This window comes from Microcoleus asticus IPMA8 (genome assembly GCF_013179805.1).
Classification (GTDB): Bacteria; Cyanobacteriota; Cyanobacteriia; order Cyanobacteriales; family Microcoleaceae; genus Microcoleus; species Microcoleus asticus.
This window is the reverse complement of the sequence record NZ_SRRZ01000042.1, coordinates 1-52165: the sequence shown is the minus strand read 5'-3', so window position 1 is coordinate 52165 and position 52165 is coordinate 1. Positions and strand designations below refer to the sequence as shown.

General features: G+C 44.6%; 52 protein-coding genes and 1 pseudogene. 29 read left to right on the top strand and 24 right to left on the bottom strand.

The features are described 5' to 3' along the window. Positions 1-91: 91 nt before the first annotated feature. Together E5S67_RS13380 and E5S67_RS13375 are read left to right on the top strand one after the other, a co-directional pair. Positions 92-1126, top strand: a complete 1035-nt coding sequence (locus E5S67_RS13380) for a M28 family peptidase (RefSeq protein ID WP_172187932.1) — start codon at positions 92-94, stop codon at positions 1124-1126. 188 nt (positions 1127-1314) lie between these two features. Next, positions 1315-2460: a leucine-rich repeat domain-containing protein gene (locus E5S67_RS13375; RefSeq protein WP_172187930.1), complete on the top strand. Its 1146-nt coding sequence runs from the start codon at positions 1315-1317 to the stop codon at positions 2458-2460. A gap of 119 nt (positions 2461-2579) precedes the next feature. On the opposite strand, the gene E5S67_RS13370 is transcribed toward E5S67_RS13375, so the two are convergent. Then, positions 2580-2951 (bottom strand): DUF2237 family protein, encoded by a 372-nt coding sequence (locus tag E5S67_RS13370; RefSeq protein WP_339382862.1) that lies wholly within the window; start codon positions 2949-2951, stop codon positions 2580-2582. A gap of 49 nt (positions 2952-3000) precedes the next feature. Further along, a complete protein-coding gene (locus E5S67_RS13365; RefSeq protein ID WP_172187926.1) occupies positions 3001-3462 on the bottom strand; it encodes a GNAT family N-acetyltransferase in 462 nt (153 codons plus the stop codon). A gap of 320 nt (positions 3463-3782) precedes the next feature. Between E5S67_RS13365 and E5S67_RS13360 the strand changes: the two genes are divergently transcribed. The 6 genes from E5S67_RS13360 (at position 3783) to E5S67_RS13335 (ending at position 8921) form a co-directional block, all read left to right on the top strand. Beyond that, the gene (locus tag E5S67_RS13360) at positions 3783-4355 is read left to right on the top strand and encodes a TetR/AcrR family transcriptional regulator (protein ID WP_172187924.1); all 573 of its coding nucleotides are present in this window, start codon (positions 3783-3785) and stop codon (positions 4353-4355) included. A gap of 19 nt (positions 4356-4374) precedes the next feature. Then, complete coding sequence (locus tag E5S67_RS13355) at positions 4375-5880, top strand: efflux RND transporter periplasmic adaptor subunit (RefSeq protein ID WP_172187922.1); 1506 nt, start codon at positions 4375-4377, stop codon at positions 5878-5880. A 34-nt stretch (positions 5881-5914) separates the two neighbouring features. Then, complete coding sequence (locus E5S67_RS13350; RefSeq protein WP_172187920.1) at positions 5915-6547, top strand: Vat family streptogramin A O-acetyltransferase; 633 nt, start codon at positions 5915-5917, stop codon at positions 6545-6547. A gap of 46 nt (positions 6548-6593) precedes the next feature. After that, entirely contained in the window at positions 6594-6905 is a 312-nt protein-coding gene (locus E5S67_RS13345; protein ID WP_172187918.1) for a DUF2834 domain-containing protein, read from the top strand. Between the two features lie 65 nt (positions 6906-6970). Further along, complete coding sequence (gene devC / locus E5S67_RS13340) at positions 6971-8125, top strand: ABC transporter permease DevC (RefSeq protein ID WP_172187915.1); 1155 nt, start codon at positions 6971-6973, stop codon at positions 8123-8125. 61 nt (positions 8126-8186) lie between these two features. Continuing rightward, positions 8187-8921, top strand: a complete 735-nt coding sequence (locus tag E5S67_RS13335; RefSeq protein WP_172187913.1) for a DevA family ABC transporter ATP-binding protein — start codon at positions 8187-8189, stop codon at positions 8919-8921. 34 nt (positions 8922-8955) lie between these two features. On the opposite strand, the gene E5S67_RS13330 is transcribed toward E5S67_RS13335, so the two are convergent. After that, a complete protein-coding gene (locus tag E5S67_RS13330; RefSeq protein ID WP_172187911.1) occupies positions 8956-10188 on the bottom strand; it encodes a methionine gamma-lyase family protein in 1233 nt (410 codons plus the stop codon). A gap of 80 nt (positions 10189-10268) precedes the next feature. Here E5S67_RS13330 and E5S67_RS13325 point away from each other — a divergent pair, with 80 nt between their 5' ends. Next, a complete protein-coding gene (locus E5S67_RS13325; protein WP_172187909.1) occupies positions 10269-11081 on the top strand; it encodes an acyl-CoA desaturase in 813 nt (270 codons plus the stop codon). 358 nt (positions 11082-11439) lie between these two features. Beyond that, positions 11440-12255, top strand: a complete 816-nt coding sequence (locus E5S67_RS13320) for an acyl-CoA desaturase (protein WP_172187906.1) — start codon at positions 11440-11442, stop codon at positions 12253-12255. Positions 12256-12376: 121 nt separating this feature from the next. Here E5S67_RS13320 and E5S67_RS13315 read toward each other — a convergent pair whose 3' ends face one another. From E5S67_RS13315 to E5S67_RS13255, 13 genes and pseudogenes are all read right to left on the bottom strand, one after another. Continuing rightward, positions 12377-13222 carry an ABC transporter permease gene (locus tag E5S67_RS13315; protein WP_172187904.1) on the bottom strand — a complete coding sequence of 282 codons (846 nt, stop codon included), beginning with the start codon at positions 13220-13222 and terminating at the stop codon, positions 12377-12379. A gap of 97 nt (positions 13223-13319) precedes the next feature. After that, on the bottom strand, positions 13320-14231 hold the full coding sequence (locus E5S67_RS13310; protein WP_172187902.1) for an ABC transporter permease: 912 nt from the start codon (positions 14229-14231) through the stop codon (positions 13320-13322). A gap of 154 nt (positions 14232-14385) precedes the next feature. Next, positions 14386-15516, bottom strand: a complete 1131-nt coding sequence (locus E5S67_RS13305; RefSeq protein ID WP_172187900.1) for an extracellular solute-binding protein — start codon at positions 15514-15516, stop codon at positions 14386-14388. Between the two features lie 99 nt (positions 15517-15615). Next, complete coding sequence (locus E5S67_RS13300; RefSeq protein ID WP_172187897.1) at positions 15616-15825, bottom strand: hypothetical protein; 210 nt, start codon at positions 15823-15825, stop codon at positions 15616-15618. Beyond that, positions 15798-16928, bottom strand: coding sequence for an ABC transporter ATP-binding protein (locus E5S67_RS13295; RefSeq protein WP_172187895.1), 1131 nt, complete (start codon positions 16926-16928; stop codon positions 15798-15800). The genes E5S67_RS13300 and E5S67_RS13295 overlap by 28 nt, the downstream gene beginning before the upstream one ends. Before the next feature lie 258 nt (positions 16929-17186). Beyond that, positions 17187-17852 carry a DUF4340 domain-containing protein gene (locus E5S67_RS13290; RefSeq protein ID WP_246276771.1) on the bottom strand — a complete coding sequence of 222 codons (666 nt, stop codon included), beginning with the start codon at positions 17850-17852 and terminating at the stop codon, positions 17187-17189. Positions 17853-17923: 71 nt separating this feature from the next. After that, positions 17924-19822 (bottom strand): GldG family protein, encoded by a 1899-nt coding sequence (locus E5S67_RS13285; RefSeq protein WP_172187892.1) that lies wholly within the window; start codon positions 19820-19822, stop codon positions 17924-17926. Positions 19823-19866: 44 nt separating this feature from the next. Beyond that, on the bottom strand, positions 19867-20769 hold the full coding sequence (locus E5S67_RS13280) for an Rpn family recombination-promoting nuclease/putative transposase (protein ID WP_172187890.1): 903 nt from the start codon (positions 20767-20769) through the stop codon (positions 19867-19869). A gap of 165 nt (positions 20770-20934) precedes the next feature. Next, entirely contained in the window at positions 20935-21726 is a 792-nt protein-coding gene (locus E5S67_RS13275) for an ABC transporter permease (RefSeq protein WP_172187888.1), read from the bottom strand. A gap of 976 nt (positions 21727-22702) precedes the next feature. Further along, positions 22703-23779: pseudogene (locus E5S67_RS33360) on the bottom strand (ABC transporter ATP-binding protein); the annotation flags it as partial. Positions 23780-24171: 392 nt separating this feature from the next. Then, positions 24172-25815 (bottom strand): trypsin-like peptidase domain-containing protein, encoded by a 1644-nt coding sequence (locus E5S67_RS13265; protein ID WP_172187883.1) that lies wholly within the window; start codon positions 25813-25815, stop codon positions 24172-24174. Between the two features lie 305 nt (positions 25816-26120). After that, on the bottom strand, positions 26121-26327 hold the full coding sequence (locus tag E5S67_RS13260) for a hypothetical protein (RefSeq protein ID WP_172187881.1): 207 nt from the start codon (positions 26325-26327) through the stop codon (positions 26121-26123). A gap of 225 nt (positions 26328-26552) precedes the next feature. After that, entirely contained in the window at positions 26553-27251 is a 699-nt protein-coding gene (locus E5S67_RS13255) for a pirin family protein (protein ID WP_172187879.1), read from the bottom strand. Positions 27252-27367: 116 nt separating this feature from the next. On the opposite strand from E5S67_RS13255, the gene E5S67_RS13250 reads away from it, so the two are divergent. Together E5S67_RS13250 and E5S67_RS13245 are read left to right on the top strand one after the other, a co-directional pair. After that, positions 27368-27706 (top strand): winged helix-turn-helix transcriptional regulator, encoded by a 339-nt coding sequence (locus E5S67_RS13250; RefSeq protein ID WP_172187877.1) that lies wholly within the window; start codon positions 27368-27370, stop codon positions 27704-27706. 71 nt (positions 27707-27777) lie between these two features. Then, positions 27778-28176 carry a DUF4112 domain-containing protein gene (locus tag E5S67_RS13245; RefSeq protein WP_172187875.1) on the top strand — a complete coding sequence of 133 codons (399 nt, stop codon included), beginning with the start codon at positions 27778-27780 and terminating at the stop codon, positions 28174-28176. Positions 28177-28375: 199 nt separating this feature from the next. Here the strand turns inward: E5S67_RS13245 and E5S67_RS13240 are convergent, their stop codons facing one another. Further along, entirely contained in the window at positions 28376-29398 is a 1023-nt protein-coding gene (locus E5S67_RS13240; protein ID WP_172187873.1) for a threonine aldolase family protein, read from the bottom strand. An 82-nt stretch (positions 29399-29480) separates the two neighbouring features. On the opposite strand from E5S67_RS13240, the gene E5S67_RS13235 reads away from it, so the two are divergent. The 5 genes from E5S67_RS13235 (at position 29481) to E5S67_RS13215 (ending at position 33896) form a co-directional block, all read left to right on the top strand. Further along, complete coding sequence (locus tag E5S67_RS13235; RefSeq protein ID WP_172187871.1) at positions 29481-29693, top strand: DUF2997 domain-containing protein; 213 nt, start codon at positions 29481-29483, stop codon at positions 29691-29693. A gap of 11 nt (positions 29694-29704) precedes the next feature. After that, positions 29705-30487, top strand: a complete 783-nt coding sequence (locus E5S67_RS13230) for a helix-turn-helix domain-containing protein (RefSeq protein WP_172187869.1) — start codon at positions 29705-29707, stop codon at positions 30485-30487. A 20-nt stretch (positions 30488-30507) separates the two neighbouring features. After that, on the top strand, positions 30508-32172 hold the full coding sequence (locus E5S67_RS13225) for an Hsp70 family protein (protein WP_172187867.1): 1665 nt from the start codon (positions 30508-30510) through the stop codon (positions 32170-32172). A 109-nt stretch (positions 32173-32281) separates the two neighbouring features. Then, on the top strand, positions 32282-33139 hold the full coding sequence (locus E5S67_RS13220) for an HIT family protein (RefSeq protein WP_172187865.1): 858 nt from the start codon (positions 32282-32284) through the stop codon (positions 33137-33139). A gap of 187 nt (positions 33140-33326) precedes the next feature. Beyond that, positions 33327-33896 (top strand): hypothetical protein, encoded by a 570-nt coding sequence (locus E5S67_RS13215; protein ID WP_172187863.1) that lies wholly within the window; start codon positions 33327-33329, stop codon positions 33894-33896. A 91-nt stretch (positions 33897-33987) separates the two neighbouring features. Here E5S67_RS13215 and E5S67_RS13210 read toward each other — a convergent pair whose 3' ends face one another. Next, positions 33988-34542, bottom strand: coding sequence for a GNAT family N-acetyltransferase (locus tag E5S67_RS13210; protein ID WP_172187861.1), 555 nt, complete (start codon positions 34540-34542; stop codon positions 33988-33990). Between the two features lie 306 nt (positions 34543-34848). On the opposite strand from E5S67_RS13210, the gene E5S67_RS13205 reads away from it, so the two are divergent. Together E5S67_RS13205 and E5S67_RS13200 are read left to right on the top strand one after the other, a co-directional pair. Next, positions 34849-36030 carry a DUF262 domain-containing protein gene (locus E5S67_RS13205; RefSeq protein ID WP_172187858.1) on the top strand — a complete coding sequence of 394 codons (1182 nt, stop codon included), beginning with the start codon at positions 34849-34851 and terminating at the stop codon, positions 36028-36030. Positions 36031-36036: 6 nt separating this feature from the next. Beyond that, on the top strand, positions 36037-37098 hold the full coding sequence (locus tag E5S67_RS13200) for an MAE_28990/MAE_18760 family HEPN-like nuclease (RefSeq protein WP_172187856.1): 1062 nt from the start codon (positions 36037-36039) through the stop codon (positions 37096-37098). A gap of 6 nt (positions 37099-37104) precedes the next feature. Here the strand turns inward: E5S67_RS13200 and E5S67_RS13195 are convergent, their stop codons facing one another. Together E5S67_RS13195 and E5S67_RS13190 are read right to left on the bottom strand one after the other, a co-directional pair. Continuing rightward, entirely contained in the window at positions 37105-37449 is a 345-nt protein-coding gene (locus E5S67_RS13195) for a DUF5615 family PIN-like protein (RefSeq protein WP_172187854.1), read from the bottom strand. After that, the gene (locus tag E5S67_RS13190) at positions 37446-37679 is read right to left on the bottom strand and encodes a DUF433 domain-containing protein (RefSeq protein WP_172187852.1); all 234 of its coding nucleotides are present in this window, start codon (positions 37677-37679) and stop codon (positions 37446-37448) included. The genes E5S67_RS13195 and E5S67_RS13190 overlap by 4 nt, the downstream gene beginning before the upstream one ends. Before the next feature lie 251 nt (positions 37680-37930). Here E5S67_RS13190 and ilvA point away from each other — a divergent pair, with 251 nt between their 5' ends. Next, positions 37931-39442 carry a threonine ammonia-lyase, biosynthetic gene (ilvA, locus tag E5S67_RS13185; RefSeq protein ID WP_172187850.1) on the top strand — a complete coding sequence of 504 codons (1512 nt, stop codon included), beginning with the start codon at positions 37931-37933 and terminating at the stop codon, positions 39440-39442. Between the two features lie 33 nt (positions 39443-39475). Next, positions 39476-40684: a hypothetical protein gene (locus tag E5S67_RS13180; RefSeq protein ID WP_172187848.1), complete on the top strand. Its 1209-nt coding sequence runs from the start codon at positions 39476-39478 to the stop codon at positions 40682-40684. 20 nt (positions 40685-40704) lie between these two features. Here E5S67_RS13180 and E5S67_RS33355 read toward each other — a convergent pair whose 3' ends face one another. Both E5S67_RS33355 and E5S67_RS13170 read right to left on the bottom strand, forming a co-directional pair. Then, positions 40705-40938 carry a hypothetical protein gene (locus tag E5S67_RS33355; protein ID WP_246276769.1) on the bottom strand — a complete coding sequence of 78 codons (234 nt, stop codon included), beginning with the start codon at positions 40936-40938 and terminating at the stop codon, positions 40705-40707. A 593-nt stretch (positions 40939-41531) separates the two neighbouring features. Continuing rightward, complete coding sequence (locus E5S67_RS13170) at positions 41532-42641, bottom strand: 2-oxoglutarate and iron-dependent oxygenase domain-containing protein (RefSeq protein WP_216670419.1); 1110 nt, start codon at positions 42639-42641, stop codon at positions 41532-41534. Positions 42642-42858: 217 nt separating this feature from the next. Between E5S67_RS13170 and E5S67_RS33350 the strand changes: the two genes are divergently transcribed. The 4 genes from E5S67_RS33350 to E5S67_RS13155 all read left to right on the top strand — a co-directional run bounded on the left by E5S67_RS33350 (position 42859) and on the right by E5S67_RS13155 (position 44268). Beyond that, positions 42859-42996, top strand: a complete 138-nt coding sequence (locus tag E5S67_RS33350; RefSeq protein WP_246276768.1) for a helix-turn-helix domain-containing protein — start codon at positions 42859-42861, stop codon at positions 42994-42996. Positions 42997-43044: 48 nt separating this feature from the next. Beyond that, complete coding sequence (locus E5S67_RS33345) at positions 43045-43374, top strand: hypothetical protein (protein WP_246276767.1); 330 nt, start codon at positions 43045-43047, stop codon at positions 43372-43374. A 139-nt stretch (positions 43375-43513) separates the two neighbouring features. Continuing rightward, entirely contained in the window at positions 43514-43729 is a 216-nt protein-coding gene (locus E5S67_RS13160; RefSeq protein ID WP_172187846.1) for a hypothetical protein, read from the top strand. A gap of 341 nt (positions 43730-44070) precedes the next feature. Further along, entirely contained in the window at positions 44071-44268 is a 198-nt protein-coding gene (locus tag E5S67_RS13155) for a hypothetical protein (protein ID WP_172187843.1), read from the top strand. A 174-nt stretch (positions 44269-44442) separates the two neighbouring features. Here the strand turns inward: E5S67_RS13155 and E5S67_RS13150 are convergent, their stop codons facing one another. Next, on the bottom strand, positions 44443-45129 hold the full coding sequence (locus tag E5S67_RS13150) for a class I SAM-dependent DNA methyltransferase (protein WP_172187841.1): 687 nt from the start codon (positions 45127-45129) through the stop codon (positions 44443-44445). Positions 45130-45330: 201 nt separating this feature from the next. Continuing rightward, complete coding sequence (locus tag E5S67_RS13145; RefSeq protein WP_172187839.1) at positions 45331-45705, bottom strand: DUF1257 domain-containing protein; 375 nt, start codon at positions 45703-45705, stop codon at positions 45331-45333. 262 nt (positions 45706-45967) lie between these two features. On the opposite strand from E5S67_RS13145, the gene E5S67_RS13140 reads away from it, so the two are divergent. From E5S67_RS13140 to E5S67_RS13125, 4 genes are all read left to right on the top strand, one after another. Continuing rightward, the gene (locus E5S67_RS13140; protein ID WP_172187836.1) at positions 45968-47158 is read left to right on the top strand and encodes a WD40 repeat domain-containing protein; all 1191 of its coding nucleotides are present in this window, start codon (positions 45968-45970) and stop codon (positions 47156-47158) included. Positions 47159-47612: 454 nt separating this feature from the next. Then, positions 47613-49973, top strand: a complete 2361-nt coding sequence (locus E5S67_RS13135; RefSeq protein WP_172187834.1) for a PAS domain-containing sensor histidine kinase — start codon at positions 47613-47615, stop codon at positions 49971-49973. A gap of 11 nt (positions 49974-49984) precedes the next feature. Further along, positions 49985-51646, top strand: a complete 1662-nt coding sequence (locus tag E5S67_RS13130; protein ID WP_172187832.1) for an EAL domain-containing protein — start codon at positions 49985-49987, stop codon at positions 51644-51646. 237 nt (positions 51647-51883) lie between these two features. Continuing rightward, complete coding sequence (locus E5S67_RS13125) at positions 51884-52012, top strand: SUMF1/EgtB/PvdO family nonheme iron enzyme (RefSeq protein WP_422614745.1); 129 nt, start codon at positions 51884-51886, stop codon at positions 52010-52012. The last annotated feature ends 153 nt before the right edge of the window (positions 52013-52165 follow it).

The following is a 52165-nucleotide window of genomic DNA, read 5'->3' as shown; positions in this document are numbered from 1 at the left end:
AGTGTAACTTTCATCTGACCTATCTTTTTTTAACACAAGTCGGTCAAATACCAGCCCTGTCTGAGTTCCGGCGGGGTTGTCACCCCGCCAGATGCAATTGGGGAAAATCGAATTATGGAATCGCGGAACGTTAACTAGACTGGCTATCCTTAGTACAATCTTAATTAGCCTGATTAGTGGGATATGGTTGAGTATGATTGCAATGCCAGGGAAAAGCTACAGCGGGACAATTCCCCCTTTAACAGCACAGGAAATCTCGCTCCGAGACGCTTTAGAGCGCGATGTGGAAAAGCTCTCTGGTGAAATCGGAGAGCGCAACTTTATACAATATCAAAAACTTGGAGAAGCCGCTGACTTTCTCGAAGGATCATTTCAAACTGCTGGCTATAAAGTAGAACGACAAGGATATAAAATTGATGATAAATTTTATTATAACATAGAAGTTGAGATTCCCGGCGGGAAAAAGGCAGATGAAATAGTTGTAATTGGGGCACATTATGATTCTGTGGTGGGGAGTCCAGGGGCAAATGATAACGCAACTGGGGCGGCGGGAGTGCTGGCTTTAGCTAGAATGTTTGCGGATAAAAAGCCTGAAAAAACTGTGCGTTTTGTTGAGTTTGTGAATGAGGAACCGCCTTTTTTCTGGACTGCTGATATGGGGAGTTTGGTTTATGCCAAAAGATGCAGAGAGCGTAATGAAAAAATTGTTTCGATGCTCAGTTTAGAAACAATTGGTTATTACTCAGATGCGAAAAACAGTCAGAAATATCCAGCACCATTAAACCTTTTTTATCCTACGTCGGGAAACTTTATCGGATTTATTGGCAATACATCCTCAAGTAAACTGGTTAGAGAGGCGATCGCATCTTTCCGCCGCCATGCTGAATTTCCCTCGGAAGGTGCAGCAATTCCGGGTGGCATTCCTGGTGTTGGTTGGTCAGATCAATGGTCTTTTTGGCAACATGGTTATCCAGGGCTGATGGTGACAGATACTGCTCCCTATCGCTATCCTTACTATCACACGGCGCAAGATACACCCGATAAGGTTGACTGGGAACGGACGGCGAAGGTGATAGCTGGATTGGAGAAAGTTGTGGCAGATTTGGTGGGAGTTGATATTAATTAGTTGCGTAGGGTGCGGAACGTGGAAATATCCTCGCTGGGCACAGAATATCATGCAAACTGACGCACCTACTAATTAGTATAAGTTGCCTGAGTGAAGTGATTAAGAGAGTTTGTAATAGCTGTTTTGCAGGGACACGGTAAGGCAGTGTCTTTGTTGTATACAGTGGGGAAAATTAGAGGTACAAGATTATGACACTCATAGTTGTACAGAAACACAGGAAGTTACAAAAGTCGATCGCACTTACTGGTTGTGCGATTCTAGCATTATCTGGAAATGGAGTGTCGGGGAAAGCAGCAGCAGAAGTGCGATCGGGAAACAAAACATTTGCTCAATGGTGTCGCGAAAAAGATTCTTTGAGTCCAGAAGCTAAACATACTGTTGATATGCTGTTAAAAATAGCAGGAACTACTGAGTGCGATGAGGGTGATCGCCAACTTTCTAGTATCACAGGAATTAGCTTTACGAAGCAAGGAATCAGCGACCTCAGACCGCTAGCATCCTTAACTAACCTGAACGTTCTCCGGCTCATCAACTGTTCTATCACCGACATCAAACCGCTAGCATCTTTGACTAACCTGACTTTGCTCAACCTCAGCAGCAATCAGATCGTTGACATCAAACCGCTAGCATCCTTGGTTAACCTGAAAGTGCTCAACATCGGGAACAATCAGATCGGCGACATCAAACCGCTAGCATCCTTAACTAACCTGACTGAAATCGTCCTCATCGAAAATCAGCTCGATGACATCAAACCGCTAGCATCTTTGACTAACCTGAAAGGGCTTTTCCTCCGCAGCAATCAGATTGACGACATCAAGCCACTAGCATCTTTGACTAACCTGGAAGGGATCGATCTCGCTGGCAACCAAATTAGTGACATCAAACCGCTAGCATCTTTGATGAAACTGACTTTTATCGACCTCAGCAGCAATCAGATTAGTGAAATCAAATCACTAGCATCCTTGACTAACCTGGAAGGGATTAACCTCAGCTCGAATCAAATCGGTGATATCAAACCGCTAGCATCCTTGACTAACCTGGAAGGGCTATCACTTAACAAGAATGAGATCGCTAATCTGAAACCCCTAGAATTCTTGACTAAACTGGAGATTCTTTGGCTCAACAACAATCAAATCGTTGATATCAAACCGCTAGCATCCTTGACTAAGCTGACTTTGCTCTCACTTGAAAACAATCAAATCGGCGACATCGAACCGCTAGCATCTTTCCCTAAACTGACTGAACTCTACCTCAGCGGAAATCCGATCGCTCCCAAAACCTGCCCTCTCAAACCAGAGTCTATCTGTAAGTGGGAACCACAAACTCAACCATAAAACTTTACAGTGACGCCCGATCGCAATTAAATATTTGAGTTACGAAGGATAAATTTGCTATTCATCAGAAAAACCCGATCGCCCTTATTGACTAAAAGCGATCGCACACCAACAGCTTCCTACAAATCAGCAGCGTGCTGCTTCAATTCATCCAGAGAAACGTATTCCACAGTCAAGGCGTGAGTCGCAGCCAAAACCACAGGCGGCGCAACTCCCGCATCCATTGCTTCCTTCCACCTAGACGCGCACAAGCACCAGCAATCCCCAGGTTTCAAACCGGGAAAGTTAAATTCGGGAACCGGAGTGCTCAAATCATTTCCATTCGACTTGGTGAATTGCAAAAACTCTTCCGTCAGTTGAGCACAAACAGTGTGAGCCCCAAAGTCGCCACCACCTGTATTGCATTTGCCGTCCCGATAATATCCTGTCATTGGCGAAGTGCAGCAAGTCTCTAACTTTCCGCCCAGCACATTTGTAGCTTCCGTCACGATCGCAACTCCTCAGTAAAACTCTTCGATCTAATTTTACACAAATCGTTGTTTATATATTTTTTTCCATTGAAAAGTTGATGAATTTTTGTCCTCTCCGTTCTACTTCTTGTTTTCTAATCACAATAAATCCCTGGGTTTCAAAAAAAGGTCGAGCTGTAATACTGGCTTCGGTAAATAACTTTTTAATTCCTAAGTCTTGGGCTTTTGACTCAATTTGTTTTAAAATTAGCCTGCCAACTCCTTGCCTTTGAAAATCTTGATGGCAGTAAAAGCGATCGATATGGCCGCTTGCTTCTAATTCCCCAAAACCTGCAATCTTCTCACCCTCTTCTGCTACAAAAGTAAATTTACTGCTTAAACTTTTAGTCCAACTTTCGATATCGATATCTGCTGGTGCCCAAGCATCTACTTGTGCTTTTGTGTAATCGCGGATGTTTACTTCGTGTACCGTGTCGTAAAACAGTTTTACAATTTGTTGGGTATCGCCGATTTCGTAGGTTCGTACTCTCATAAATTCTCTCACTTGGATCGCTTCTTTAATCTTAATTTGGCATTTTATAGCGCTTCCGAAAGCCGACGGATGTTGGCTTTTACCATTTTGTCTCATTTCTGGCAGGGCGATCGACCAAAAAATTCTCCCTCACCCCTTGACAAACTCTACAACTCTGTGTTTTATTAAATATAACGATTGTTCGATATATATCAATTCCGCCTGCTAACCCAAAAAATCAATTTTGTAGCGATGGATACTATATCGCACGTTCGATATAGAATTATCAGACCAATAAATTTTAGACTTTAGATAATATAAAATCTAAAATCTATTCACCCATGCCAAAAATAGTTGACCGCGATCAATACCGCAAAGAACTACTCAACAAATGCTTTGAGATCTTTGCCGAAAAAGGTTACTCCTCAGTAACTATGCGCGAAATTGGATCGGGAATCGGAGTTTCTACAGGAACCCTTTACCACTACTTCCCGAGTAAAGAAAGTTTGTTCGAGCAGTTAATCGAATACTTGAGCTATGAAGATACAAAAGAAGAAGCACTTGCTGAATTGGGAAATCCGCCAAGCCTAGCAAAAAAAATTGAAAAACTGATGGATTACATCAGCAAAAATGAGGATTACGTTCTGAAAAGTTTGTTAATAACATTTGATTTTTGCCAACAAAAAAATCGCCAAGAAATTAATAATAATCAAGCGCTTCAGCAATCGGGAAAGCGTTACGAAGAGGCAGTAAATTGCTACTTAGGGATCTCCGATCCAGCGATCGCTAAATTTATCATTTGTTATGCTGACGGTTTGCTGGTAAGAAGGTTTTATCAAGGTGAAAGAATATCTATTGCAGAACAATCGATTGTACTAAAAGAGATGTTACTCGCTTATTTAGAAAAAACCTAGCTGCAAATAGAGGACAAGTATGAACTTTCAATCTTTTATCAAACCTAAAAATCGATTAGTAATCGGAATGGCAATTGCTGGCAGCATCATTACCACCGGCACAGCTTTTTACGGGATTTCTCAGTTTGCACCGTTGGCACAAAATACGGAACCTTTGCCAGCAGAAACACCGCCAGTGAGGAAAATAACAGCATTGGGAAGATTGGAACCGCAAGGAGAAGTGGTTCGCTTGGGAGTATCGCAAACTTTAGATGGCGATCGCATTTCCCAGCTTTTAGTGAAAGAGGGCGATCGAGTCAAAGCAGGACAACTAATCGCGATTTTGGATGCGCGCGATCGGCTGCAATCTGTTTTAGATGAAACTCAAGAGAAAGTCAAAGTTGCTCGATCCCGTTTAGCACAAGTAAAAGCTGGTGCAAAGTCGGGAGAACTTGCCGCACAATCTGCCACAATTGGCAAGCTAGAAGCGGAACTGCAAGGCAACAAAACTGCACAACAAGCAACAGTCGATCGTCTGCAAGCACAATGGCAAGGCGACAGAACCGCACAGCAGGCAGCTATCAGCCGTATCACCGCCCAGTGGCAAGGGGAGAGGAAAGCACAACAGGCAACAATTAGCCGAATAGCGGCACAATGGCAAGGAGAAAAAACTGCACAAATAGCAGCGATCGACAAATTGCAAGCCGAGTTTAATAATGCTAAAACTGAAGATTTCCGGCATCAGCAACTCGCGGGTGAAGGTGCAATTTCTAAATCCGTAAGAGATACTAAGCGGCTGGCATTAGAAACAAGTCGCCAGCAAATTAAAGAAGCACAAGCTAATCTCAGCAGAATTAATAATACCGCAAAGCAGCAACTTGAAGAAGCGCAAGCAAACCTCGATCGCATTAACAATACAGCTAAACAGCAAATTAACGAAGCAGAAGCAAACCTAACTCGCATTAACACTACATCAATCCAGCAGCTTAACGAAGCTCAATCAATACTCAAACGCATTCAAGAAACTGGCATCGAACAACTAGAAGAAGCGAAATCAACTCTTGACAAAATAGCCGAAGTGCGCCCCGTGGACGTGCAAGCAGCCGAAGCTGAGATCGAAAGTGCGATCGCCCAAGTTAAGCGCGCCCAAACCGAACTAAATCAAGCTTCCATTCGCACGCCAAATGCTGGAAAAATCCTGAAAATTCATACTCGTGCTGGTGAAAAAATTAGTGATAACGGCATTGCAGACTTAGGAGAAACCAATCAAATGGTAGTCGTGGCGGAAGTTTATCAAACCGAGATTAGCAAAATTAAACTCGGACAAAAAGCAGCCCTAACTAGCCAAGCATTTTCAGGAGAGTTGCAGGGAACTGTCAAAGAGATTGGGTTAAAAGTAAGTAAACAAAATGTTTTTAGTAACCAACCAGGAGAAAACTTGGATAGCCGAGTAGTAGAAGTAAAAATTCACCTGAATCCTGAAGCTAGCAAACAAGTTGCAGGATTGACAAATTTGCAAGTACAAGTAGCAATTAAACAAAACTAAAGTCTTTACTAAAAACCTTGGAGGATTGAAAGTTATGGCAGAATTTGGTCCCGATCCGAACCGACCTTATCCGATGGCAGACCAGCGCCGGGTTTGCTTTCTCAAAAACTTCATAAAATCCCCCAATATTATCGTCGGCGATTACTCATATTATGACGATCCAATAGAGCCAGAAAACTTCGAGAGAAACGTACTTTACCATTACGGGAGTGAGAAATTAATTATTGGTAAATTTTGTGCGATCGCCACTAACGTCAAATTCATTATGAACGGTGCAAATCACAAATTAGACGGCATTTCTACCTATCCTTTTCCCATCTTTGGGAATGGTTGGGAAACAGCAATGAATCTATTAATCGAACTGCCAAGTAAAGGCGATACTGCGATCGGCAATGACGTTTGGATCGGCTATGAATCGGTGATTATGCCGGGAGTCAAAATCGGCGACGGTGCAATCGTGGCCGCCAATGCAGTTGTAGTAAAAGATGTTCCCGCTTACACCGTTGTCGGTGGAAACCCCGCACATTCAATCAGACAGCGTTTCAGCGATGCTGAAGTTGCACAACTATTAGAAATTCGGTGGTGGGATTGGGAAATTGACAAGATTGCTCGCAACATTAACTTAATTATGCAATCTGATATTAAAGCACTCAGTAATGCTGAGTAAGCTCGCAAATATAACGATTTAAGATTAACAAACTGGATGTTTCCCAATGCTTCAAATTGCATACTTAGTTCTCTGTATTCTGGGCACTGTTTTACCGTATTCCCAGTTTGTCCCGTTTCTCTTAGAAAAAGGGTTGAATATTAACGCTTTCTTCGGACAATTGTTTGCAAATCAAATTTCCGGCTTTTTTGGCATGGATGTAATCGTCTCTTCCGTGGTTTTTTGGTTTTTTGTATTTAGCGAAGGTTCGCGTCTAAAAATGAAAAGCTTGTGGATTTATATTGCCACTAACTTACTGGTTGGTTTTTCCCTCGGTTTACCTTTATTTCTCTTAATGCGGCAACGCAAACTTGAATAAACAGCTTTAAATAACCAACAATAAATTCTCAATTCCCAATTTCCAATTCCAAATTACCAAAATTTATGTTTCGCAAAACACCCCTTGCATGGTTGCAAGTAACTAGAGAAAAAACCCGCCTCGCTGTTGCTATAGCAGGAATTGCCTTTGCAGATATTCTGATTTTTGTGCAACTGGGATTTCAAGATGCACTATTCGATTCTGCCGTTAAGCCGCACCAAAGTTTACAGACAGATTTAGTTTTAATCAATCCTCAATTTGAAACTTTTGCTGCGGTAAAAGACTTCAACCGAGAGCGCCTTTACCAAGCACAAGGAGTAGAAGGAGTAAAATCCGTTACTTCCTTATATATTGGTATGGGAGAGTGGCGAAATCCCACAACCCGCACTACTCGATCGATTTTAATTTTTGGAATCGACCCCGGAAACATAACATTTAATTTGCCTGATGTTAATCAAAAATTGCCTCAAATTCAAATGTTTAATTATGTGTTGTTTGACCAATCTTCTCGACCTGAATACGGCGAGATTGCCAATATTTTTCACAAACAATCCACCCTCGAAACTGAACTCAATAAACGCAATATTCAAGTAGGAGGAGTCTTTACTCTCGGTACTTCCTTCGTGGCTGACGGCAATGTCATTGCCAGCGATTCTACATTCATGAACTTATTTCCCGATCGCACACCTGATCAAGTTGATGTCGGCTTAATCAACCTACAACCCGATGCCGATATCAAAAAAATCCAGTCAATGCTCAAAGCTATATTGCCCGATGATGTCAAAGTTTTAACCCTAGCAGAATTTGCAGAAATTGAAAAAGCTTATTGGGCAAATGCTACTCCGATCGGCTTTATTTTCGGATTCGGTACAATTATCGGATTCGTTGTTGGTCTGATTATTGTTTACCAAATTCTTTACTCGGACGTTTCCGATCACTTAGCGGAATATGCGACCTTAAAAGCAATGGGATATAGCGATCGCTATTTAGTCGGAGTCTTAATTCAGGAAGCTTTGCTATTAGCTGTATTAGGTTTTATGCCGGGAATGGTTTTAGCCAACGGACTGTATTCGCTAGCACAATCTGCCACTTTATTGCCAATTGCGATGACAACAAATCGAGCTGTTGTAGTGTTAAGTTTGACGATCGTGATGTGTACTGGTTCCGGCGCCCTCGCCCTCCGCAAACTCCAATCAGCCGACCCCGCAGACATCTTCTAATCTGCGTTCATCAGCGTCAATCTGCCTGCATCTGCGGTGAGAAAAAATCCCAAAAATTACCATGCAAACCCTAAATTTTCCCGCTAACCCAACTACCGCAACCGAACCAGTAATTTCAGTCCAAAACCTCAACCATTACTTCGGTCAAGGCTCTCTCAAAAAACAAGCCTTATTTGACATAAATCTCGACATCAACCCCGGAGAAATAGTCATTATGACGGGGCCCTCTGGTTCCGGCAAAACAACTTTATTGACAATGTTAGGCGGTCTGCGTTCGGCTCAAGAAGGCAGTCTAAAAATTCTTGGACAAGAAATACGCGGAGCTAGCAAAACTCAGTTAACTAAGTTGAGAAAGCAAATTGGCTATATTTTTCAAGCACATAACTTGATGACATTTTTGACAGCGAAGCAAAACGTGCGAATGTCTTTGGAACTGCACAAAGAAATGCTAAATCAGAATATGGATGCTTTGTCAATAGCAATCTTAGAAGCAGTTGGTTTGGGAGAGCGGGCTAATTATTACCCCGAAAATTTGTCGGGAGGACAGAAACAAAGAGTTGCGATCGCCCGTGCGTTAGTCAGCCGCCCTAAAATAGTTTTAGCGGACGAACCTACCGCCGCTTTAGACAAAAAATCCGGGCGAGATGTAGTAGAAATTATGCAGAAATTAGCAAAAGAACAAGGCTGCACGATTTTGCTAGTAACGCACGACAACCGCATTCTCGATATTGCAGATCGAATTATCTACATGGAAGACGGTCGATTAGTGACAAATCTCGCCGATCGACCTCAATAGGGCGCACCATCATCAACGGGAGTGCGCCCGCGCCCTACTTAGCTGGGCCCACACCCTCGATCGCAGCCTCAAGGGCGATCGATACATGAGTCCAATGAGTCCCCCCCTGACAAAAAGCCACGTAAGGCTCCCGCAGAGGCCCGTCAGCCGAAAACTCCGACGTACTCCCATCAATAAAAGTACCCCCAGCCATCACCAACTGACTTTCATATCCGTGCATCGGAGCTGGGATAGGGTCTAAATAAGAACCCACGGGAGAATTTTGCTGAACAGCCTTACAAAAAGCTACTAATTTATCAGCAGAACCGAATTCGATTGCCTGAATCACATCTCGTCTTCTAGCCAAAGGCATAGGATTCACTCGATAACCCAACTTATAAAAAACATAAGCCGTTAAATGATTTCCCTTCATCGCCTCCCCCACAAAACCGGGAGCCATAAATAAACCCTGAAACAGCAGTCGATTCAAATCAAAAGTTGCGCCGCCGCTGCTGCCGATTCCCGGCGCTGTCAAGCGACAAGTTGCGGCTTCCACCAGATCCGCCCTGCCGGCGACGTAACCTCCAGCAGGGACGATCGTACCCCCCGGATTTTTGATTAAAGAACCAGCCATCAGATCCGCACCTACAGCAGTAGGTTCGCAATCATCAACAAACTCCCCGTAACAATTATCAACAAAGCAAATTGTGTTAGGATTCTGATGTTTGACTATGGCGACGATTTTTTCAATCTCAGAAATAGACAAACTCGACCGCCAAGAATAGCCGCAAGAGCGCTGGATAAAAACCAGGCGAGTTTTTTCTGAAATAGTAGAGCTCAATGCCTGCCAATCCACACTTCCTTCGCGAGTTAGAGGCAACTCACGGTAACTAATGCCAAACTCAACAAGTGAACCTTGACCTTGCCCCCGCAAGCCGATCACTTCTTCTAAAGTATCGTAGGGAGAACCAGCCACTGCCAACATTTCGTCACCAGGACGCAGGATGCCAAAAAGAGCACAGGCGATCGCGTGAGTACCTGAAACAAACTGTACCCGGACAGCCGCCGCCTCTGCCCCTACTACTTCGGCAAACACCCCGTCCAAAGTCTCCCGACCCAAATCGTCGTGGCCGTAACCCGTAACCCCTGCAAAATGGTGGACTCCAACCCGGTGGCTGCGAAAAGCTTTTAAGACTCGTTGAAGATTTTGCTTGACTGTCGCGTCAATACCAGAAAAAATCTGAAAGAGTGCCTGTTCTGCTTCCTGTAGCCGTGAAACGCTATTCATCTATACCTCGCTCACCCTTTGCGTGCGCGCTGTTCATTATGGCGTAGATGCGGCCCCTAGTTTGTAAACATAATATATTCATGACGATTGCAACTTCCAAAAAAACTTCTCCTGATTGGCCTGTCATCGGCTTTATGGCCTTTCTGCACATCGGTGCTTTATTTGCTTTGCTGCCGGGTAATTTTAGCTGGTCTGCGGTCGGGCTAGCAGTATTCCTGCATTGGGTAACAGGTGGTTTAGGAATTACTCTCGGATTTCACCGCCTCGTCACCCACCGCAGTTTTCAAACACCTAAATGGCTAGAGTATTTTCTAGTTATTTGCGGTACTCTTTCCTGTGAAGGTGGCCCGATCGACTGGGTAGGAATGCACCGGTTACACCACATACATTCCGACACCGGAACAGATCCCCACGATTCCAATCAAGGCTTCTGGTGGAGCCACATGGGCTGGATGCTCTCGGATCTCCCGATCCGAGTTGAAATCCCCCGCTTTACTAAAGACATCGGCGACGACCCAGTATACAAGTTTCTCCAAGCATATTTTATCCCCATCCAAGTTGTGTTCGGTGTGTTGCTTTATTTATTAGGCGGCTGGTCTTTCGTGGTTTGGGGCGTGTTTATGCGGATCGTGGTGGTGTTCCACTGCACTTGGCTGGTTAACAGCGCTACCCACAAATTCGGCTACCGCACCTACGAGTCGGGCGATCGCTCGACGAACTGCTGGTGGGTTGCCCTGCTCACCTACGGCGAAGGCTGGCACAACAACCACCACGCCTTTCAATACTCGGCTCGCCACGGCCTGCAATGGTGGGAAATCGACTTCACCTGGATGACAATTCAACTGCTGCAATCGCTGGGTTTGGCAACCAAAGTGAAATTAGCAGAAAAATAGCGATCGGCAATTAGTTATTGGTGATCGGTCATCTGTTCTTGACTAATGGCTCGTGACCAATGACTAATACTGTTTTTGCGATCGGTATAGGTTGGGTTGAAGTAAGCTCGAATCCTCTGGTGCGATCGACCCAACCAAAACCAGAATCAGTTATAATATAATTGGGAGGAAAAAATTTTGTTTGGCAGCCAAATTTTTTATTTTCAAAATACAACCGTAAATCTTTTTCAATCCTAATCCCAAATCTATCATTGATTCTTTATTAGTTTGGGCAAGAGTGCAGCAAAAAAGTTCACTGCTCAATCCCAACTATTATGCGTGAATCTAGCTCGGCATCTCATCAGAAATCAAAAAGAGAATGACAATTGCAACGCAAGAAAAACTCCAATACAATTGGAAGCACGTTATTAGTTTAGCAGGACTTCATATCGGCGCTTTGTTCGCACTGCTACCCAGTAACTTCAATTGGACAGCAGTTGGTTTAACAGTATTCATGCACTGGATAACCGGCGGTTTGGGAATAACTCTGGGATGGCATCGTATGCTCACCCACCGCAGTTTTCAGACACCAAAATTCGTAGAATACTTTCTAGCATTTTGCGGAGCCCTTGCCTGTCAAGGAGGAATAATTGATTGGGTTGGGCTGCACCGATTGCACCACACCAACTCTGACCAAAATGCGCTCGACCCTCACAATGCCCAAAAGGGTTTTTGGTGGAGTCACATCGGCTGGATGCTATATAAAGGTCCAGCTCACGCTGAAATTGCCCGCTGTACAAAAGACATTTCGAGCGACCCGTTTTACCAGTTTTTGCAAAACTACTTTCTCCCGATGCAAATCGTCTTTGGCGTCTTGCTTTACTTAGCCGCAGGCTGGCCGTTTGTAGTCTGGGTAATTTTTGTACGCTTAGTTTTGGTGTATCACTGCACCTGGTTTGTTAACAGCGCCACTCACAAATTTGGCTACCGCACCTACGAAACAAACGATAGTTCTACTAACTGTTGGTGGGTGGCTGTCCTGACTTACGGTGAAGGCTGGCACAACAACCACCATGCTTATCAATACTCGGCGCGTCACGGGATGGAAAAGTGGGAAATTGACTTCACTTGGATGACAATTCAAGTTTTGGAAGCACTAGGTTTGGCTACTAAAGTGAAATTACCAGCCAAGTAGCAGCAATTGGGTCCTACACGCAGAACTTTTGTAGGGTTCGTACTTGGCACCACACCGCTTCATAAACCCGGTTTCTTAACGAAACCGGGTTTTTTGGTGACTAATCACCAATGACTAATGACTAATGAGCCCGTTTTTGCTCGCCCCGGCCGCGCAAATATTCCGCTAAAAATGCCAATCCTCCCGAACCTACTATCAACAGCACGCTCAGAGCATTAATATCCGGTTTCACCCCAGTCCTAATCCGGCTAAAAATTTCCATCGGCAGAGTTGTAGTCCCGCTACCTGCAGTAAAACTCGCAATCAAAAAATCGTCCATGCTGAGGACAAAAGACAGCAGACAACCCGAAACTATTCCGGGTATTAATTGAGGGAGCAAAACCTGAATAAAAGCCTCAACAGGCGTTGCACCCAAATCCAAGGCAGCCTCTTCTAAATACGGGTTTAAATCAGCCAATCTAGTAGAAACAGCTAGAGCGATGTAAGCCAGACAAAACACAACGTGAGCGGCGACAATTGTCCACAAACTCAGAGGAATAGCCAGCGCCGCTAAAAATACCAGAGTAGCAACCGCGGTCGCAATATCTGGAATAATAATCGGCAAGTAGGAAACTCCCTGATATAAATTCTTGCCAGGAAAGCGGTAGCGGGCTAAACCAACGGCCATTAAAGTGCCGAGTACAGCCGAGATTGCAACTGCACAAACAGCCACTGTTAAGCTGTTTCTCAGGGCAATTAAGATCCGCGTATCGCTAAATAATTTAACGTACCAATCTAAAGTAAATCCTTCCCAGCCGGCGCTAAAACGCGATTTGTTAAAGCTGTAAAAGGTGAGTACGAAGATGGGCAGGTACATATAAAAAAACATCAAAACGGCAAATATCACCTGCCAAGAAATCTTAAATTTAGGTTTTAAGTACATATCAGCTTGTATTTCCTCCTGTGGATTTTCGGTGGTATTTTCCATGTCTGGGTAATCGGTAGTTGGTAATGGGTAATTGGTAATAGGTTAGGATTGTTTTCTTCCTTCTTCCTTCTTCCTTCTTCCTTCTTCCTTCTTCCTCCTAAATTGCATTACGATCGCCATATTTGAGCAAAAGGGCAATTCCGATACTCACTGCAAAGATTAATACCATACTCAGAGCCGAACCCAGCCCCCAATTTTGAGTCGCCCCCAAAAACTGATTGTAAATTAAACGAGCCGCCGTCATACTCGAAGCTCCACCCAGCAACTCCGGATCGACAAAATCGCCCAAACTGCTAATAAATACTAGCAAAGAACCCGCAGCAATTCCCGGCATCGTCTGAGGTACTGTCACTTTCCAGAAAGTTTCCACTGGATTGGCGCCCAAATCCTGAGATGCTTCTAGCAACCTGCGGTCTAACTTTTCCAAAGAAGCGTAGAGAATTGTCACGATATAAGGCAAATAACTGTAAGCCATGCCGATTAAAACTGCGGAACTTTGATTGAGCAATTCCAGAGGAGGAATGCCTACAAGTGCCAGCAGCGAGTTGAGAACCCCTGTAGGACGCAGAATTGTAATCCAAGCATACGATCGCAACAGCGAAGAAGTCCACAGCGGCAACACAAAGCCTAACAAAGTTAAATTCCGCCACTTTTTCGAGACATTGAGGGCGATCCAGTAAGCGACGGGAAATCCCAGCAGCAAACACAGAATAGTAGTCCCCGTTGCGAAAAAAAGCGATCGACCCATCACCTGTAAATTCAGCGGCTCAAACACTCGCAGGTAGTTGGCGATTCCCGAAGGATTCACTAAATCTCCCGGCTTAATATTCGGCACCAAACTAAGCTGAAAAATTACCAGAGTTGGTATGACTAATAATAAAAGCAGCAACAAGCCAGAAGGGCCGAGCAATGCCAGTGGTCCAGCCCAGACCGACCACGGGGAAACAGTTTCAGCCTTCAAGGGAGAATTGGGAGGAATAGGAGGGGGAGTTCTAGTTGAAACAGCCATAAATCAATTTTATTGAGTTTTTAACCGCCGATGAACGCGGATTAACGCGGATATAATACGGATAGAGTGGGCTATGGGCTGTACGGGGGCGGGTTTATGTAAATATTGGGTGAGAATCAGAGATTGTGTGTAAAACCCGCCCTATGTTTGATGATTAGCCGCTGGTTAATTGAGTCCAATAGCGATCGTACACTTCCATAAATTTCCCTACCGGAGCCACACCTTCGCACTTTTTCAAAATATCTTCCGAAGGGAAAAGAATCTCGTTTTCGCGGACTTCCGGCGTCAACAAACTAAAAGCATCTTCCGAAGGAGTTGAAAAACTGAGCCGCTCTACTAAAGAAGCAGCGACATCGCCTTGCAGCAGAAAGTTAATCCATTTATAAGCTGCTTCGGGATTCGGAGCACCTTTAGGAATTACTAAAGTGTCAGTCCACAGAGAAGAACCGCTTTTGGGGACGACATACTTCAATTTATCGTTATCTGAAATTACTTCATTAGCATCAGAAGAATAACACATAGCTACTTTCAAATCCCCCGTCAGCATTTGAGGCCGCCAAGCATCAGTAGTAAAAGATGCGATCGCCGGTTTGAGTTCCACCAACTTTTCGTAAGCTTTTTTCACTTGCTCTTGGTTCGTAGAATTCAGAGAATAACCCAGCATCCGCAACGCAGCGCCCATGACTTCTCGGACATCACTGGCTAGCGTCATTCGCTTTGCTAACTCCTTTTTGTGTTCCCACAAATAGTTCCAATCTTCAGGAGCTTCTTTGAGTTGTTCGGTGTTGTAAATCAAGCCTGTGGTTCCCCAACTCAAAGGCACGCTGTAGCGGTTTCCTGGGTCATAGACAGGGTTTTGGAACTGTTTTTTGAGCCGATCGAGTCCGCCCAAACTCGAATGGTCTAATGGGCTCAACAGCCCGAGTTCCGTCATTTGAACCACCATGTAGTCAGATGGGTAAATGATGCTGTAGGCGCGGGCGCCACCGGCTTGAACTCTCGCCAGCATCTCTTCGTTGGAGCTAAACACGTCGGCCACTACGCGAATGCCAGTTTTTTCGGCAAAGCGATCGAGCAAAGCGTCATCGGTATAGCCTGCCCAAGTATAGATGAAAAGTTGGTCTGCCGAACCTTTGACGGGAGGAGCCGATTGTACGTCTGCAAGTCGCCAGCCGCAACTCGAAACAGCTAACCCGGAAATTGTCGCCGCCGAATTTTTTAGGAACTGACGGCGTGTAGAATTAGCCGGAAAAATCCTGGAAATTGGTAAGTTAGTCGGAGGCACAGTTCGATTTTAGATTTTAGATTTTAGATTTTAGATTGGGGAATTGGGGATTGGGAAATTCGATTTTAGATTTTAGATTTTAGATTTTAGATTGGGGAACTAGGGATTGGGAAATTCGATTAAATCGGTTAAATCCCTTACACTGCTCGTTACCGAACTTTCCTGTAACATCCATCCGTTAAATCCGTTAAATCCCGTACACTGCTCGTTGCCGAACTTCCCGACCTCCGTGACATCCGTTAAATCTCGATCGCGTGTTCGTTGCCGAACTTCCTTCGTAATTATGCTCGATCGGTCAAAGCGAGACAATCAGTAGTTCCCCAGTAAGCGTAAATCGGCGTGTGCGGGTCTGGGAAAGAACCGCCGGTATTTGGCTGGCGCACCGTAATTTTATCGCCAGACGCCAACTCAACCACGTAATGAACGTGCGTGCCCATGTACATAGTATTTTGGAGGCGCCCTTCAAAACAGTTGACCGACACTTCCGGCTGGTAGAGATTCAAATATACTTTTTCCGGCCGGACGCTGACCACCACAGAGTCGCCTGTGACACCAGTCCACATATCCGACTGCTGAACGACTATTTTCAGATTGGCTGATGTGCGAACTGTGATAGTCGATCGGTCGATCGATTCTACCGTACCCGCAAACAAATTCGTATCGCCAATAAAATCCGCCACAAAAGCCGTCTGCGGGCACTCATAAATTTCTTCAGGAGAGCCAATTTGCTCGATCCTCCCCTCGTGCATCACCGCAATCCGGTCAGACAGACTCATCGCCTCTTCTTGGTCGTGAGTCACCATCACAAAAGTCAAACCCAATTCTTGATGCAAATTCGACAGTTCCAACTGCATCTGCTTCCGCAACTTCAAATCCAGAGCACCCAGAGGTTCGTCCAGCAGCAGAACCGCCGGTCGATTTACCAGAGCTCTCGCCAAAGCCACCCGCTGCTGCTGGCCGCCCGACATTTGACCGGGAAACCTGTTGGCGAAAGATTCCATTTTCACCAATGCCAAAACTTCCCGTACCCGTTCTTCAATTTCCGCTTTCCCCAGCTTTTTTATCCGCAATCCAAAAGCGATATTGTCCCAGACATTCATGTGTCCGAACAAAGCGTAGCTTTGAAACACAGTATTTACCGGACGGCGGTAAGCTGGAGTGTTGGTCATCGACTGGCCGCGAATCATTAATTCGCCCGCCGAGGGAGTCTCGAACCCAGCGATTAACCGCAGCGTCGTAGTCTTGCCGCAGCCGCTAGGCCCGAGAATGCTAAAAAATTCTCCTTGGCGGATGTTGAAGTCTACTCCGCGGACTGCGGTTTCGCCGTTAAATACCTTAAAGACCTTGCGGAGTTCAACGTCAAGCGCTGTATCCGTTGCTGTCGTACCTTTGTTGAGTGCTGTCTGAAACATATTCGCCCTTTCCTGGGGGTAATGCACGCTACTTAAATACAGTTTAAGTTAAGACTTTTCTGTATTTTAGGTGAGGAATGTTGGATGTAACAGGTTTTGGGATTTGTTCTTTAAATTCTATCCCAGAGCGCACCATTGTTAGCAACAGGCAAGATGCCTGTTCCACAAGAAGAAAATTCACTCTTCGCTTCACAGGCATCTTGCCTGTCCATAAAAGGCTTATTGAGAATAATGCAACATCTCAGATCGATCGACCATCTATTTATTCTCAGCACTTGGGGTGGGAGATGGTTTTTGCGGTTTGTCTGTTTTGGGTACTTCTGCTTTTTTCCACTCTGACAAAGGTCGCTGGACGGCATTTTTAAAGTCAAAAGGCACTAGCAGCACGGGCAAATTTTGGGCGGAATTTTGAGGGGGCGCTTCCGGCGGATTGGCTTGAGCGTACAAGAAGCGGCCGCTAAAGTCTGTTTTGCCTAAAACTAGGCGGTGAGTTTCCTGGTTGTCCAGTTTTACTGTGACTGTAGCTTGGGGTTGGTCGAGACCGAATTCTGGCAGTTGAGCAGCACTAATATTAATCGTGCGATCGCTCTTTCCTGTTGCGAGCCTGTCTAGCAAAAAATCCACCGATGCCTGACTTGCGTGTGCTTGCACTGGCAATTTCATTTCCCAGCTAGACTTGCCTCCTTTTGTAGCATAAACTCGCTCAAAAGTCAATATATTTTCCGGAGTTTTGACTGTAAAGAATTGTACGCGATCGGACTTGAAAGCAAAAATTTTCTGTTTTTCTTCCTTCGCGGCTTCCTGTTTCGGAGACACTTGCATCTCGAACAAAGCAACCAACCCAGTCATGCTCAACGCGACGGCTATCAATACTAATGTATTTTTCTGCAATTTCATAATAACTGAGAATTGGGCATTGGGCATTAGGCATTGGGCATTGGGGAGTCTGTTATTAATAACAACTGACAACTGTCAACAGTCAACAGTCAACTAACTTATCTTCTCTTCCACCAGATAGCGCCGCCAATTCCCAGTCCGAGTAAAGGCCAAACTAGCCAAGCTAAAACCAGCAATCCTACTTGAATAGCCGTCATGTTAATGCGGCGGTTGGTAGCTTTTTTCGGACTGATAGAAAAGCTTTGCTGGTCTGGTTTACTCAACCAACTGACTGAATTGAGAAACACGTCGCTATTGAGTTGTTGGTCAAACCAACCGTTAGTGACAAATTGAGATGTGCCAATTACTATCATTCGCGATGTTTTTCCAGAAGCTGAAGGCGTAGAAGGAGTTGCCGTTGGACTGGGAGATGTTGTGGGAGATGCTGTGGGAGATGTTTCTGGTGTCGGTGTGGGAGATGCTGTGGGAGATGCTGTGGGTGTTGGCGAACTTTCCGGATATTCTGTGGGAGATGCTGTGGGAGATGCTGCCGGTGTTGGCGAAGTCGTCGGTAATGCTGGAGGCGTAGCTTCTTGCGAGACAATCACCGAATAGCTGATTGGGGAAGCTGTTGGTGATGTTGTCGGTGATGGCGATGTTGTCGGCGATGGCGATGTTGTCGGTGATGCTTGGGGTGAAGGCGTTACCGGTGTTGGTGAAGGTGAAGGCTTTAACTGAGTGCTGTCAGTGGACGATCGAACTAAAGCTACCCCTAATAATAGCGGGCCTTGTCGATCGGTCTTTTGATCGAACTCCAATTTCCTCGTCGTCAAATCGCTTTCCGCCCAACTTTCTTGACTCGTCCAAATCAGAGGTTTTTCCTCTATCCCTGCTACGGGCGAGGTTTCCAAAGCACGCGCAAACGGATAAAATGAAATGCCGGTGCCAAAACTTTGAGTAATCGGATGTTCGCCGTAGCGCCTGACTGTGGGAACCGTAGGGCCGAGGCCAAATCTTTGACCAGAACCCGAAGCATCGATGGCCAAACGGGTATCTAGTTTGACCCCCCATTCTTGCAGCAGTTTGTCCAATCCCGTATCAATTGCCGGGTCTACCATTAACAATAAACTGCCGCCGCGATCGAGATAAGCTTTTAGTGCTTTAATTTCTGTATCGGAAAACGGTTTGTCCTGCCCCGGAACGATTAAAGCATCTGCATCTTGTGGCACTTCTTTGCGTTCGGTCAAATTCAACGTTTGGGCGTTGTAGTATTTATCTTTCAGAGCTTTTTCAGCTTGCTGAATTCCGCCTTGACCTTCCTTTAGCGGGCGGGCTCCTTTGCCTTGCAAAAAGTAAACTGTCGCAACGCGAGTGCTCAGGATTTCTTCTAAGCCATTGGTCAGTTTTATCTCTGAAAGACCTTGATTGGGGTCGCTACCAAAAGCAGTGCCACCTTTTTGCAGAACTTGTTTTTTGTCCCCTGATTGCAGGTAAACTTCTCCGATGCTGGTAATGCTAAATTCTCGCGCTTTTCCCGGTTGGGCTAGCGGGTCAACAAACTCAAATTGGAACTTTTCCCCTCCCTCGCGTTTGTAGCTTTGCAGCAGTTCTTTAATTTGGGGATTTTGGGTGGGGTCAAATACCCAAACTTTGACTGTTTGTTGCAGGTTTCGCAGTATTTGTTGAGTCTGGGGGGCGAGGGTAAATTGTTGGCTTTCGGTTAAGTCGATGCGGACGGGATAGCGAACGGCTATAAAGTTAATTACTCCGAGAATCACAAATACGGCGAGGGTAGCAACTAGGGCGTTGGTGCTGGCTTGCGTGGAACGCTGCCCCCAAAAGCTTTGTTCGTAACTCAAATATAGCAGCCAAAGTGCGATCGTCACTGCTCCGGCAATAACTAAACCGACTGTCAGGGGTTCCCATACTCCAGATACAAGTGCTGCTGTTACCCCCGCTGCGATGAGGAGGGGGCCCAGCAAAAAAACGTATTTCCAATTTTTTTTGCTAATTTTCATGATCTAAATATTGAGTGAGAAAATTCCGGTTCGAGGATGTTATTCTATATCGCATTAGCCTGCAACCATGCTGTTAAATCTGACGGATGGTTGAAATCGATTGCGGCATCTCCTAGTGCTTCTAATTCCTCTATGCCTAATTGACGGATGCAGTTTTCTGTTTCCGGTTGTATTGTGCCTAAGCGCCGCACTAGCTGACGCAATATTAACGAGAGTTGAGCGCTTTTTGTCTCCTGTTCTCTTGCTAAATCTATGGCAATCTGCTGGTCTTGAATCCACACTTCTTGCTTCTGCAATTTATTTAATTCTTGCTGAGTGAAGTTGTCCTCGTTGGCAATTATCAAAGCTTTCTTAAGTTCGGGAACTGCACTCAGTGTTTCTGGTACAGTCTCCAGATTGCTCGTGTTATTGAGAAAGTAAATCCATTTGTCGGCGGTTGTTTCTAATTCTGCTAATTCCTTGCTAAATTTTGGCAGTTCGATAAATACTAATTCTATTTCAGTATCTGGACAATCAAACTGTTGCTCTTTTTCTTGAAAAACAAACCGCGACATAAATTCGGGTTGATTTTCAAACATTTCAAAGTCAGAAATTTTTAATGAAATTACAGTTTTTAGTCTTTCGTAGCGTTCTTTTCCTGTTAATTGCTGGCTGTAGCTTTTGGCCGCATTGTACAACACTCTGTTCCCGAAGAAAGGCACGTTTATCAGTTGAATTTCAACTAAGGCGATTCTGTCGCCGTTCATTGTGGCTTTGACATCTAGGTGTGTGTCTTGGGTTGCGAGAGTTTGAGGTTCTGGTTGGGAGTCGATTATTTCTAGGTCTTCGATGACTGGTTGTGCTTCATAAAGAATGGCGTTCAAAAAATTAATCAGGATGTCTTTGCTGTCGCTGGAACCGAATATTTTTTTGAACGCAAAGTCGATTTTTGGATTGATAAATTTCATTATTTCAACAAATTAGTGGAATAACTAACATTAATTGGGAATTGGGAATGGGAAATTGGGAATTGGGAATTGGGAATTGTTGGCCTCTGCTTTAATCTCCGACTCTCCTACTTTCCTACTTTCCCACTCTCCCCTCTTGATTATCCGAACTCTTCCCTGATGTTTTTAAGAACGCTGATATCGCAAAGCATCGATGGATTGGGCGGTCAGAAATACTCCTAAAATGATGTAACTGGCAAACATAATTAAACTGCTGGTATCAAAAACTCCCTTGACAAGATTGGTATAATGTGTTAATAGCGACAAATGTCCTAATGCTGTTCCGAAGGGGCCACCGATAGCGACGGCGGCTGCATCGATCACCCACAGAAATAATACTAGAGCGAAGGTGAGGATGGCTGATAAAATTGTGCTGTCTGTGAGGGAGGAAATAAACATTCCGAGGGACAATACTCCTGCTGCTAGTAAGATTAAGCCGCCGTGTCCTAGCAGGAGAACTCCGGGGGGTACGGGTGGGGTTGAGGAACTGAGGGCGATCGCCTCGCAGAACAGTAGGGGCACCAACATGGTGGTATAAAATGTTAAAACTCCGAGGAGTTTGCCAGTAGCAACTGCCCAGTTTGTTAAGGGCGATGTGGCTAATAGTTCTAAGGTTCCACGTTTGCGTTCTTCTGCGTAAAGTCCCATTGAGAGTGCGGGTAGTACGAACAGTGAAAGGGAACCCATTATTCGCAGGAAAAGTTGCAGGAATTCGTAGGCTACATCGATGGGAGGTTCGGTAATTCCCATTTGGTCTCGCTGGCCGATTTGGGGGATTAACCCGTCGGGGGCGAGGAGGATGGCTATTAAAAAGTAGCCGGTGATTAGCCAAAAGACTGCGGCGATGGCATAGGCTAATGGCGAGGCAAAATAGCTTTGTAGTTCTTTGCGGTAAATGGCGACAATATTACTAATCATTACTAACCTTTAGGAATTGGGAATGGGTAATTGGCTCTTGGTGATTGGTTCATTTTGAGTCCCCGGCGGGTGGTGTTTCGCTGTCGTCGCTATTCTGTTGCTTTCTTTCTATTTGTCGCTTTTTGGTAACAGGTGGCTGTTCTGGTTGAGAATCGCTACTCGGTTGTGGCTTTTTTTTAAGTTGCCTATTTTTTACAACTGGTTGGGATTCTGGTTGAGAAGGTTGGCTAGACTCTGGTGTTTCGACAATGAGTAGATTTTCGACAACCGGTTCTGGTTGAGAAGGTTGGCTCAACTCTACCGTTTCAACAATGAGCAGATTTTCGACAACCGATTCTGGTTGAGAAGGTTGGCTCAACTCTACCGTTTCAACAATGAGCAGATTTTCGACAACCGATTCTGGTTGAGAAGGTTGGCTCGACTTTACGGTTTCTGAAACTTCTAGATTTTCGACAACCGGTTCTGGTTGATGAGGCTCGATCGACTCGACGGTTTCGACAACCGGTTCTGGTTGATGAGGCTCGATCGACTCTTGCCTTTCAACAATCAGCAGATTTTCGACTATCGGTTCTGGTTGAGGATTCTCGATCGACTCTTGCCTTTCAACACTCAGCAGATTTTCGACTATCGGTTCTGGTTGAGGATTCTCGATCAATTCTTGTCTTTCTACAGTTTCCAGAAAATCTGCCACTGGTTGCATTTCTGGTTCTAAATCGCTTATTTCCTCTGTTTCTGCAATTGGTTCGGATTCTGGTACATGATGCTCGATCGACTCTACCGTTTCTGAAACAACGGGCAGATTTTCGACAATCGGTTCTGGTTGAGGATGCTCGATCGACTCTACTGTTTCTACAACTTCTAGATTTTCGACAATCGTTTCTGGTTGAGGATGCTCGATCGACTCTAGAGTTTCTACAACTGGTTCAGATTCTGGTTGAGGATGCTCAATCGACTCTTGCCTATCTGAAACTATCAGATTTTCGACAATCGGTTGCGATTCCGATTGATGAGAATCCGCGATCGAGTCTTGAGTTTCTGCCGCTTCTTGCAGATTTCGATCGACCTCCGGTTCGCTGTGAACCAGATTTTCTTCCGGTTTCTTTTCAGCCGCTGTCAGCCTTAAAAACACATCTTCCAAACTAGCCCGATTGCGACGCATTTCGCAAAGTCCGAATCCAGAGGTGATAATAGCTGCGGCAATTTCTCGTCCCGGTTCTATGTCCGATTCGCACAAGGCCCGCAGGCGGTAGCGACTCGCTAAAAATTGCTGGCTTGGAATCAATTCGACCGATCGAACTCCCGGCACATTTTCCAAAGAAGGCAACAGCAGACTGTTTACCAAATCAGCCTCGCCTTCAACTTCGAGCTCGTAACCCTCTCCGGCGGCCAACTCTCCCATCAAATTTTCGGGAGTACCCGCAGCGACGATTTTACCGCGATTGATGATGGTGACGCGGTTGCAAGTCATGCTGACTTCCGGGAGAATGTGCGTCGAAAGGATGATTGTGTGCTGGCCGCCAAGGCTTTTGATTAAATTGCGGACTTCGATGATTTGTCGGGGGTCGAGGCCGACGGTTGGTTCGTCTAAGATAATGACCGGGGGGTCGTGGACGATCGCCTGGGCGATACCGACGCGCTGCCGAAATCCTTTAGAAAGCTTGCGGATTAAAACTTTGCGTTTATCAACCAGGCCGCAGCGTTCGATCGCGGAGGTAACTCGTCGCGCGCGATCGCCCGCAGGTACTTGCTTAATCCTGGCCACAAAAAACAAAAACCCTTCCACAGTCATTTCTGGGTAAAGCGGCGGGTTTTCCGGCAGATAGCCGATGCGCTGTCTGACTGCCATCGAGTTTTCGTGAACGTCGAGGCCGGCGATGCGGGCCGTACCGCTGGATGCCGGCAAATATCCCGACAAAATCCGCATGGTTGTGGTTTTGCCAGCGCCGTTTGGCCCCAAAAACCCGAGAATTTCTCCTGATTCGACCGAAAAAGACACGTCCGCGATCGCTGCGGTCGAACCGTAAGTTTTGCTTAAGTGTTCTACTTCAATCATTTGTCAGAAGTCACGCAATTTTAGGTTTTAGATTTTAGATTTTAGATTGACTCCGCGAAGTGCAGAGTCCCCCCAGCACAGCGGGTCGGTCGAATTTATGGCGCAAATCTTAATTTGATTTTGTCTTTTAGTGTAGTCCTGCAAGAACCAAATCTATCATAAGTGTCGATCGTACTTTGAAGCAAAATGCTAGGTAGTAGGGTGCGGAGCCCGGAAATGATTAGCCCCTGTGCATCGCATCGCTACCAACTGACGCACCCTACCAATAGATTCTGTGCCTACCCGAACCCTCAAGTAGCTGGCTTCGCTACAGAGGCGGATCTGTTTCTAGGTTGAGTAGCGCTTACGCGCCCCTCCGCGTAACGCGCCTTTGCGGTTCGTTCAAAAAAATCTCAACTCCTTTTCCAAATCTTGATTTCCCCCAACCAACCCGCACTAACAATAGTCTTACCGTCGCTGCTAATCGCCACAGCGCTAACGTAGCCAGCATGACCGCTCAAATTACCTCTCAATTCGCCCGATCGCACATCCCAAAGTCTCACACTCTTATCCCAACTCCCAGTAACCAGCGTAGTGCCATCCCGACTGAATGCCACCGACCAAACTCCATCGGTATGCCCGCTTAAACGCCGAATTAACTGCCCGTTTCCGGCATTCCACAAACCAACAGTGCCGTTGCTGTTTCCCGCAGCTAAACTTTTGCCGTCGGGAGTAAAAGCTAGCGACAAAACAGACAAGTTTTTGCCGCCAATCGTGCGAATTGCTTGACCGCTAGCTAAATTCCACAACCTAATTGAACCGTCTTTGCTGCCGCTAGCTAAAGTTTTGTTGTCGGGACTAATTGCCACAGCATTCACCAACCCAGAATGCCCGGTCAAAGTCCGCAGCAACTCTCCTGTTTTCGGGTTCCAAATCTTAATCGTTTTGTCCCAACTACCGCTAGCTACAAATTGACCGTCAGGACTAACGGCAACGCTCGAAACTGCATTGGAATGCCCGCTCAAAGTGCGTACAACCGCGCCAGTTTCTAAATTCCAAATTTTCACAGTTTTGTCGTCGCTACCGCTAGCTAACACCTTGGAGTCCGCACTCGCGGCCAGTGCGTTTACGGCTTCCGTGTGTCCTTGCAGGGTAGTTTTTAATTGCCCGCTGGGGAAATTCCAAACTGAGATAGTGCCGTTGCTATTTCCTGTAGTAAAATAAGCTGAAGCAAGGGCAAGGGAACTGACAACTTCCGAAGGCCCTTTGAGGGTATTTGTAGCAGCAAAGGCGATCGCACTTGCGGGCCGGCGGGGCGCATTATTCGCCGGAGTTTTCGGATTTCCGGCAGTAGGAGATTGGGGAACTACTGGCAGCGAAACAGTCGATCGCCATTTCATGAAAGTATTAATTTCTATTCCCGCGGCAACAATTTTATCAGAGTTGTCCTCTAACCTGACAATGCCGTTAATTGCGACAACTCGCCCCGCATCGTCGAGCACCGGCCCCCCACTCATGCCCGCTCTCACTAAGTTGTTGTAGACCAAAGTATAGCCGTTCCAGGGAGTTTGGCGGCCGGTAAGCTGGCCTTCCGTGGCGATGAAAATCGGCTGTCTCAGGGAACCGCCGGATATCGGCCAGCCCGCCACATAAGCCTTGTTTCCCTTAGTCGCTGCGGAATTGGCTAATTGAGCCAGCGGGTAGCTTTGAGTGCTGCTGAAGGGTACGACGGCTAAATCCATCCCCGGCACTCGCCGCACGAGGCTGTATGATACAGAGTGAGCTTTGCCATCGGGAGTTACGACCTCGTAATCGCCGGCTTTATCGACAACGTGCCAATTTGTGAGAATATAGTATGTGCTGCCTTGTTTCTCTAAAATTACTCCCGAACCGCCTTTTGGCCCCTGGATGCGAACAGTAATTTGTTGGGCAACGGTTTTAACTTTGTCGGCGGTTAATGCCAGGGCAATTTGAGGTGATGTGATTGGGATGAGGGCGATCGAACTCAGAGCGATCGTAGCACTCAAAATAGCCGGAATTGTTCTGCTGTAATTCATTATTGTGTAAATTTAACATACCCATATATCAACTGACGGATAACTTTTCCGGTTTGTGGCATATTGACCGAAAGCATCCAGGATACAAGCCCCCGGATTCATCCGTCCAGAAATAAAAAACCTGTATCCGATAAAGGAGCCCCCGAATTTATCCGTGGAGCCAATGCTTCAATCTAAAATCTAAAATCTAAAATCTAAAATCGATTGACGGTTAACAACGCCAAAACGCCTGCGCGACGATCGAACTTTCGACATTCGCACAAGCCTCACAATATGTGACACAGCCCTCTGGCTAGCAGAAAAATTTAGAATCGGGAACCGCACCTAGCCTCAACAATCGCAACTGGCTGATCTCTATTTTTTTCTCGGCAAATCAGAATTTGAGCCAAACGCTGCTCGGAATAATACCCATTAGCCATCCAGCCGATAGGTGCGCCCGCGATCGCGCCAACTGCTAAACCAGTGATGAGGCTCCCAATAAGATGCTTTCTGGCGATCGGGTTTTCTTGCATAAAAATTTATCCTAAACATTTACCATTACCAGAAATACCACAAATAAAATTTACTTTCTTCCTCCTATTTACTTATTTCCTAAGTAGTAACCCACCCTAAGTAAGGTGCGCATTGCGCACATTATCCATCACTAAGTATGGTGGGCAATGCGCACCTTCCCCATCACTAGCCATACTCAGTAGGGTGCGCATTGCAAACCTTATAACTATATCGGGTGTGCAATTCTATGCCAAATCAAACAGCAAAAATTCAGCATCTTCCGTAGCTTCAATCACCACCTCAGACTCGCCGCTAACGGCCGCAGCGTCGCCATTTTTCAAAGGCAAACCGTTGAGCACAACTGAGCCGCGAGCCACTTGCACCCAAGCATGACGATTCGGCTGCAAAGCATGAGAAACCCGCGAGTCTTTATCCAAAACAGCCGCATACAAATCCACATCTTGATGCACTTTCACAGCACCATCTCTGGCATCTCGCGCCGCCACTAACCGCAGTTTTCCGCGCCTTTCTTCCACTGGAAACTCCCGCTGTTCGTAACTCGGCTGCAAGCCTTTTGTATCGGGTAAAAGCCAGATTTGCAGCAAATGAACCGGGTCTGTCTTGGAGTTATTGAACTCGCTGTGCTGGATACCCGTACCTGCACTCATTCGCTGCACTTCACCGGGTTTAATTACTGCACCGGTACCCAAACTATCCTTGTGTTCTAATGCTCCTTCTAATACATAAGTAATGATTTCCATGTCGCTGTGTCCGTGAGTGCCGAAACCTCTGCCGGGGCTAACGAAATCCTCATTAATTACCCGTAAAGAGCGAAAATTCATATAATTTGGATCGTAATAGCCGGCAAAAGAAAATGTGTGGTAACTGTCCAGCCAACCGTGATTAGCGTGTCCTCTTGCTTCACTTTTTCTGACGGTAATCATTTTCTGAATCCTCAGTGAAATTTATCGGGTGTTTCTTTGATGTTTTTATTTTAAACCGAGTCAAGCTATTATGGATAGTACGCACTTAAAAGTGCGGTAGTTACCAAAAAGATACTATGCAAGTCCAAGAAGTAAACCTCGATCGGGCAAATTGCCCTGTAGAACGCACTCTAGATGTGATTGGCGGGCGTTGGAAAGTCTTGATTCTGCGGGAGTTGTTTCAAGGAGTGAAGCGCTTTAACGAGCTGCAACGAGCTGTCAGCGGCATTACTCAGAAGATGTTGACGCAGCAACTGCGCGAAATGGAATCAGACGCAATTGTGCATCGGGAAATTTACCTGCAAGTGCCGCCAAAAGTTGAATATTCGCTAACGCCTTTGGGCGAAAGTCTCAAACCGATTATTAATGCCATGCACGAATGGGGAATTCAGCATATTAGCGAAGATGGAAAATGAGCGGTTTCTAGATGGTTTTTTTCCGTCTTCCGGCAGATTTCAAATTTTCAACCTAGTTCAACAATAATAATATGAACAACATAGAGCGTCTCGCCACCCTCAACCGCATCCGCAAACTCAGCCGCCTGATGGATACCGCCATTGGCATCCCCGGCACTAAATTTCGCATTGGTTTAGATCCCATTATCGGTTTAGTTCCGGGTGCTGGGGATATCGTAGATACCGCGTTTTCCGCCTACCTAATTTATTTAGCAACTCGATTCAACATTCCCCAAAAAACTCTAGGGAAAATGGTTTACAACATCGGTCTAGAAGCCGTGGTGGGTTCAGTACCGTTAGTCGGAGATATCTTCGATGCTTTTTATAAATCAAACATGAGAAATCTGGCGCTTTTAGAAGCACATCTCGAAGAAGTTGAACCCGAACTAGCCGCAGTTGCCGAACCTGTTCCTCAATCTATTAAATTGTAGGTACGGGTTTCACAAACAATAATTGTAAATAACCAGCAATCTCTCAAACCCGGCCCCATCAAACGAAAAATCCGAATGTAGATTTTCCGCATTCGATCCAAATTTAATGTTGATGCGGGTTGTCTGTTGTGGTGGCGGGTTTATCTAGATTGTTGGTACTCGTCCGATATTATTCGTAAAACCCGGCTTTACGAAAGAATTACTGATGTCGTTTAACCGCTTCCACGAAAGCAATAACATCCGCTTCCAAAGTATTAAAAGCCGTTACCAGTCTAACAGTACATTCATCCCACCGATAAAACAGAAAGCCCTCAGCTAAAACCGCTGTAATTACAGATTCGGGAAGTTGAATAAAAATCTCGTTGGCTTCAACTTGATGGCAAAACTTCGCTCCCTCAACTCCCGCCAAACCTGCGGCTAATCGGGCTGCCATATTATTTGCATGAACCGCATTCTTCAGCCACAAATCATCCGTTATATACGCTTCCAACTGCGCCGACAAAAACCGCATTTTCGAGAAAAGATGCCCGCTGCGCTTGCGGTAAAAAGGGAAAGTTTTTGCTAATTCTTGATTAAAAAAAACCACAGCTTCCGCAGCCATCGCGCCGTTTTTTGTCGCTCCAAACGAGAGAATATCTACACCTGCGCGCCAAGTGATATCCGCAGGAGAACAGCCAAGACTGGCGACAGCATTGGCAAAGCGAGCTCCATCCATGTGCAGGTGCAAATTGTGGCTGCGAACTACTTCTGAAATGTGGGAAATTTCCGCTGGATTGTAGACGGTTCCGGCTTCCGTTGCTTGAGTGATGCTGACGGCTGCGGGCTGTACGTGATGGACGACACCTGCACCAGCGCGATCGAGTATTTTTCCTAAAGTCTCTGCCTCTATTTTACCATGATTTCCTGTTACTGTAACTAACTTAGCACCGCCTGTAAAAAACTCCGGCGCCCCGCATTCATCTAGATTAATATGAGATTCCGCGTGACAGTAAACAGCGCCGTAAGGAGGAGTAACAACCGCAAGGGCTAGAGCATTAGCAGCAGAACCGGTTGCTACCGGAAAAACAGTCACCGATGTCTCGAACAAATCCGAAAATTTAACTTGCAAACGCTGTGTATATTCATCATCTCCGTAAGACATCACAGCACCGCAATTAGCTGCTGCAGTCGCTGCCATAATTTCCGGCGAAACCCCGGTTGCATTGTCGCTACAAAAATTCATTAGACTAATTGGGAAATAGAATCTATAATATAACTCAACACTCAGCAGTCAACACTCAAGCATTAAACAAAGAGGAAGAATTATGGCAGAATACCGCCAAATAGAATACCGCATCGGCAAAGACGGCAAAATTACCGAAACCGTCCTAAACGCCACCGGTTCTAGTTGCACCGAAACCACCGCCGGAATTGAAAAAGCCCTCGGAAAAGTAGAATCTCAAGACTTGCTGCCAGAATATTACCAAGGCGAAGAAAATTTGAGCGTTGAACAAACGCAGACTTTAAAACAAGTTTAGAAGAGTTAAAGATGTTTGAGATCCTCGGTGCAACAGTTGATGTAACAACAGTGCCTGCCTTCAGCTTCGCGCTGGCTGTCGGGGGCATTTTTCTAATTTTAGTCTACCTTTATGCTGCATCTGAGGCGGGAGATGCGATCGAGTTTAAGTACGATACAATTCTGCGGGAACGCATGAATCAGCTAGACATTCTCGATTGGCAAGATTTAGGCGAAAAAGCAGGCTTAAGTCGCTACGCGGTGCGTTTAGTGCGACAGGGAGACGTGGGAAACCTCAAGCTAGACCAACTGAGGCGACTGGCAAAAGTGCTGAATTTGAATTTTCAAGAGTTCGATCGCACTTTGATCGCGCTGCCAATATCGGCTACAATCACAACTAATACCACCGAAATTGAAGAATTAAGGCAGCAGTGTTTCCGGCTGCGATCGGAATTGCAGCAGCAAAAAACTCAACTAACTGCCGATTTTCGCCGCGCTACATTTGAACAGTTGCAAACTTTGTTAACCAACTATCCCGCCGCCCGCAAAATGGCAGAGGCCAAGCCTGATATGCCAGCCAAAAATCTCTCAGCTTTGTTTACTCCCTTAGAAAACCTGTTATCAAGCTGGGATTTTGAAACAATCGGTTCAACTTGGGAACAAACTGCTTACAATCCGCAGTTTCACCAGCCGGATGTTGAGGATATAACAGAAGGAGAATTAGTTTATATTCGGTTTGTCGGCTATCGGGATGGAGAGCGAATTCTTACTCCTGCTAAAGTTAGTCGCACCCTTCCAGCGGGAATGAAAAATTAAATTTTAAATTTTAAATCAACATGACTACAGTTGCCATTGACTTCGGCACCAGCAATACGGTTGTCTGCATTCTTAACCCGGATACGCAAACACCAGAAACTTTGAGATTGGGGGAGATGTCCCGCATTTTTAAAACGAAGAACTTGAGCGGAGATGTTCGAGAAATATCTGTAGTGCCGACTTTAGTTTTTGTGGAAAATGCGGGAGAGTTGGTGTTGGGGGAAAAAGTGCGATCGCAGCGTTTGGGGCAATCCCAGCCCGAGCGTTTTTTCAAAGCTTTTAAACGCAATTTAGCTGCCGACTTTCAGCCGCCGCCCCGCAATATCGACGACGATACCTACACAGCCGAATCAGTAGCTGAACAGTTTATTAAAAGTATTTGGAAACAATTATATTTACAAAATATACAGGCAGAAAAAGTAATTTTTACAGTCCCCGTTGGAGCATTTGAGCGATATCTAGATTGGTTTCGCGACTTAGGAGAAAGTTTGGGAGTTGCGGAAGTTCAGGTAATAGATGAATCCACAGCCGCCGCCCTGGGATATGCAGTAAAACGCCCCGGCTCTCTAGTTTTAGTAGTTGATTTTGGCGGCGGAACTTTAGATTTAAGTTTAGTCCGCACTGCTCTAAACCCCCCCTTACCCCCCCTTAGTAAGGGGGGGAGAAATCTCGCTCCCCCCCTTAGCAAGGGGGAGAGAAATCTCGCTCCCCCCCTTGACAAGGGGGGGCTGGGGGGGGTGGGTGCCGAAGTGTTGGCAAAATCCGATGCTTATGTAGGCGGCGAAGATATTGACATCTGGATTGTGGAAGATTATTTGCGGCAAATTGGTTCGTCGCGGGCAGGAGTCGGCCCAGTTGGCTGGCAAAACTTATTAGAAATAGCGGAAAAATTAAAAATTCAACTTTCTCAAGTTAATGAGGCGAAGGAAAGCTGGTTTGACGATGAAAATTTTATGTCTTACGACTTGCAGCTAAACCGAGACAAGCTTGAGGAAATTCTGGAATCTAGGCAGTTGTTAGAACAGTTGCGGGAAAGTTTAGATGAAGTGCTGAGTATTGCACAGGGAAAAGGTATCGACAAAGCAGATATCGAACAGGTTTTGCTGGTAGGAGGAACTTCTTTAATCCCGGCTGTATCTAATTTAGTTGTTTCGTATTTTGGGCGGCAAAAAGTCCAAAGAGACAAGCCTTTTGAAGCAGTGGCGCACGGTGCTTTAGCCTTGACACAATTAGCGAGTGTTGACGATTATTTGCGCCACAGCTATGCAATTCGCCTCTGGGAACCTTATGCTAAAGCTTATGCTTATTCGCCGATATTTAGCAAGGAAATGAAGTATCCCTGTCAAAGTTCCGAAGAGTTGACGTTGCAAGTGGCAATTGAAGGGCAAAGGGAAATTCGGTTAGATATTGGGGAAGTTGCGGAGGTATCGCAAGCGGAGGTTATTTTTAACGAAAAAGGGCAAATGACGAGCAGCTTGCTCAACAAAAAAACGGATTTTCGGTCTCTGGAAAGCCATCACCAGCAGGTTTGCGTAGCGCATTTGAATCCGCCCGGGGTATTGGGAATTGACAGGGTTTCGGTGAGTTTTGAGGTGGATGAGAGGCGGGTTTTGTTGGCGACGGTGCGGGATTTGGTGACTGGTAAGGTGTTGGTGGAAAAAGGGGCGATCGCCAAACTGCAATAATGGTAAAATTTTTAGATAACATTCGGATATTGAAATCGGTACTACACAAACTCTCGTCCGGATGGTGCGCGGACGGAAGAATATTTATTTAAATCAAATTTATGCTGCCATGAAAAAGCAACAAAATAAATTCAGCCATCTGACGGCAATCGAAAGAATTTCCCTGTCATTTCCGGCAAGATTTTTATTGGATAAAAACTTGCTGCAAGGGAAAGTCTTAGATTTTGGGTGCGGCTTCGGCAGTGATGTTAGATTGTTGCAGCAAAAAGGCTTCGATATTACGGGTTATGACCCTTATTATTTCCCAGAATTTCCCGAAGATAAATTCGACACAATCATTTGCTTTTATGTTTTGAATGTTTTGTTTCCTGAAGAACAAGCTAATGTCTTGATGGAAGTGTCGCACCTGTTGAAACCAGGAGGGAATGCGTATTTTGCGGTGAGAAGGGATATCAAAAAAGAAGGCTTCCGAGAACATTATGTCCACAAAAAACCTACATATCAGTGCATTGTAAAACTTCCATTTAAGCCAGTTCACCTAGATGAGTATTGCGAAATTTACAAATACGTGCATTACAACCATCAAAGAAATTCTACTAATAACTGCATATTCTGCAATCCGTATAAAAGCCTAATTTTGCTAACTGAATCAGCAACAGTTTATGCGATGTTTGACGGTTATCCCGCCAGCAAAGGTCATGTTTTAATCATCCCCAAGCGTCACGTTGCCAATTATTTTGAACTGCCGTTTCGAGAGCAATCGGCTTGCTGGTTTATGGCTAATAAGGTACAAGAGATGTTAAGTAAAGAATTTCAGCCTGACGGGTTTAATGTGGGAATAAATATTAATAAACAGGCTGGTCAAAGTCGCACTCACGCGGCTATTCATGTGATCCCGCGTTATAAGGGCGATGCGGCGGGGAATAAAGGCGGAATTAGGTATGTGATTCCCAAGAGTGAAAAATAAAAGTTAGCCAATTGTGAAAGAAATTATTTTTTACCGCAGAGGCGCAGAGAACACAGAGGAATAGAGAAGAGAGGAATTCATAATTTTTGTAAGGATTGTTATCTTTGAGCAAACGGCGAGAAAATAGAGTTAAAATGTGTTTGCCAAGTCTCAAACTACACATTAGCAGCAATTTGGTGTTCTGTTTATGTCTAAGCGCAAAAAGCAAGAATGGCTCAAGGAAACCCTAGATCTCAAAGAAGACCACAATTGGAAGTCAAAGCCTGGAACTCGAATTTTTGTAGCAGGAAGAGGTGCAGTCCGCTTTGATGTCCCGGAAGATTGGCATTTTGAACCGGATACTAATTCGTTCCGGTTTACGGATAAAAAGCCGCCGCATGATGATTGTCGTTTGGAGGTTTCGTTTAATTTGCTACCACCTGGTAACTGGGCAGATTTTCCGCTGGTACCGCTATTACAGAAGGTGGTTGAAGATGATACGCGAAATCCGATCGCTTTTGGGGAAATTATCCAATTGAAGCGGCAAACTGCCCGCGTTGTTTGGACGGAATTTAAGTTTATCGACCCTCCAGAACAGCGGGAAGCTTTTTCGCGAATCTGTATTGGATTGGGTTCTAATGTTCAGTGTTTGATTACTTTTGATTACTGGGTTGACGATGCAGAGCGTTTGACTCCTGTCTGGGATACGGTGATGGATTCGTTAGTTCTGGGTTTGTTTATTAGCGACCCTCGAACGGGGTTCGCACGTCCAGACTAGACCGATTTTCTGGGAAACTTTCAAGAACTAATTTTGCTAAGTGTTGAATTGGCAAGCCATCAGTCAGTAAATTTAGAACCTACATTAAACTTTACAACCGCTTTGCCATGAAAATATCTGGCTTGCCAATTCCGTTCGCGTCGGGCATCACTCCCACGATCGCAAAACCCATTTTTTGATAAAATTCGTAGGGATGACTGCGCAAATTTCTAATTTTGGCGATGTGTTCCCAAACGTTAGGATAAAGATTGATGCCTGAAAGAGTGGTTTGATTGTCTTCGTCGTCGGTGCCCACCCACAGCACGAGCCCTCCCCGGTTTTTAGCTTCTGCTGCCAAATCAGCTACGAGCGATCGACCAATTCCTTGTCCGCGAAATTCTGTTCCCACTACCAGCGGGTGCAGTTCCCAAACATTACCGTCATACTGTTTAATCCCGCCAATCCATCCCAAAACTTGATTGCTGTCGGCGACAGCAATTCGACTGATGCGATCGGCTCCGAAAGATTCTTGCACTTCTTGCAAAGCAGATTTTAGATCGGGCCAAGCATCGGGCCAATGCTCTTTAAAACCTTCAAGTATTAATCTAGCTACCTGTTGAATTTTTGGCTCGTCAACCGCACGCAAATCTGTAATTTGTACGTTCATGAATTTACATACTAAATCAAGGATTACGGACTAATACGCTCAAAAACCGGATTTTATAACCGGGGTAAACGGCAAAAACGAAGTTAGGACTCACTAGGGCAACATTCGCTACAGCTTGCCCGATCGCTAGCTTTCATATTTCAGTCTAGGCTAATTTTGCCATAAAATCGGATTTTGCGATCGGGTAAGGGCGATCGATCTTCAGCAGGGATAATTTGCGATCGCTAGTTTGCTAGATTTGAGTCGATCGGCTCATGCTGAAAATGCTATAATTATTAACAAGTTGTGCTTAGGGAGACTACGGAAATGCAGCTCGCACCATTTGAAAAAAAGATGTGGAAGAGTTTGCCACCAAACACACCTGATCATCACAGGTTCGATCGCGACACATACCAGCGCTACGACTTCAAAGAAACACCAATCGTTACCGAAATCAACCGTGAAAAGCTTCCCCGGTTTGTTGAATCATTAAAACTTTCTAATTATATAGAAATGCGATCGTTCTACCAAAGAAGGGGTCGTTGGACTGCGACGATGAAATCCCGATTGATAGAGTCATTTATTCTCAATATTCCCGTACCTTCAATTATTCTGTACAAACAAGATTTCAAGCCTTATGAAGTCTTGGATGGTGAGCAGCGAATCTCCGCTATTCAAGAGTTTTATGAAAACAAACTAAAACTGACTGAGCTGGAAATTTTGCCTGAGTTAAATGGACATACCTACAACAGACTTCCTCAAAAAATTAGGGCTAATATCGATCGACGCTCCATATCCTCAATCGCAATTCTTGCCGAATTAACCTCCAATCCTGAAGCAGACAAGTTCCTCAAACAGAAAACTTTTGAACGTCTAAATACTGGAAGATTAAACTTCAGCCAACAGGAAATGAGAAACATTTTGTATGGTGGAAAGTTTAATGAACTGTTGCTAGAATTAGCGCGCAATCCCATATTTGCTGAAGCTTGGGGAATTCCGACAGACGATAACAGCCGAGACTTAGAGAAGAACAGTATTTATGAAAAAATGGAAGATGCTGAATTAGTTTTGCGTTTTTTTGCCCTAAGGAATATAGAACATTATCAAATGGAAATGCCAGAGTTTTTAGATTTGTATATGATGAAAAGTTTAAAATTTACCAATTACGATAGAAATTTTCTGGATGATATTTTCACAAAAACTATTAAATTAGCACATAAAGTTTACGGAAAGCATTTATTTAAACCATTCGATCCTCAATCTCAAACTTGGTCTGAACAATCCAATCGCTCTTATTATGATGTGACTATGCTTGGTTTTAGCAAGCAATTACCTGATGCCGAGAAATTTTTTTCTAAAAACTTGCGAAATCGAGTTATTGAAGAAACAAAAAACCTCTTTAACAAACCAGAAGCTCGTCTTTTGACAGGAGGTGGAACAAGTAAAGCAGAGATTCAGGATCGGCTCGGAATATTTGACGAAATGCTTTCGCAAGTTATCGGAGAGTAACTTGCGATGTTTGAGGAGCTGATCGAGAAAGCTAGTGTCAAAATTTCAACGGTTCGTGCGATAATCAAGACTAACCATCAACTTAGAAGAATTGTATTTCGAGACAGTTTAAATAAACAGAAGTTGGTAGAAGATGATGAATTTGCCGCATTAATAGACGTAATTCCTAGCGAAAAGGAGTGGGAAATTTACGATCGCTCTGCTGTTGTAACCCGATTGTATGCTATTTACGAGCGCTTCGTTGAGGATTTAATTTCGGATTGGTTGCGACTCATGCCGGATCTGGTTCCACGTTATTCAGACTTGGGAGAAAAAATCCAAAATACCCATCGAGAGGGTATAGGGCGTTTATTGATTGACATCAAAAAGGATAGGTTTCAACACCTTTCAGTTGAGGAAGTAGTGCAAGGATTATCCTGTGGAATTACTGACACTGGAAAATACGAGCTACTTCCTGATGCTTTCCTATTGCACGAGCAAAATTTACGGAAGGAAGTGCTAGAAACTGTTTTGAAAAATGCTGGGATTGATGAGGCGTGGAAATGGGTAATTAACCACAAAGAAATTAAATATTTTGTAGAGGAAGTTCGCGGCAGTCAAAACACGGCAGAAGGAGAACTCAAACAACTGGTTGACTATCGAAATAAAGCAGCACACGGCTCTACAGATGAGATTTTGGGGACTCAAGAACTGTTGGACTTAGGTGATTTTGTTGAGGCTTTATGTAAATCCCTTGCTGATTTAGTCACCTACAATATAATTTTACTCCAGAGCGATCGAGGGCTGGTAAGGGAGATTGGAAAAATTACTGAGTGGTTCAAAAAGCCACAAGCAGGCGTAGCCAAAGTTCAGGAAGTTACCTTAACTGTAGAAGAACGTGTTTTTCTAGTTTTAGTTAATGATGAATTGTCGTACTGCTACTCTGCTAAAGTTGAGAGCATTCAGCTTAATGATATTTCCCACAATCAGGTGGAAATAACCTCGGAGGAAGAAGTAGGGTTAAAGTTCGATCGCGATGCCAGAATTGAATTGATTATTTATGTAACTAGCTCGGATCGAGTTGACTGAATCTTGTTAAGCTCTACCGATTTCAACAATATTTTTACCATTTTGCAGCAACTCCAAAGCTTCAGGAAAAGCGCGGGTAAAAATGCGTTGCAAGTCTCTATTGGTAATATTCCCACACGTTAACCACAGAATTTGTGGCGGGCTTCCTAAACGAATTACTAAATCGATAAAATCTCTATCTTTCGTGATAACAACAGTGCCATAACCGTTAGCGCGAGCTGCATTAAATATCTCAATATCCTGAGCGTCTGACAACCCAATATCTTGTAGAGTTACTGCACTCACACCAAATGTAATACTCAACCACTCTGCGAGACTAAGAGGAAGTTGAGCATTTAGCCAGAAAATCATACAGCAATCCTCGGAAAGTCAATTCGGAGTGCAGCAAACAGCAAGCAAGCTTGAATATCTTCAGGTTCTAAATCGGGAAAATCTGCCAGAATTTCACTAGCAGGAACATTATCTGCTAGAGTTTCTAGAATATCGCTAACTCGAATTCTCATGCCTCGGATACAGGGACGGCCTCCACATTTACCCGGAGTTTGAGTAATTCGATCGAGTAAAGCAGTTTTGTCTACCATAAGTCTCCTCTACTGCACGGTTCAATCTCAAGTGTACTTAATAGTATAGCTGCTGAAGTATAGTTTCAAGGTAAAATTATTCTCAAAGTGCGTGAAGCGAAGCTATCCCGTAGGGAATCGCCCAAATACAGTACAATTATCTTTTCCGTTGACAATTGCAAACATTTCTAGGACGGGTTGGCTAACGGTCAACTGTCAACTATCAATTGTCAACTGTTTGTTGTCAACTATCAACTATCAACTGTCAATTTATGCTTTGCGATTACCTGGTACAAATCCTCACCGCCCGCGTCTACGATGTTGCTCAAGAAACAGCCCTAGAAGTAGCCCCGAATCTATCAGCACGGCTCAACAATAAACTTTTGCTGAAGCGAGAGGATATGCAGTCGGTGTTTTCCTTCAAGCTGCGGGGTGCGTACAACAAAATGGCGCAACTGTCGCCGGATTTGCTAGCACAAGGTGTGATTGCAGCTTCCGCCGGTAACCACGCTCAAGGAGTCGCCCTCGCCGCCCGCCACCTGGGAACTCGCGCGATTATAGTCATGCCCGTAACGACGCCGCAGGTGAAGGTAAATGCGGTGATATCCCGGGGCGGAGAGGTAGTTTTGCATGGGGATACCTACGACGATGCCTACGCCTTTGCGCGCCAATTAGAGGCGGAAAAAGGTTTAACTTTTATTCACCCTTTTGATGACCCGCACGTAATTGCGGGACAGGGTACGATCGGCATGGAAATTCTGCGGCAACATCAAAAACCAATTCACGCGATTTTTGTGGCTATTGGCGGCGGCGGATTGATTTCGGGAATTGGGGCTTATGTCAAGCGGTTGCGGCCGGAAATTAAGATTATTGGCGTCGAACCCATCGATTCCGATGCAATGAATCAATCGCTGAAAGCGGGTAAACGGGTGCGTTTGTCGCAGGTTGGTTTATTTGCTGACGGCGTTGCTGTGCGGGAAGTGGGGGAGGAAACTTTTCGGCTGTGTCAGGAGTATGTGGATGAGATTATTTTGGTGCATACGGATGATGTTTGCGCGGCGATTAAGGATGTTTTTGAAGATACGCGATCGATCTTAGAACCTGCTGGCGCTTTGGCGATCGCAGGTGCGAAAGCTTACGTGGAACGGGAACAAATCGCAGGACAAACATTAATTGCTGTTGCTTGCGGCGCGAACATGAATTTCGATCGGCTGCGTTTTGTAGCAGAAAGAGCCGAGTTTGGCGAACGCCGCGAAGCCATTTTTGCAGTCACAATTCCCGAACAACCGGGAAGTCTCCGCAGGTTTTGCGAATGTCTGGGCAAACGCAATTTAACTGAATTTAGCTATCGAATTGCGGATGAGAAAGAAGCACATATTTTTATCGGTGTACAAATTCAAAACCGTGCCGATGCGGTGAATATAGCCGCAAGTTTTGAAGATTGTGGCTTCAAGACTTTGGATTTAACTGATGATGAATTAACGAAATTGCACGTGCGGCATATGGTGGGCGGGCGTTCGATGCTGGCCGATCATGAATTGTTTTATCGCTTTGAATTTCCCGAACGTCCGGGTGCGTTGATGAAGTTTGTGGGTTCGATGAGCCCTAACTGGAATATCAGCGTTTTTCACTATCGAAATAACGGCGCAGATTACGGGCGAATTGTGGTGGGAATTCAAGTACCGCCCAATGAGATGCAGGAATGGCAGGCTTTTTTGGATACGCTGGGCTATCAGTATGGGGATGAGAGTAAAAATCCGGCGTATAAGCTATTTTTAAGATAGTTTGGTTTGTGGTCTTGAAACAAATTAATATTTATGAATAGGATCAAAAAAATATTGCCGTTTTTTTTGATGATTTTTGCTGTTGCTGTTGTGGCAGCAGTTGCACATTTTGCGATCGAACAACTTTCCAGCCCAGTCAGTTATTTTCAACCTGTGGATACCAGAGATGGTGCAGAGTTGTACAAAAAAGAACTACCCAACGGAAATCTGGCTTATTTGCAAGTTATTAACGTCGAAAAAATGCAAATAGACCAGCTAATTGGAGAGGTGGATCGGATGGCTTTCAATAAAGGATTGTATTATCAGGGAGAAAACAAATATTACAGTCCTTTCTTTAAGAGCAAGTTATTCTCTGAAGTTACAGGAGAATACAAAAAGCTTTACGGTAATGGTGTTTTTTCCGTGATTAACTGTTCTTTTTTTGAACAATACGAAGGCAGCACGCAGCTATCTTTTCCTATCAAATTCAACGGTCAAGTTATTACTGGCGGTAACGGCATCTACGGCCCCGTCAAGAAGCCCAAAGATGGGCAGTATAAAAATGTTCGATTGAAAGCTTTGGTCTGGAACGATCGAGAAGCATATATCACAAATTACGAACCGCAAACCGGAAAGCCATTGAATCAAAAAGAAGTACAAAATGCAGTTGTCACTTACGAATACAAGCACCATCCAGCTAAACTCATATCTAAAAATCCGGCAAATAGGTATCACGTCATCGGTACGCTGGACAAAGATGGTCGCAAGGGTAATGAATTGCTGGCAATTATCACAGTTAATGAAGCGACATTAGACGCAGCAGCTAAGTTAATGCGAGAATTTGGAGTGAAAGGAGATATCGTGACGATAGACGGCGGACTCTCTACTTATCTATTCAATCCTAAAATCGGCGAGATTATGTTGCCTCAATCAAATAATATTGCCACTCGGGAACTGCCGCACTATTTAGGATTTAGGAATAGAAAATCTCAGACAGCTTCACCAAAAATATTGGTGGCTAAACCAGCAGTTCAAGTGCAGGTGGAAGCAAATAAACCTTATTTAATTTTGTGGAGAGACAATATTCAGGATGAGGTCAAGATTGAGCTGTATCAAGAGAATAAGTTGGTTGAAAGCATAGCCAACCGCGCGACTAGCGATGGGGTTTATGAATGGAAACCTAAGATTGCTGTAAAATCAGGGTCTTTGATTAGGATTTCAAGTGTTAAAAATGCTAAGGTGTCTGGGGCTTTGCAGTTGTGATTATTGTTGGCAAAGAAATCTCATTGCGATCGCAAATTCCGCACATCCTCAATACTGAGTCCCGTTGTTTGACTGATAGTTACATCATCCAGGCGATCGAGCAATTGCGACGCGATCGCCTGGATGATGCGATCGCGCGGCCGTATGATATTCCTTACGTTGAAACGATTTGGTAGTTGCGGGCGATCGCACTTTTGTCTGGTAAGGGCGATCGGGCAAAACGTACAATGCCCAAACCTTGCTATAATAAACAATCTTAAAAACTTAACACTAAAGGCTGAGGTTAAAGTCCTGACAATAACTTCACAAGAAACGGATGTAGAGATTCAATAATTTCCCATTGTTCTGGGACAGGGAGGGGAAATTACTATTCCCCAGTTTTTACAAGATTCTCTCAATGTTAATCAGGGAAATATGCTGGTATTACTCCCAATAGGTAATCTGATTGTGATTGCTCCCAAATAACCTCAAGCTCCCCAATTAATCGATCGGATTGCAACGATTATGGAAAATGAAAATGTGGGTTTGACTGATTTATTGACTGGTTTAGAAGCCGAGAGAGAGGCGATTTGGCGGGAGAAACAATCTTGATGCGTAGGATATTTTCACAGGAAACTCTAGAGGCAAGCCGATGGAGTTAATCTTCAAGTAGCGTGAATTATGCAATTTTAAATATTTTCGGAAGTGAGTTTAAAAGAAGATATTGCTGAATCCAATTTGCCCAAGGGAACTACTGCAATTATACCTCACTAGGCGATCGCGCACTGATTTTGAAGCTGGATACATGGATAAAGACGATCGCTATGGTGAAAGCATCGTTATCCCTGCTACCGAAAAACTTTGCTTCTTATCTCTGCAATTCGATGGCTTTTTTCGCTGTCGTCAAACGACGAAGACCCTCATTTTTCAAAACACCTAAAATTGACAAGCGGTTTTCGTCAATAATCCGGCGTGTGGTGATTCGGTCTGGATAACACCTCATAAACATATTTGTAAAGTGCGAGCCGTAGTGGATATGCTCATCGCTTGAGGGAGCGAAAAGAGGGCGGACACAAGCCTCGAAATTCGGCTCGTGGAAGTAGGCTATAGCAAATCGCTCCCTCGTATTCAGCCTGACTTTATGTGGTGTTGAGAGGAGGTAGCCATTGGTGAGGAATTGCAGAATATCGCCAGGAAATACCGTTAGTACGCTTGGCACAGGCTTCACCAATATCCAGGGTTCCTCATTTTCATACATACCCCCCATACTTTCAGTCGGCAGCCAATTTCTGTTTCTCTTTTCCCCCTCAACTGGTGGACGTATATAGAGGCCACCCACATCATCCTGGGCCGCGATCACCAATAGGCCGTAATCAGTATGTGCACCGATTCCTCTCGTTGATTTTTGAGATAACGCCGGGAATCGCAATACGCGCATATGATGCCAACCATCCTTGGTCAATTCCGTCAAAGCGTTAATGTCATCCAGTTCCAAGCCCAGGGCCGTCAGTTTCAGCAATTTCTCGCCGATTGAGCCTAGCTCGTCCATGTATGCTTTCATGCTTTGTTGGTAGTCCTCATCAGGCCAAGGCGCCGGACCATGACAAGGCCATTGCGCTTGTACACGCCTATCATTTAGTGGAACATCTTTGCAAACAGTAAATATCTCGGAATAATCGGACTCCCCAGCGGTGACTTCCTCGCCCGAAGCAATATACCCACTGTAGGTAAGATCGCTAATGAATTGGGATTTCGACTCCAGAGGCATACCAAAGAACCGCCTGCTCGCGGCAAAAGTTCTCTCGCTCTTTCGCTCCTGTATTTTGTTCACGGCCACGTGAAAGATACCGTCCCTTCTCCATGCCTGAATCATCTGGCGAGCTATGTCAATATCGGATTGTATTCCAGTGATAGATTCGGGCAGATGAAATATTTGCAAATTAGACACTTCGATTTTCTCTTGGTATTTATGGGTCATATGTATATAGCAGTTATTAGATAGATGAGGTAGAGGTTTCAACTTAAAAAGCTTGAGTACACTGGGTTTAGGCTTACTCCATCTTTGTGAGAACCGCTATATGTATTTTTATCTATAAATACATATAATAGCTTGCTCACCACCTGTCAAGCCCAAAAAGTTGGAAAAAGCTGGAAAAAGTTTGGTATAGTAACCATCCTATCTCACCATCCCACCTATGGACAGTCCTGAGATATTGCAATTTGTCGATAAAGCTGTTTGCGCCAAGACAGGCAAACATCTAAATAACTTGCAGCGGGGGATTCTTGCGGGAATACTGAAGCGTCAAAGATATGCTGACGTTGCAGAAACTTAGGGTTATAGCTCCCAGCACGTTAAAAAGGTTAGTCACGAACTTTTGTAAATGTTATCTGAGGTGTTTGGTGAACAAGTTAAAAAAAGTAATCTTGAATCCGTCCTAGAACGACATATAAATCAGAATATAATAACTTTGGTTAATAAAAATAATCAAAAATTTATTGGTATTAGCTATATTAACAATTGCCCTACTCCCTCTACTCCTACCCCAGATCAAAGTCAGCCGGAAACTCCCGACTTGCAGGAGGAAAGCAAAAATAAAACTAAGATTGAAACAATAGATAAATTACGGCAGTTGGGCTTGAGCGACGAGCAAATTGCAGAAGCGCTAGATATACCTTTAGAGCAGGTTAAACAGCTTGAATTGGAGGAGTAAATCTGTGCTATATCCGAATTTTACTGGCTCGGGGGATTCCCTGCGGGATAGCTTCGCTTCACGCTCTTAGTTGTTTTGTTATAATCATCGAAGGTTGCCTTGTTGAAGTAAAATAAAATATCCCCATATTTTTTCAGCTATGAACACAAAACTCATTGAATCCTTAGTACAAATCATCCAAACACTCTCAGAAGAGGAGCAATTGCTAATAAAAGCAAAACTATTTAGTAACATCCCCTATCCTTCTACTGTGGAAATAACCCAGTTAGCCCAAAGCGGGGGAGCATTTCAATTCCTGTACGAGGAACCTGATATTTACACCCTTGAAGATGGAGAACCAATTTATTTAAGCTAAAAAAAGGAGATATTGTTTTAGCTGAATTTCCCTTTACAGATTTGAGTCAGAAAAAATTACGGTCGGCTTTAGTGCTGTGGGCAAGTTCAAGCATAGATGAAATTACTATGTGCTTCATTTTTTTCGGAAAATGTCACTAGCCTAAGTTTAGATGGATTTGCTTTAAATGCTTCAGATCCAGAATTTCCCAGCACAGGATTAAGAGTATATTCTAAAGTTAGAGTGACTCGGATTGTCAGTCTTGAACAGAGATTAATACTGAGACGATTGGGCGAGTTAGGAAGTCAGCAAATGCAGGAATTGAATGCAACTATAATACAAGCATTTCAATTAGTATAGCCTTGTTTACTCTTACGGACTTGCCGGAAACGATCGCAAATCCCTGCAATAAAGGTTTCGCCGTCAATCGGTGGAGTATGTTCGGACATGGCAACAGCAGCCTCTATCTTAACTCGTACACCATCTATCCACTGGCGATCGGCGAGAGCTGCTTGGAACTCATCAAGCCATTGGAGAAACTCTGCGAGTTCATTTTTTGAAAGTTATCTTACTGCTGTCTTTATCTCTGCAATGTTCATGGGTAATTAACTTTTTTTGCTAATAGCCGTTTACCTGTGTACTCTAATTATATCGCGACGATCGCATTATACCAAATCCGCTCTCTTCTCTTCAGTCCCCCTCTGCTCGGACTTCGTTTGACTCTCTTTGCGATTTCAATCGCCGGGTGACTGACAAATCAGCAGCAGGGAAAGAGGAATCTTCGTCTGTGGATGTGTCGGCTCCTCGAATTCACACACCCTCCAGCCAGATTCCGACACTTGTTGAAACCACGAACTAACTGTGCGAAAATACCACGGCATTGGCTCTCGAAAAGCTCCGCCGCAGTTGTCGAAAGTCTCGGTTTTCCATCCATCAACATAGGGCTGTTCCTGACACGCTGTGAATGGATGAACTGTCTGGATCGACAGTTGTCCGTCTGAGACTATTGCTTTGCGTAACGATCGCAATAAATCTCCAATTTCCTCACCCAGTAGCGAGAAATTGCAGACGATTCCATCGTATGGTTGACCGAGTATCGCTGGATCGGCAATAATCTCATCGTAGCCGATCGCCCGAAAGCAACCGCCTCCTTTCTCACAAGCTCGATCGACCAAAGCAGCGCAACCATCAACTCCAACAACCTCAACACCGCGCTTTGCTAGGGCGCGCGTCAGCCAACCTTCACCGCATCCAACATCCAAAACTCGGCGAGGCTTATAGCGCAGCACTGCTTGCAGAATAGCGTCATCGGTTGCTATCCGGCGGCTTTCGATTGTGTTGTATTGGATCGCCTGTATCCATGCGTCAGCATTAGCCTCCCAACTTTGTTGAATTTGTTGTTCAGGGCGATCGAATTTCATGGTAATTCTATTCTTGGTACTAAGCCCAGGCGCATCTAAATTTTACAATCAAGTTTGATGAAATTCTTGTGGGGTGTCCCCCCCGCCGGAAAAGTACAACGCAAGATGCCCGACAGCTTAGGACTTACGAATAAATCTGATTTTCAACCCGATTTTGCGTAAGTCCTGAGTACATAAAAACGAGTTAATAAAGCGCGATTCTTAAACCCATCGACCGACTACAACTCTCACCGTTCCATCTGCCAAAGTTTCCTCTTCTTCAACATGAAAACCCTCTGACTGCACCGCCGCCATCAAACTTTTGCGCGCGTATTTTTGACTAATTAAATTGACAAATTCCTGCTGATTAATTCGAGCGCCCCAAAAATCCGCCACCAATTCGTAATCCTCTCCGCTGCGGCGAAAACCCAAATCGTAACCGTTGGATTGCCGAATCACGTAGTCGGCATTAGTTTTGTCACCCCGATAACCCCGTACCTGCACATTGCACTCTACTTGATAACCCAACTCTTCCAACACTTGATGTAGCAGTTCGCCGTTCTTGATCTGAACCTTGATCGTTGTGAAGTGTGACATATCACTTTCGGATTTGTGTGTGAAACGCTGATTTGATTATAATACTATAAACTGCAACAGTCAATAAGTTAGAAGTTGCGATATTAAACGCGGTTTGAGCGTCAGCGAAAGCAGCCAGGTTACAAGCCCCCGGATTCATATGTTCAGGAAATCACAACAGAGTATCCGATAACAATTGCCCCGATTTATCCGTGCGTGAGTTCGCTTTTTTTACTCATCCAATTCTTCAATCTAAAATCCAAAATCTAAAATCTAAAATCGTATGATAGCCGACAATTCTAACCAACCCAGAGAATATGATGCCGTCCTTGGCGGTCAAAGTCAAATCCCGATCGCCGGCGCTGTTTTGGGAGGCATTGCCGGAGTCAAGCAGCGCTTCAACAGTCCTAGTATCGAGTCGCGGATTGCCGCTGTTAAAGATGCTCCTAAATACGGAGGCGCTGGTTTAAATTTAGCAATAGAGGCGCTGCTTGACCCCGCACCAGAAGTGCAGCGAGTTGCTTATTTAATTTTGCGCCCGAGGACAGAACCTTTAGTCAGCCAAGCTTTAAAAGAATTCGTCCCTTACAAGCTTTTTGACTGCATCCGCACGGTCAAAACTGGGACAAATGTTGCGATTAGTCCCGGAGGATTTCGCACGGCGAGTTGGCACGGCAAAATAATTAGAATTTGCGATGTAGATACAGGAGAAATACTCTATACTGTTGACAAGTATCCCCGCGCTCAAGAAACTTTTGTCCTTTGCCAAGAAAGCGAAGTTTTTGTGAGAAGCAGAAATACTCCGAAACACCGTGCGATCGAAATTTGGCAGGGAGGAGAATTGCGGCATACTTCCCTCGGACACGAAGCGGAAATTAGCGCAATTGTCATCAGTCCCGACAGTCAAGTTATCGCCAGCGGTTCGGCAGATACTACTATCAAAATTTGGAATTTAGAGACGGGAAAGTTAATCTGTACTTTTGGCAATCTTTTAACTTGGGGAGCTCATAAAGCAGGAATTGTTAGTCTTGCTTTTAGCCCGATCGCACAAACTCTCGCTAGCAGCAGTTCTGACGGTACAATTAAGCTGTGGAACCTCCGCAGCAGAGAATGCTCCCAAACAATTAAAGGTTATGCGAATTGTCTGGCTTTCAGCCCAGGCGGGCAGACGTTGGCTGCTGGCGGCTGGGACAGAAATATTCAACTGCGGCAGCTATCGAATCCAGATAGTCCAATCACTTTGGCCGGGCATTTTAACTCGATAAATGCGATCGCCTTTAGTCCCGACGGACTCACTGTTGTCAGTGCTAGTGCTGATGGTAATATCAAATTTTGGAATGCCAGTACCGGCGAACATATTCAAACCCTCAGCGGACATCAAACCTCTGTTACTTGTCTTACTTTTAGCAGCAATAGTGAAACTATTATTAGCGGCAGTATAGACAAGAATATCAAAGTTTGGGGAATTAATTAAAGGAATAAGGAAGAAAGAATAAAGGAGAAGGAAGAGAGAAGAAGCAATCGATTTCATGAGTTTCAACAATTAAGCACCTCCTAACCATTCAGGCGCTGGCTATATTTCCAAATTACCGATTTCCGATTCCTCGGTGCGTGAATCTACGCAAAAAAATATAATAAATTTACAATTCCAGTTCTTGTGCAAGCCGATACTTGCGGAACTTATTTTTGTAATACTACACATACTTACAGTAAAAGTACCAATTGGCAGTCATTATTCACTTGATTGTCAATTTCTGAACAGTCGCCAGAAACCCTGAGCGAGCCACACTTCCTGAATCCTTGAAACTAGCTTTAAACTATCGCATATTGCTCGGATGAGTATCGCAGCTAACTGTAATATTTGACTTAAAAAGTTTATGCTTAAAAGATAGGCTGGGGTTAAATATACAGTGCATCCCAGAGTAACCATGTCACACTGCAACCAATCCATCTGTCGTTCCCCCAATATCCCAGAAATGTGCGACACTGCTGCTACTTGGCAGCAAAAAGCCGATCGACTAACGGTAGAATTAAACAGCACCCAGGAGCGACTTCACGCAGAAATCGATCGGCTCAAACAAGCCAATGAAACCCTGCACGCTGCCGTCAGTTGTGCCTCAATTTTCCTGTGGGCAACAGACAAAGAAGGCAAGTTAACCCTTACAGCAGGGAAAGGATTAGAAAATTTGGGACTCAAACCAGATGCAACTGTCGGGCTGTCGATTTTTGAAGTTTACAGCAGCCAGCCAGATATCTTAGAAAATATTGCCGAGGTACTAGCAGGAAACGATCGCACTTGGAATTCCCGAGAGGGAGATTTTATGTACGAAATTCGATCCGCCGCCCTGCGAGATGGAAACGGCGAAGTTGTCGGGGCAGTGGGTGTTTCTACTCAAATTACCGAGCGCGAGCAGTCCATCGCCACTCTGGAAACGGTAAATCAAGAATTAGAAGACAGACTTCAGCAGCAAACGGCAGTCTTCAATGCAGCACTTGCTGAAAGCGAAAAAAAGTACCGCAACCTCGTAGAAACCTCCCAAGAATTGATTTGGTCGATCGATATTGAAGGCCTCTTGACTTTTGTCAATTCCGCCGCCAAACGCATCTACGGTTACGAACCGCCAGAAATGATCGGCCGCCGCTTCACCGATTTTTTAGTTCACGACCCAAAAAATAAACCAAGAGAAATATTTGCCCAACTTTTAGCGAGAACCAAAATTCAGCCACAAACCGCTAATTCTCCTTACGAAACAGTACACATTCGCAAAGACGGTACTCCCGTGCATCTGCGCGTCAACAGCATCATCAACCAAGCTGAAAACGGCGCTATTTTAGGCTTGTGCGGAACGGCGATAGATATTAGCGATCGCAAGCGATCGGAAGAAGCACTCCAAGAAGCTACAGACCAACTTCGCGCCGTGTTGGATGCCGTGCCCGGACTAATTTCTTGGATCAGTTCAGATTTGCGGTATATCGGAGTCAACCAGCACTTAGCAACCTCGTTCAAACTGTCTCCTGGAAGCTTTGTCGGTCAAGAAATAAACTTTCTCGACCAAGGCTCGAATTTTGAAGAAATGATCGGCAAATTTTTTGAGAGTTCATCTCAGCAAACCTGTCAAGAAATAGACATACACATTAATGGGTTAGTCCGAAATTATTTGATAGTAGCTCAGAAATATCTTCAGGGAACCGCAGCAGTTTCTGTAGGAATAGACATTACCGACCGCAAGCGTGCGGAAGCTCTAAAAAACCAATTGATCTGCTCGCTGCAAGAATCAGAACACAAATTTCGCAGCCTTTATGAAGCCACCAGCGACGCAGTAATGCTGCTCGACGAACAATATTTTTTTGACTGCAACCACGCCACTTTAAAAATATTTGGCTGTAGCAACAAAAAAGAATTTTACGGCAAGCATCCGAGCGAATTTTCCCCGCCATTTCAGCCTAACGGACAAGATTCAGCCAGTTTAGTATCGCAGAAAATGAACACAGCAATGCTCGTAGGTAGCTGTCGATTTGACTGGGTACACAAACGACTCGACGGTTCAGAATTTTCCGCAGAAGTTCTGTTAAACGCAATGGAAATTAACGGAAAAAAATTTCTCCAAGCAGTAGTACGCGACATTACAGATCGCAAACGGGATGAGGATCAAATCAAAGCCTCCCTCGCCGAAAAAGAAGTCCTTCTCCAAGAAATTCACCACCGCGTCAAAAACAACCTCCAAGTTATTTCTAGCCTGCTGAAACTTCAGTCTCGCTACATTCAAGACAGCCGCGTTAGTGAAATGTTAAAAGAAAGTCAAAACCGAGTCAGATCGATGGCTCTGGTTCACGAACAATTATATCAATCCAAAGACTGGTCAAACATTGATTTTGCTGAATATATCCAAAATCTCGCCCACAATTTATTCCAAGCTTATGAAATTCATGCAGAAGGCGTTAAGTTGCAAACAAATATTGCGCCGTGTTCTCTTAATATTGATACGGCCGTTCCTTGCGGATTAATTATCAACGAGCTTGTGACAAATGCTCTCAAATATGCTTTTACAGGACAAATCAAAGGTAAAATTAACATAGATTTTACTTTAGGAAATAATAGACTTTGCGTGCTAACCGTGAGCGACAGCGGAATTGGTTTTCCTCAAGACTTAGATTATCGAAAAGCCCGAACGTTGGGTTTGCGACTGGTCGGGTCTTTAGTCAAGCAAATCCGGGGGAAAATAGAACTGTTAGAAACTGCTGGTACGACTTTTAAAATAACCTTTTCCCAACCTCAATTGCATTCTTAGGAGAGAATTTAGTGTTTAACAAAAAAATTCTGATTGTTGAAGACGAGAGCATAATTGCGGAAGACATTTCCGACTGTTTAATATCTCTAGGATATCGAATAACTGGTATGGTCTATTCGGGAGAAGAAGCGATTGAATCTGTAGCGCAATTCCGACCAGATTTGGTTTTGATGGATGTTAACCTGCAAGGAGAAATCGACGGCATTACAGCAGCAGCAGAAATTTTATCGCGCTTTCAAATTCCGGTAGTTTATCTGACAGCGTATGCTGACGAAAACACTTTGTGGCGCGTTAATGCGACCAAACCCTTCGGCTATATTGTCAAACCCTTTGAGGAAAAAAATTTGCACACAACTATTCAATTAGCTCTCCACCGGCATCAATACGATAGCTTGACAAACTTGCCAAATCGTTTGTTGTTCCGAGAGCTGCTAAGTCAGATATTAGACAAGCAAAAAAAATGGTCAGCACTCATTCCCGTTATGACTCTCAGTTTAGATAAAATTAACCGAATTAACAGTACCTTGGGACACGAAATTGGCGACTCCGTACTTTGCAAATTTGCCGAGCGGCTTAGTAACTGCACGAAGAACATTAATATTGTGGCTCGTTTGGAAGCTGCCCAATTTGCAATTGTTCTAGAACCAGTTGCGGAAAAACAGGATGCTGCCAAGATTGCTCAAAACATTTTAGATATTGTAGCCCAACCTATGATTGTCAAAGGCTCGGAACTTTACCTCACGGCAAGTATCGGCATTTCTTTATCTCCAAGCGACGCCAGCGATGGAGACCAGCTCCTAAAAAATGCTTATACAGCTATGTACAATTCTCAGCAACAAGGGGGAAATAATTATCAGTTTCATACTGCAAAAGTCGCGCATAGTTCTATCAAGAGATTCACTCAAGAAACTTTTCTCCGCAATGCTTTAAAGCGCTCGGAATTTGAAGTTTACTATGAGCCGCAAATAGAAATTAAAACAGGTAAAATTATTGGTGCTGAAGCTTTGGTGCGCTGGAATCATCCAGAAAGGGGCAGAGTTTCTCCGGGAGAATTTATTCCCATGGCTGAAGAAATGGGCTTGATTGCACCGCTGGGGGAATGGGTGTTAGAGACTGCTTGCAGGCAAACTAAAGTTTGGCAAACACAGGGTTTGCCGCCGCTGCGGGTAGCAGTCAACGTGTCAGCCCGCCAGTTTGAGCAAAAAAATTTGACGGAGAGAGTCAGACAAATATTGACAGAAACTAATCTCGATCCTAAATGTCTGGAATTAGAATTGACTGAAAGTCTGATTTTGCAAGATGAAAAGACTGCTGTTCAAGCTTTTACGGCGTGGAAAGATATGGGGATTAGCATAGCAATTGATGATTTTGGAATGGGATATTCTTCTTTGAGTTATCCGAAACGCTTTCCGTTTGATGCGATCAAAATTGACAAGAGTTTTATTCGCGATATTGCAGAGGATCGCCAAAATGCAGCGATTACAATAGCGATTATTCAAATGGCACACGGCATGAACATGACTGTGATTGCTGAGGGGGTAGAAAATGAGTCGGAACTTGCTTTTTTGTGCGATCGCGAGTGCGACGAAATTCAAGGTTATTTTTTCAGTCAGGCTTTGCCAATGGCTGAGTTTGAAGAGCTGTTGAAAAGCGATAAGTGCTGGGAGTTATAGGATTCGGCAGTTATGCTGAAGGCAGTTATGCACGAGGCAATAAAAGCAAGACTTTCAGTGCTAACCAAATCCATTGCTTGTTGTCCTTGTTAGCTACAAATCACCACATTTCATTGCATTGAATGGTCGATCGACCTTTTTTCGATAGTATCTTGACCTGCGGCGCAACTTCTTATGGTCTGAGGATGGTCTGAAGATGGCTGGCAGCCGCTGCTATACTGGGATGCCTGATGAGATGTGGGAGACGATCGTCCTGTCTGTAGAGTTAGCTGGTATGAAGCAGAAGCCTATGCTTGTTTTGTTGGGATGCGCTTGCCGACGGAAGCGGAATGGAAAAAAGCGGTAAGTTGGAATTCGGCAGAGTAGTTCGCTATCAATATTTTATAGATTCGAGAAGCTCAACCTCTTCAATATTATAGGTAATACCATTTTTTTAAAGATGTGATAGACTTGTGTAAAAAGTAAAGGCGAGAATTACAATGTCTGGTCGTCCTCATATAAAGATTACCGAATCTGTAG

Excerpts from the sequence above, each read along its gene's own strand:
- E5S67_RS13265 (WP_172187883.1), bottom strand. The coding sequence starts at position 25,815 with ATGAATTACAGCAGAACAATTCCGGCTATTTTGAGTGCTACGATCGCT.
- E5S67_RS13235 (WP_172187871.1), top strand. The coding sequence starts at position 29,481 with ATGGCAGAATACCGCCAAATAGAATACCGCATCGGCAAAGACGGCAAA.
- E5S67_RS13325 (WP_172187909.1), top strand. The coding sequence starts at position 10,269 with ATGACGATTGCAACTTCCAAAAAAACTTCTCCTGATTGGCCTGTCATC.
- E5S67_RS13195 (WP_172187854.1), bottom strand. The coding sequence starts at position 37,449 with ATGATTTTCTGGCTAAATGCTCAACTTCCTCTTAGTCTCGCAGAGTGG.
- E5S67_RS13290 (WP_246276771.1), bottom strand. The coding sequence starts at position 17,852 with ATGCCCAATGCCCAATTCTCAGTTATTATGAAATTGCAGAAAAATACA.
- E5S67_RS13170 (WP_216670419.1), bottom strand. The coding sequence starts at position 42,641 with ATGACCCATAAATACCAAGAGAAAATCGAAGTGTCTAATTTGCAAATA.
- E5S67_RS13205 (WP_172187858.1), top strand. The coding sequence starts at position 34,849 with ATGCAGCTCGCACCATTTGAAAAAAAGATGTGGAAGAGTTTGCCACCA.
- E5S67_RS13335 (WP_172187913.1), top strand. The coding sequence starts at position 8,187 with ATGCAAACCCTAAATTTTCCCGCTAACCCAACTACCGCAACCGAACCA.
- E5S67_RS33345 (WP_246276767.1), top strand. The coding sequence starts at position 43,045 with ATGTTATCTGAGGTGTTTGGTGAACAAGTTAAAAAAAGTAATCTTGAA.
- E5S67_RS13355 (WP_172187922.1), top strand. The coding sequence starts at position 4,375 with ATGAACTTTCAATCTTTTATCAAACCTAAAAATCGATTAGTAATCGGA.
- E5S67_RS13380 (WP_172187932.1), top strand. The coding sequence starts at position 92 with ATGCAATTGGGGAAAATCGAATTATGGAATCGCGGAACGTTAACTAGA.
- E5S67_RS13215 (WP_172187863.1), top strand. The coding sequence starts at position 33,327 with ATGTCTAAGCGCAAAAAGCAAGAATGGCTCAAGGAAACCCTAGATCTC.
- E5S67_RS13150 (WP_172187841.1), bottom strand. The coding sequence starts at position 45,129 with ATGAAATTCGATCGCCCTGAACAACAAATTCAACAAAGTTGGGAGGCT.
- E5S67_RS13180 (WP_172187848.1), top strand. The coding sequence starts at position 39,476 with ATGAATAGGATCAAAAAAATATTGCCGTTTTTTTTGATGATTTTTGCT.
- devC (WP_172187915.1), top strand. The coding sequence starts at position 6,971 with ATGTTTCGCAAAACACCCCTTGCATGGTTGCAAGTAACTAGAGAAAAA.
- E5S67_RS13225 (WP_172187867.1), top strand. The coding sequence starts at position 30,508 with ATGACTACAGTTGCCATTGACTTCGGCACCAGCAATACGGTTGTCTGC.
- E5S67_RS13315 (WP_172187904.1), bottom strand. The coding sequence starts at position 13,222 with ATGGAAAATACCACCGAAAATCCACAGGAGGAAATACAAGCTGATATG.
- E5S67_RS13260 (WP_172187881.1), bottom strand. The coding sequence starts at position 26,327 with ATGCAAGAAAACCCGATCGCCAGAAAGCATCTTATTGGGAGCCTCATC.
- E5S67_RS13360 (WP_172187924.1), top strand. The coding sequence starts at position 3,783 with ATGCCAAAAATAGTTGACCGCGATCAATACCGCAAAGAACTACTCAAC.
- E5S67_RS13220 (WP_172187865.1), top strand. The coding sequence starts at position 32,282 with ATGAAAAAGCAACAAAATAAATTCAGCCATCTGACGGCAATCGAAAGA.
- E5S67_RS13190 (WP_172187852.1), bottom strand. The coding sequence starts at position 37,679 with ATGGTAGACAAAACTGCTTTACTCGATCGAATTACTCAAACTCCGGGT.
- E5S67_RS13240 (WP_172187873.1), bottom strand. The coding sequence starts at position 29,398 with ATGAATTTTTGTAGCGACAATGCAACCGGGGTTTCGCCGGAAATTATG.
- E5S67_RS13365 (WP_172187926.1), bottom strand. The coding sequence starts at position 3,462 with ATGAGAGTACGAACCTACGAAATCGGCGATACCCAACAAATTGTAAAA.
- E5S67_RS13280 (WP_172187890.1), bottom strand. The coding sequence starts at position 20,769 with ATGAAATTTATCAATCCAAAAATCGACTTTGCGTTCAAAAAAATATTC.
- E5S67_RS13350 (WP_172187920.1), top strand. The coding sequence starts at position 5,915 with ATGGCAGAATTTGGTCCCGATCCGAACCGACCTTATCCGATGGCAGAC.
- E5S67_RS13200 (WP_172187856.1), top strand. The coding sequence starts at position 36,037 with ATGTTTGAGGAGCTGATCGAGAAAGCTAGTGTCAAAATTTCAACGGTT.
- E5S67_RS13345 (WP_172187918.1), top strand. The coding sequence starts at position 6,594 with ATGCTTCAAATTGCATACTTAGTTCTCTGTATTCTGGGCACTGTTTTA.
- E5S67_RS13275 (WP_172187888.1), bottom strand. The coding sequence starts at position 21,726 with ATGATTAGTAATATTGTCGCCATTTACCGCAAAGAACTACAAAGCTAT.
- E5S67_RS13140 (WP_172187836.1), top strand. The coding sequence starts at position 45,968 with ATGATAGCCGACAATTCTAACCAACCCAGAGAATATGATGCCGTCCTT.
- E5S67_RS13375 (WP_172187930.1), top strand. The coding sequence starts at position 1,315 with ATGACACTCATAGTTGTACAGAAACACAGGAAGTTACAAAAGTCGATC.
- E5S67_RS33350 (WP_246276768.1), top strand. The coding sequence starts at position 42,859 with ATGGACAGTCCTGAGATATTGCAATTTGTCGATAAAGCTGTTTGCGCC.
- E5S67_RS13230 (WP_172187869.1), top strand. The coding sequence starts at position 29,705 with ATGTTTGAGATCCTCGGTGCAACAGTTGATGTAACAACAGTGCCTGCC.
- E5S67_RS13310 (WP_172187902.1), bottom strand. The coding sequence starts at position 14,231 with ATGGCTGTTTCAACTAGAACTCCCCCTCCTATTCCTCCCAATTCTCCC.
- E5S67_RS13285 (WP_172187892.1), bottom strand. The coding sequence starts at position 19,822 with ATGAAAATTAGCAAAAAAAATTGGAAATACGTTTTTTTGCTGGGCCCC.
- E5S67_RS13145 (WP_172187839.1), bottom strand. The coding sequence starts at position 45,705 with ATGTCACACTTCACAACGATCAAGGTTCAGATCAAGAACGGCGAACTG.
- E5S67_RS13135 (WP_172187834.1), top strand. The coding sequence starts at position 47,613 with ATGTCACACTGCAACCAATCCATCTGTCGTTCCCCCAATATCCCAGAA.
- E5S67_RS13210 (WP_172187861.1), bottom strand. The coding sequence starts at position 34,542 with ATGAACGTACAAATTACAGATTTGCGTGCGGTTGACGAGCCAAAAATT.
- E5S67_RS13320 (WP_172187906.1), top strand. The coding sequence starts at position 11,440 with ATGACAATTGCAACGCAAGAAAAACTCCAATACAATTGGAAGCACGTT.
- E5S67_RS13330 (WP_172187911.1), bottom strand. The coding sequence starts at position 10,188 with ATGAATAGCGTTTCACGGCTACAGGAAGCAGAACAGGCACTCTTTCAG.
- E5S67_RS13295 (WP_172187895.1), bottom strand. The coding sequence starts at position 16,928 with ATGTTTCAGACAGCACTCAACAAAGGTACGACAGCAACGGATACAGCG.
- ilvA (WP_172187850.1), top strand. The coding sequence starts at position 37,931 with ATGCTTTGCGATTACCTGGTACAAATCCTCACCGCCCGCGTCTACGAT.
- E5S67_RS13250 (WP_172187877.1), top strand. The coding sequence starts at position 27,368 with ATGCAAGTCCAAGAAGTAAACCTCGATCGGGCAAATTGCCCTGTAGAA.
- E5S67_RS13160 (WP_172187846.1), top strand. The coding sequence starts at position 43,514 with ATGAACACAAAACTCATTGAATCCTTAGTACAAATCATCCAAACACTC.
- E5S67_RS13255 (WP_172187879.1), bottom strand. The coding sequence starts at position 27,251 with ATGATTACCGTCAGAAAAAGTGAAGCAAGAGGACACGCTAATCACGGT.
- E5S67_RS13245 (WP_172187875.1), top strand. The coding sequence starts at position 27,778 with ATGAACAACATAGAGCGTCTCGCCACCCTCAACCGCATCCGCAAACTC.